This is a genomic window from Paenibacillus sp. BIHB 4019 (assembly GCF_002741035.1).
Classification (GTDB): domain Bacteria; phylum Bacillota; class Bacilli; order Paenibacillales; family Paenibacillaceae; genus Pristimantibacillus.
The window spans coordinates 980278-1037948 of the sequence record NZ_CP016808.1; the positions used below are offsets into that span (position 1 = coordinate 980278).

Annotated in this window: 47 protein-coding genes and 1 pseudogene (2 of these 48 only partly in view); 13 read left to right on the top strand and 35 right to left on the bottom strand. The window is 49.8% G+C overall.

From position 1 onward, the window contains the following. The 4 genes from BBD42_RS04230 to msrB all read right to left on the bottom strand — a co-directional run. A protein-coding gene (locus BBD42_RS04230; protein WP_099517137.1) for a sensor histidine kinase crosses the window boundary here: on the bottom strand, positions 1-1486 show its 5' portion. 266 nt of this gene lie to the left of the window's left edge; 1486 of the gene's 1752 nt are visible here — the first part of the coding sequence; its start codon is at positions 1484-1486; its stop codon lies beyond the left edge, outside the window. Positions 1487-1646: 160 nt separating this feature from the next. After that, positions 1647-3173, bottom strand: a complete 1527-nt coding sequence (locus BBD42_RS04235) for a glycoside hydrolase family 43 protein (protein ID WP_099517138.1) — start codon at positions 3171-3173, stop codon at positions 1647-1649. A gap of 257 nt (positions 3174-3430) precedes the next feature. Continuing rightward, positions 3431-4003 (bottom strand): nitroreductase family protein, encoded by a 573-nt coding sequence (locus BBD42_RS04240; RefSeq protein ID WP_099521446.1) that lies wholly within the window; start codon positions 4001-4003, stop codon positions 3431-3433. Positions 4004-4025: 22 nt separating this feature from the next. Beyond that, positions 4026-5015: a peptide-methionine (R)-S-oxide reductase MsrB gene (gene msrB, locus BBD42_RS04245; RefSeq protein ID WP_099517139.1), complete on the bottom strand. Its 990-nt coding sequence runs from the start codon at positions 5013-5015 to the stop codon at positions 4026-4028. A 264-nt stretch (positions 5016-5279) separates the two neighbouring features. On the opposite strand from msrB, the gene BBD42_RS04250 reads away from it, so the two are divergent. After that, positions 5280-5708 (top strand): hypothetical protein, encoded by a 429-nt coding sequence (locus BBD42_RS04250; protein WP_099517140.1) that lies wholly within the window; start codon positions 5280-5282, stop codon positions 5706-5708. Beyond that, positions 5705-6784: a phosphodiester glycosidase family protein gene (locus BBD42_RS04255; RefSeq protein ID WP_099517141.1), complete on the top strand. Its 1080-nt coding sequence runs from the start codon at positions 5705-5707 to the stop codon at positions 6782-6784. Before BBD42_RS04250 ends, BBD42_RS04255 begins: the two co-directional genes overlap by 4 nt. 87 nt (positions 6785-6871) lie before the next feature. Here BBD42_RS04255 and BBD42_RS04260 read toward each other — a convergent pair whose 3' ends face one another. From BBD42_RS04260 to BBD42_RS04275, 4 genes are all read right to left on the bottom strand, one after another. After that, positions 6872-8263, bottom strand: coding sequence for an NCS2 family permease (locus BBD42_RS04260; protein ID WP_099517142.1), 1392 nt, complete (start codon positions 8261-8263; stop codon positions 6872-6874). Between the two features lie 295 nt (positions 8264-8558). Next, the gene (locus BBD42_RS04265; protein ID WP_099517143.1) at positions 8559-10574 is read right to left on the bottom strand and encodes a carbohydrate-binding domain-containing protein; all 2016 of its coding nucleotides are present in this window, start codon (positions 10572-10574) and stop codon (positions 8559-8561) included. Positions 10575-10702: 128 nt separating this feature from the next. Beyond that, positions 10703-11386 carry a DUF4956 domain-containing protein gene (locus tag BBD42_RS04270; protein WP_099517144.1) on the bottom strand — a complete coding sequence of 228 codons (684 nt, stop codon included), beginning with the start codon at positions 11384-11386 and terminating at the stop codon, positions 10703-10705. Continuing rightward, positions 11379-12122: a polyphosphate polymerase domain-containing protein gene (locus BBD42_RS04275; protein WP_099517145.1), complete on the bottom strand. Its 744-nt coding sequence runs from the start codon at positions 12120-12122 to the stop codon at positions 11379-11381. The genes BBD42_RS04270 and BBD42_RS04275 overlap by 8 nt, the downstream gene beginning before the upstream one ends. A 390-nt stretch (positions 12123-12512) precedes the next feature. Here BBD42_RS04275 and BBD42_RS04280 point away from each other — a divergent pair, with 390 nt between their 5' ends. Both BBD42_RS04280 and BBD42_RS04285 read left to right on the top strand, forming a co-directional pair. After that, positions 12513-13190: a response regulator transcription factor gene (locus tag BBD42_RS04280; RefSeq protein WP_056030776.1), complete on the top strand. Its 678-nt coding sequence runs from the start codon at positions 12513-12515 to the stop codon at positions 13188-13190. Further along, the gene (locus BBD42_RS04285) at positions 13190-14500 is read left to right on the top strand and encodes a sensor histidine kinase (RefSeq protein WP_099517146.1); all 1311 of its coding nucleotides are present in this window, start codon (positions 13190-13192) and stop codon (positions 14498-14500) included. Before BBD42_RS04280 ends, BBD42_RS04285 begins: the two co-directional genes overlap by 1 nt. 127 nt (positions 14501-14627) lie before the next feature. Here the strand turns inward: BBD42_RS04285 and BBD42_RS31695 are convergent, their stop codons facing one another. Next, positions 14628-14792: a hypothetical protein gene (locus BBD42_RS31695; RefSeq protein WP_172455384.1), complete on the bottom strand. Its 165-nt coding sequence runs from the start codon at positions 14790-14792 to the stop codon at positions 14628-14630. 228 nt (positions 14793-15020) lie between these two features. Between BBD42_RS31695 and BBD42_RS04295 the strand changes: the two genes are divergently transcribed. Further along, positions 15021-16418, top strand: a complete 1398-nt coding sequence (locus BBD42_RS04295; protein WP_172455385.1) for a prolyl oligopeptidase family serine peptidase — start codon at positions 15021-15023, stop codon at positions 16416-16418. 115 nt (positions 16419-16533) lie between these two features. Here the strand turns inward: BBD42_RS04295 and BBD42_RS04300 are convergent, their stop codons facing one another. Both BBD42_RS04300 and BBD42_RS04305 read right to left on the bottom strand, forming a co-directional pair. Then, positions 16534-16863 (bottom strand): nucleoside triphosphate pyrophosphohydrolase, encoded by a 330-nt coding sequence (locus tag BBD42_RS04300; protein WP_099517149.1) that lies wholly within the window; start codon positions 16861-16863, stop codon positions 16534-16536. Between the two features lie 23 nt (positions 16864-16886). After that, positions 16887-17870, bottom strand: coding sequence for an HNH endonuclease (locus BBD42_RS04305; protein ID WP_099521447.1), 984 nt, complete (start codon positions 17868-17870; stop codon positions 16887-16889). A gap of 189 nt (positions 17871-18059) precedes the next feature. Between BBD42_RS04305 and BBD42_RS04310 the strand changes: the two genes are divergently transcribed. Then, a complete protein-coding gene (locus BBD42_RS04310; RefSeq protein ID WP_099517150.1) occupies positions 18060-18350 on the top strand; it encodes a hypothetical protein in 291 nt (96 codons plus the stop codon). Between the two features lie 458 nt (positions 18351-18808). Here the strand turns inward: BBD42_RS04310 and BBD42_RS04315 are convergent, their stop codons facing one another. Then, a complete protein-coding gene (locus BBD42_RS04315) occupies positions 18809-19729 on the bottom strand; it encodes an oxidoreductase (protein ID WP_099517151.1) in 921 nt (306 codons plus the stop codon). Between the two features lie 251 nt (positions 19730-19980). Between BBD42_RS04315 and trhO the strand changes: the two genes are divergently transcribed. After that, positions 19981-20874, top strand: coding sequence for an oxygen-dependent tRNA uridine(34) hydroxylase TrhO (gene trhO / locus BBD42_RS04320; RefSeq protein WP_099517152.1), 894 nt, complete (start codon positions 19981-19983; stop codon positions 20872-20874). 180 nt (positions 20875-21054) lie between these two features. On the opposite strand, the gene guaA is transcribed toward trhO, so the two are convergent. The 5 genes from guaA to BBD42_RS04345 form a co-directional block, all read right to left on the bottom strand. Further along, a complete protein-coding gene (gene guaA, locus BBD42_RS04325) occupies positions 21055-22593 on the bottom strand; it encodes a glutamine-hydrolyzing GMP synthase (RefSeq protein WP_099517153.1) in 1539 nt (512 codons plus the stop codon). 184 nt (positions 22594-22777) lie between these two features. Next, positions 22778-24763: an AraC family transcriptional regulator gene (locus tag BBD42_RS04330; RefSeq protein WP_099517154.1), complete on the bottom strand. Its 1986-nt coding sequence runs from the start codon at positions 24761-24763 to the stop codon at positions 22778-22780. Between the two features lie 233 nt (positions 24764-24996). Beyond that, entirely contained in the window at positions 24997-27603 is a 2607-nt protein-coding gene (locus BBD42_RS04335) for a transglutaminase-like domain-containing protein (RefSeq protein ID WP_099517155.1), read from the bottom strand. Next, a complete protein-coding gene (locus tag BBD42_RS04340) occupies positions 27590-29197 on the bottom strand; it encodes a DUF58 domain-containing protein (protein ID WP_099517156.1) in 1608 nt (535 codons plus the stop codon). The genes BBD42_RS04335 and BBD42_RS04340 overlap by 14 nt, the downstream gene beginning before the upstream one ends. Beyond that, complete coding sequence (locus BBD42_RS04345) at positions 29197-30225, bottom strand: AAA family ATPase (protein ID WP_237163366.1); 1029 nt, start codon at positions 30223-30225, stop codon at positions 29197-29199. The genes BBD42_RS04340 and BBD42_RS04345 overlap by 1 nt, the downstream gene beginning before the upstream one ends. 551 nt (positions 30226-30776) lie before the next feature. Here BBD42_RS04345 and BBD42_RS04350 point away from each other — a divergent pair. Then, a complete protein-coding gene (locus BBD42_RS04350) occupies positions 30777-31253 on the top strand; it encodes a GyrI-like domain-containing protein (protein WP_099517157.1) in 477 nt (158 codons plus the stop codon). A 140-nt stretch (positions 31254-31393) separates the two neighbouring features. Here the strand turns inward: BBD42_RS04350 and BBD42_RS04355 are convergent, their stop codons facing one another. The 12 genes from BBD42_RS04355 to BBD42_RS04410 form a co-directional block, all read right to left on the bottom strand. Then, positions 31394-31672 carry a hypothetical protein gene (locus BBD42_RS04355; protein WP_099517158.1) on the bottom strand — a complete coding sequence of 93 codons (279 nt, stop codon included), beginning with the start codon at positions 31670-31672 and terminating at the stop codon, positions 31394-31396. A 35-nt stretch (positions 31673-31707) separates the two neighbouring features. Continuing rightward, entirely contained in the window at positions 31708-33429 is a 1722-nt protein-coding gene (locus BBD42_RS04360) for a hypothetical protein (protein ID WP_099517159.1), read from the bottom strand. Position 33430: 1 nt separating this feature from the next. Beyond that, on the bottom strand, positions 33431-36976 hold the full coding sequence (locus BBD42_RS04365) for a DUF4132 domain-containing protein (protein WP_099517160.1): 3546 nt from the start codon (positions 36974-36976) through the stop codon (positions 33431-33433). Between the two features lie 20 nt (positions 36977-36996). Continuing rightward, positions 36997-38166, bottom strand: coding sequence for a VWA domain-containing protein (locus BBD42_RS04370; protein WP_099521449.1), 1170 nt, complete (start codon positions 38164-38166; stop codon positions 36997-36999). A gap of 44 nt (positions 38167-38210) precedes the next feature. Next, positions 38211-40607, bottom strand: coding sequence for a DUF5682 family protein (locus tag BBD42_RS04375; RefSeq protein WP_099517161.1), 2397 nt, complete (start codon positions 40605-40607; stop codon positions 38211-38213). Next, positions 40595-41695 (bottom strand): ATP-binding protein, encoded by a 1101-nt coding sequence (locus tag BBD42_RS04380; RefSeq protein WP_099517162.1) that lies wholly within the window; start codon positions 41693-41695, stop codon positions 40595-40597. The genes BBD42_RS04375 and BBD42_RS04380 overlap by 13 nt, the downstream gene beginning before the upstream one ends. Before the next feature lie 344 nt (positions 41696-42039). After that, positions 42040-43509 (bottom strand): serine hydrolase domain-containing protein, encoded by a 1470-nt coding sequence (locus BBD42_RS04385; RefSeq protein ID WP_172455386.1) that lies wholly within the window; start codon positions 43507-43509, stop codon positions 42040-42042. Positions 43510-43808: 299 nt separating this feature from the next. Continuing rightward, positions 43809-45152, bottom strand: coding sequence for a cohesin domain-containing protein (locus BBD42_RS04390; protein ID WP_099517164.1), 1344 nt, complete (start codon positions 45150-45152; stop codon positions 43809-43811). A 158-nt stretch (positions 45153-45310) separates the two neighbouring features. Continuing rightward, positions 45311-45778, bottom strand: coding sequence for a thioredoxin-dependent thiol peroxidase (gene bcp / locus BBD42_RS04395; protein WP_099517165.1), 468 nt, complete (start codon positions 45776-45778; stop codon positions 45311-45313). Positions 45779-45906: 128 nt separating this feature from the next. Continuing rightward, a complete protein-coding gene (locus BBD42_RS04400; protein WP_099517166.1) occupies positions 45907-46698 on the bottom strand; it encodes an ABC transporter permease in 792 nt (263 codons plus the stop codon). 7 nt (positions 46699-46705) lie between these two features. Further along, entirely contained in the window at positions 46706-47500 is a 795-nt protein-coding gene (locus BBD42_RS04405; RefSeq protein WP_099517167.1) for an ABC transporter permease, read from the bottom strand. Next, a complete protein-coding gene (locus BBD42_RS04410; RefSeq protein ID WP_056030842.1) occupies positions 47497-48543 on the bottom strand; it encodes an ABC transporter ATP-binding protein in 1047 nt (348 codons plus the stop codon). Before BBD42_RS04410 ends, BBD42_RS04405 begins: the two co-directional genes overlap by 4 nt. Before the next feature lie 289 nt (positions 48544-48832). Between BBD42_RS04410 and BBD42_RS04415 the strand changes: the two genes are divergently transcribed. The 5 genes and pseudogenes from BBD42_RS04415 to BBD42_RS32795 all read left to right on the top strand — a co-directional run. After that, entirely contained in the window at positions 48833-49885 is a 1053-nt protein-coding gene (locus BBD42_RS04415; RefSeq protein ID WP_172455387.1) for an LCP family protein, read from the top strand. A 216-nt stretch (positions 49886-50101) separates the two neighbouring features. Next, a complete protein-coding gene (locus BBD42_RS04420) occupies positions 50102-51412 on the top strand; it encodes a glutamate-1-semialdehyde 2,1-aminomutase (RefSeq protein WP_099517168.1) in 1311 nt (436 codons plus the stop codon). Between the two features lie 14 nt (positions 51413-51426). Continuing rightward, entirely contained in the window at positions 51427-52368 is a 942-nt protein-coding gene (gene coaA, locus BBD42_RS04425; RefSeq protein ID WP_237163367.1) for a type I pantothenate kinase, read from the top strand. A 112-nt stretch (positions 52369-52480) separates the two neighbouring features. After that, positions 52481-52813 carry a hypothetical protein gene (locus BBD42_RS04430; protein ID WP_099517169.1) on the top strand — a complete coding sequence of 111 codons (333 nt, stop codon included), beginning with the start codon at positions 52481-52483 and terminating at the stop codon, positions 52811-52813. 5 nt (positions 52814-52818) lie between these two features. Next, positions 52819-52943, top strand: a pseudogene (locus tag BBD42_RS32795) (Rpn family recombination-promoting nuclease/putative transposase); the annotation flags it as partial. Between the two features lie 224 nt (positions 52944-53167). On the opposite strand, the gene BBD42_RS04435 reads toward BBD42_RS32795, so the two are convergent. The 6 genes from BBD42_RS04435 to BBD42_RS04460 form a co-directional block, all read right to left on the bottom strand. After that, on the bottom strand, positions 53168-54022 hold the full coding sequence (locus BBD42_RS04435; protein WP_099517170.1) for an inositol monophosphatase family protein: 855 nt from the start codon (positions 54020-54022) through the stop codon (positions 53168-53170). Between the two features lie 106 nt (positions 54023-54128). After that, positions 54129-54977, bottom strand: coding sequence for a sulfite exporter TauE/SafE family protein (locus BBD42_RS04440; protein WP_056030857.1), 849 nt, complete (start codon positions 54975-54977; stop codon positions 54129-54131). A 94-nt stretch (positions 54978-55071) separates the two neighbouring features. Next, positions 55072-56127: a UV DNA damage repair endonuclease UvsE gene (gene uvsE / locus BBD42_RS04445; RefSeq protein ID WP_099517171.1), complete on the bottom strand. Its 1056-nt coding sequence runs from the start codon at positions 56125-56127 to the stop codon at positions 55072-55074. A 3-nt stretch (positions 56128-56130) separates the two neighbouring features. After that, the gene (locus BBD42_RS04450; protein WP_046232147.1) at positions 56131-56448 is read right to left on the bottom strand and encodes a hypothetical protein; all 318 of its coding nucleotides are present in this window, start codon (positions 56446-56448) and stop codon (positions 56131-56133) included. Between the two features lie 41 nt (positions 56449-56489). After that, positions 56490-57602, bottom strand: a complete 1113-nt coding sequence (locus tag BBD42_RS04455) for a D-alanine--D-alanine ligase (RefSeq protein WP_099517172.1) — start codon at positions 57600-57602, stop codon at positions 56490-56492. 33 nt (positions 57603-57635) lie between these two features. Next, positions 57636-57671: the end of an amidase domain-containing protein gene (locus BBD42_RS04460; protein WP_348272590.1), read on the bottom strand. The gene runs 1272 nt beyond the window's last position; only the last 36 of its 1308 coding nucleotides appear in the window; the start codon falls outside the window, past its right edge; its stop codon occupies positions 57636-57638.

Consider the following 57671-nt stretch of genomic DNA (forward strand, 5'->3'; position numbering starts at 1 on the left):
CGATGCGAATATGAATATGCACCGCTTCATCCAGCGTTACGGCATATTTTACGGCATTTTCAACAAGGGACTGAATAATGAGCGGCGGCAGGCTGGCATTCATCAAATAATCAGGCGCCTCCATGCTGCTTGTCAGGCTGTCCGGGTAACGCAGCTCCTGAATGCGGACATAATTGCTTACATGATCCAGCTCCTGCTTCAAGGAAACGAAGCTGAGATTGCTGCGAAACATATAGCGGAAATAGCCTACCAGACAGAGGGTCAGCTCCTGAATCAGTTCATAATTGCGCACCTGGGCAAGGCTGTACATCATATTAAGAGAATTCATGAAAAAATGGGGATTGATTTGCAGCTGCAAATGCTGCAATTCCGCCTTTTGCTTGCTCAACTGCTCCTCGTATACATCAATTCGCAGCTGCTGAATATCCGCCATCATCGTATTGAACGTTTCGTTAACTAGCTTGAACTCCTCGGCGCTAGGAGCGGCCTTGATTCGGACGTCCAGATTGCCTTCGCGTATCCGCTTCATCGCCGCCAAAATCCGGTTCAGCGGGAGCAATATTTCCCGGCGCAGCATGAGCAGTCCAAGCGGTAAAATGATCAGCGAGCCTAGCGCAACAAAGGTAATCAGGCTCCGCAAATAAGGGAGATTTTCAAGTATTTTTTCATCCGGTATAACGGCTACCAGATTAAAATCCCCCCGAAGCGAAGGGGAGCCTACGACAAGAAACCGGGTTTTATCCCCGGTCATATAATAATCAGCCAAGCTATGATTGAGCTCAATGCCATGATCCTGAAGCAGACTAGATGTCGTTAGCGGAATACCGCCGCTCGTCGTCAGCAGCGACTGTCCCTTCTCCCCCAGATCGATCAGCCCCAATGCGCCAATTAATCGGTTCGCATTCACCCAGGCACCAATGTAGCTGCCGCCCGATTCCACGATATGATAAATATAATATTGATTGTTCAACTGCGTAATTTTCCAATCGGCAGCATGCAGCAGGCTCCCGTTGCTGTTCTTATCGAGCATCAGCTGGTTTAAGAACACCCGCATCCGTTCCCGTTCCTCAAAAGGCCTGCCCACTTGCGGACTAAGCATTAATTCCTTCTCCTGATCCGAATATACGAAAAAAGCATCCATGCTTTTATAAATCGCCAGCGCTTGCGACAGCTTGTTGGACAGGCTGATTTTCGCCATATAATATTCATCTGGCTGCCTTGTCGTGCCCATTACGAGCAAATCCGGATCAACAGCGGCGATGCTGTTCACATATTGATCCACATCCTCCAAGCTCTGGTCGATCTGATCCATATACAAGGTCATCATATTCCGGTTCGAATTGGCCACCTGATTGCGCACGACATCAATCGAATAGAAGCTGTTATACAGCAGCAATACAATAAGCGGCAGTGTAAACAGCAGAACACTGGTGATCAATCTCGTCCGGATCGAGCTCCACGATAAAATTTTCAATCGACTGTTCATTCACAAGCCCCCCGTTCTCCGCGACTACATCGATAATAGGCCATAATATCAATGCCATTATCATGAAACTTAGCACGCTCTAGGAAGGAAGATCAATCTTTATCGGGAAATTTGTCGAAAACCTTGTCGAAAATCGCTCCCAGCTGCCATACGCTTCCTTCTATGCCTCTATTTCATATTTGAACCAGTCGAAATACGCTGGCGCTGTACTGTTTTTTCCATTTCCCGTTGCATAAAGTCCGGCATACACACCTGTAAAGCCGCCAGCTACCTCTTTGGATAACATGGCACATTCTCCCGTTCCTAATACATGCGTCTGCCCATCCGGTACTGAATAGGTAAACGTATAATGGGTTTCATTTGCTGCAATGCCAAGCTCGATAAGAGAGTCGTTGTAATCCGCAGAATGCTCCACTTTCCAAAGGCTTCCGATCCGGCGGCGCAAAATCACCTGATTTTTGCCCTCCAGCCTGGCGAGTGCAATTTCATAATGGTAGCGCTCATTCATGAGCACCGTCATCCCCGCTTCCTCTCCATCTTGCTGCGGCTGAAATGCCATTAAAGTCGACCATTTTGCCTTAAAATGCTGCTGCCGCCTCCCAACAAATGCAGGCGACTCCGCATCGTCCAGCGTATAGGCGCTGCCGTGCAGCGCAAGCCAGCCCGGTCGCTCCGCAAGCGACCAGCTTGACTCGCTCGGATTCCGCAAAAAATTCCAACTGAGTGCGAGCTGCGGTTGATTGAAATGATCCAGCTCCTGCCATGCTTCCTGCTCGCTGAGCGGCAATGACGGCGCCTCCAGCTCTAATGCCGCCCGGCCGTGGCTGCCAATGATCGGCCAGCCGTCCGCAGTCCAGGTCACTGGCGCGCCAAACGTTTCGCGGCCCAAATGATGCGCCGCCGGGTAGCCTATCGGGCGGATGCCAAGAAACACCGCCCACCATTCCTGCTCGGAAATTTGGATAAGCTCGGCATGTCCGGTCGCCTGTATCGGGTTATCGGTGCTGCGCTGCGTCAAAATCGGATTATGCGGGCAGCTTTCAAACGGGCCAAACGGCTCCTTGCTCCTCGCCGCAGTGACCATATGCCCGTATTCGGTACCGCCTTCGGCAATGATGAGGTAGTACCACGCGCCGATTCGGTAAAGATGCGGCCCTTCAGGAAAGGAACCGCCTGTTCCTTCCCAGATCAGCTTCCGCTCGCTAAGCAGATGACCCGACTGCAAATCCAGCTCTGCCTGGTAAATGCCCGGAAGCTCACCGCCAAACATAACGCTCGTTCCGGTAATATAGACTTTCCCATCCGCATCGAAGAGCAGCGACGGATCGATACCCGGCCAGTCCTCAAGCCATACCGGCTCCGACCAAGGACCCTCCGGGCTGTCCGCCCAAACGTAAAAATTTTTGACTACCGATACATTCGTCGTAATCATATAGAAGCGCCCATTGTGATGCCTTAGTGTCGGCGCAAAAATCCCTCTGGAGCTTGGGCTTCCGTGCAGGGGTACTTGGCTTTCTCTCGTCAGGCAGTGCCCGATTTGCCTCCAGTTGACCAAATCCGTACTATGAAAAATCGGAACGCCTGGAAAGTATTCAAACGAGCTCGTCACCAAGTAATAATCGTCCCCGACACGGCACACGCTCGGATCAGGATAAAAACCGCTTAATATAGGATTAGAAAATAGCATATTTAGTTCCTCCACTTGAAGGGCAGTAACCCAGCTCTCGGTTGTTTACCAGGCTGCTCATCTGTTTTTCTTCATTGTAGTCTGGCCTTCCCTCGCGCTGCCGCCGCTTGGACGACCTATCACTGCCAGTTTCACGACTTTTTTAGCGGCTTAAGTGTCCGGAGGCTGCTGTTCCACGCCAAAAAGCCTCCCATCCCCGCATGGTGATGCGGTTCAGGAAGGCTTGGGCCTTCGGCTATTCCAATCTATGATTCATTTTACCCTTCCAGCCATACCGTCTTATCGGAGACGGATGTCCGCTTCGCTTCCAGCGGCTGCATATCTGGATATCCGAGATAAATAAGGGCAACAAACTGCTCCTCCGCATCAAGGCCAAACGTATCCTTCATTAGCGGATGGTACATCGGCTCGCCTGAGCGCCAGATGGCGCCCAGCCCATTCGCATGGGCAGCGAGCAGCAGGTTCTGCACAGCGGCTTGCGCCGCCGCCAGCTCTTCCGCATACACAGCGCGCGGGTCCTCTGCCGGCGAGCATACGACGCCAATGACGACAGGCGCACGGTAGGCTTTAGAGCGCTCCTTCGCCAGTCGGTCCTCAAGAGCGGTACCTATGCCAGTCTCCAGCGAAGCCAGCGCAACGCGCGCGTAGCCTTCGCCCAGCTTGGCACGGCCCTCTCCTGTCATGACGATAAATTTCCATGGCTGCGTATTATGGTGGCTCGGCGCCCAGCTAGCCGCCTCCAGCAGCTTTTCAATGAGACGGCGATCAATCGGGTCCTGTTTGACCCTTCCGATTGTACGTCTTCCCCTTATCGCTTCTTCCACTTGCATGTCCATTCCCCCATTCCTCCATTTAAGCCTTCAACCAGGCCGCATACTCGCCATAGCCCTCTGCCTCAAGTTGATCCTTTGGAATAAAACGCAGAGCTGCGGAATTAATGCAGTAGCGCAAGCCGCTCGGTCCAGGACCATCATTAAAAACATGTCCCAGATGCGAATCAGCCGCCTTGCTGCGGACTTCCGTGCGAATCATAAAATGGCTGATATCGCGGTGCTCCGTCACTTTCGATTCCTGAATCGGCTTCGTAAAGCTTGGCCAGCCGCAGCTGGAATCGAACTTGTCGCGCGAGCTGAACAGCGGCTCCCCCGATACGATATCCACATAAATGCCTTCTTCTTTATGATCCCAATATTCGCCGGTAAATGCCCGCTCCGTGCCGCTGTTTTGCGTTACTTCGAACTGAATAGGCGTCAATCGCTCTTTCAGCTCTCCCAGACTCTTCTTATATTGCCAATGGTTTGCGAGGAAATCCTCACGTCCAGAGCCTTTGCGGTAAGATTTGTAGCGCTGCGGATTTGAACGGTAGAAGCCTTGATGATAATCTTCCGCCAAATAAAAAGGCTGCGCCGGTTCAATCGGAGTTACGACGGGCTTATCGAATCGGCCGCTTGCATCAAGCGCCTTCTTCGAGGCTTCCGCCTTCACCCGTTGTTCCTCGCTATAATAAAAGATGCCGGGACGGTACGATTTGCCGCGATCCGCAAACTGGCCAGCCAGATCGGTCGGATCGATCTGCTGCCAAAAAACATCAAGCAGCTTCTCATAGGGGAAAATCGCCGGATCAAATGTAATTTGCACCGCTTCGGTATGGCCTGTCGTCTCCGAGCAGACTTGTTCATAGGTTGGATTCGGCACATGACCGCCTGTATAGCCCGATACTACCTCGATAATGCCGGGCATCTCCTCGAATGGAGAAACCATGCACCAGAAACAGCCTCCGGCGAATATCGCCTTTTCATATGATGATGACTCATTCTGGGTTTCATTAAACTCAACTGACATGTCTATACAGCCTCCTTTACAGGCTTGCTTGCAGCCGCTGCTGCTATACAATTGCCTGACCCTTATTATACCTCAACTGCCAGCCTCCGCAAAAGGACAACAAGACCTGCGCCCTATTCTTTGTTACAATGTAGTGACACGCGCAACAAAATGGCTTTTTTTCCGTCCAATACTATAGCCGTACAAGTCAGGTTACGATTGCAGTTCGTTCAGCCTCGTTGCAGCACACAATATGACTTTCTAAAATGAGGTGAACGTTAAAATATGAGCAACTTGCAAGAAGCTGAGCTTTCCAGCCACCATGAGCCGCTGCGGCGGCGCAAACGGAGCAATCGCGCTTTTTTCGTATTCGTTATCGTCTGGATCATTCTTATCTCCGGCGGCATTATGGGCGCCAAGTGGTACAGCGACAAAATCCAGCGCGAAGTCGCAGCGGATCTGGAGCGCCAGACGTCCGCGCAAATCGCGGCGATGCAGCAGGACTACACGCAGCGGATGGACAAGCTGGAAGCATCCTATAAGGAGGAGCTGGCCCAGCTCGATGCCAAGGTGGATGCCTTGAATGAGCTGTTGACCTTTACGAAGGATAATGCCGATTCCAAGACCGACAACAGCAACAAGCTGTATACCCAGCTTAATGAAGTGAAGAAGAAGCTAAACGAACTGCAAAAAAATCTGGATGTGTTGAAATGAATGTATCCGTAAAAGCACTCAATAGGACGATGCTGCTCGCGTGTACCCCTTTTCTCGGCATGCTGCTTTGGCTGCTGCTGTCGGAGGTGGCCGTTGAGCTGTCTACTACTGCTTTTCCCGTTCACGAGGCTGAAACGCAGCGGCAGGAGCCCGCAGCCTTCACCTCGAAGACAGCGGCGGGACTGGAGCAGGCTCGTACAACAGCCGAGCAGACGGGAAATCTGATTAAGAAGGAAATTACGCTATATAATCGGACCAATGCGGAAATGAAGCAAATCGCCAGCACCGCAGCTGCCCAAGCCCGCATACCGCTTGAAATTTACGACCAGCTCATTACGAGCAAGCTTGGAGCACCGTCGGCTACCGTTAATACGGACAAGCTTCGCGCCCAGCTCTTCCAAATCAAGACGCAAAACTTTCAAAGCTATGCGGTGAAAATCGAGCTGAAATCAGACGATGCGATGAAAATGTCGCTCGGCGGTGACAAGTATGGCGGCGCGGAGACGACGCTCGCAGCGGTGAAACGCCTCGGCGCGTATATCGGCATCAATGCTGGCGGTTTCGCAGACGCCCAGGGCGTTCGCTACCCGCTAAGCACGACGATGATGGACGGCGAATATGTGAATGGCTTCGAGCCGTCGTTTGCCGATTTATTTTTTGTCGGCTTGAACGAGGATAATGAGCTCGTCGGCGGAAAATTCACGAGCAAGGCGCAGCTCGACAGCCAGCATATGAAGTTTGGCGCATCGTTCGTGCCTGTTCTGCTGCAAAACGGTGCCGCCATGCCGATTCCCGATAAGTGGAAAAACAGCCCGAAGCGCGCACCGCGCACGGTCATCGCGAACTACAAGGACAATCAGCTGCTACTTCTCGTTGCCGATGGCTATAACGAGAATGGCAGCTCCGGCGCGACGCTGGAGGAGCTGCAAATTTTACTTAAGCGCTACGGCGCCGTGAATGGCTTCAATCTCGATGGCGGCGGCTCCTCGTCGCTGATCTGGAACGGCAGCGTCATTAATAGCCCTTCCGATCGCCAGCTCCGCAAGCTGCCAACGAGCTTCCTGTTTTTCAAGTAATGGCTTGAACGAATTTCTCTATCCTTATTAAACGTCAAAAAAAGCGTTCAACCCTGCTGCACGAGCGGGTTGAACGCTTTTTGTTGTTTATTCGCCGCCCATGAATACGTAACGCCCGATGACAAGCACGGCGAGTATCCACATGAGCCAGTGAATTTGGTATTTTTCCTTGGCTTTGCCTGACAGGTTGGCAACCGAGGCCAATACAACGTACGATACGATACCGAACGAAATGCCGTTCGCAATATTGTACGTAAATGGCATCAAAGCGAGCGTCAAAAATGACGGAATTGCATAAACCATATCCGAAAAATCAATTTCCTTGATCGACTGCATCATCAGCACGCCGACAATAATGAGAGCCGCATTCGTAGCTGCTGGAGGCACAAGTGCAACGAGCGGCGAGAGGAACACAGCCAGCAGGAAGCAGATACCTGTCGTAACCGAGGTAAGGCCTGTACGTCCGCCCTGCGCGATACCGGAGGAGCTTTCCACAAACGCTGTCACTGTGCTCGTTCCGAGCATTGCGCCGCCGCTAACGCCGATTGCATCGACGAACATCGCTTTGCCGATGCGCTTCTTGCCTTCCACCGGATCTTTCATGTAGCCAGCGCGGTTTGCCGTGCCGACAAGCGTTCCGAAGGTATCGAACAGCTCGACGAATGTAAACGTCAGAATGACGGTCACGAGGCCAACTTCCAATACACCAGGGAAATCAAAGTGGAACAAATTCATTTTCGAAAAATCAGGCACCCATGTTTGTCCGCTCAGCTTCTCGCTGACGTTCACCTGACCAATAGCAATCGCAATCGCCGTCGTGAGCAAAATCCCCCACAAAATCGCCCCAGGAATGCGAAGCACCATCATTATCCCGATAATGAACAGCGCCACAACCGTAAGTGCTACCGTACCATTGTGCAGGCTGCCGAGGTGAATGACCGTCTCCGATCCCGATACGTCGGTATAAGCTCCCTGCTTAATATCCGTGAAGCTGGATACGGCAATCGTCATAATGCCGCTGCCCTTAAGGCCGATAATCGCGATAAACAAGCCGATACCGACAGTAATCGCATGCTTAAGGCTGTCTGGCACGGCTGTAATCAGCATTTGCCTGATTTGAGTCACGGTCAAAATAATAAAAATAATACCCGAAATAAAAACCGCTGTAAGTCCCATTGCGATGGAAATCGGTTTTCCAGTCGCCTGTGAAGAAATAACCGTAGCTGCGAAATACGCATTAAGCCCCATTCCTGGTGCGAGAGCTACAGGGAAATTAACGAACAGCCCCATGGCAATCGTGAAAATGCCTGCTGACAGTGCCGTGGCCAAAAATACGGCTCCCCAGTCAAATCCGGCTGGTGTGAGCACAATCGGATTAACAGCCAGTATGTACGCCATGGTCATGAAGGTCGTCAGTCCTGCCATAATCTCCGTACGAATGTTCGTACCATGCTCTTTCAAGCGAAAAAATCGTTCCATCGCTATTCACTAGCCTCCTAAAGTCAAATTATACTGCGCACTGATGCATCTATTTTTAGAAACTCATTTTAATCAATTGCTTCCTTGTTTGTCAATGATTTAAAACGAACATTTACAATAGGCGTTCTTTAATCATTCGGGTTTCATTGTGAATTTTCTGATAACGGCCCTAATTCCGTTCCTTTAATCGCAACCTTCCGAAAATGAAAGCGTTTGATGAAAATGCCAATAACAGAAAAAAAATGCCCCTTCGGATAAGATGTCCGAAAGGGCATTTTTTTATCTATTTTCGTTATTATCGGCCTCCGCCTTGAGGTCTTCCGCCTCCACCGCCGCCGCCGAAGCCGCCTCCGCTGTTGGCAGTCGTTACGCCGGATTCATTCAGCCAAGTTACACTGCTTGAGACTTCGAAATCGGTCACTTTCGTTCCGCCTGTATAGGCACCATCCGTATACAGGCCATCTGTATTACTGCCGGTCGAGCTTCCGCCTGTGTAGAGGGTGTAGGAACCGCCTTGCGCAAGCTCCGGTGAGCTAATGACTACAGATTGATAGTTTTTCGATGGGGCAAAGGTCATAATCGTGTTGCCGTCGCTATCTTGAAGATGGACTAATGTTCCTGCTTGCTGAGCTTGAGAGAACGTCATGCTGATGGTGAATTGGCTGGATTCTTCAGAAGTAGCCTGAGCCATTCCTGAGCTTCCTGCTGCAACCAGCGTTCCTCCGCTAATGTTAAAGGTGCCGTCGTAGTCCAATGCACCATTGCCGTTCATAGTTGGACCATTCACACTTACAGTGCCACCCGTCATTGAAATCGAGCCGTTCGAATCAAGGCCATCGCCAGCAGCATCTACATTTACAATTCCGCCGCTAATGGTGAGCAGGTTATTAGACGAAGCGCTGAACTGATCAGCCCGGCCACCTGCCGCCTCGCTCGTTTCATCACTGCCGCCTGCTACATTGATGCCGTCATCGGAAGCAACGACATGAATCTCGCCGCCGGAGATCGTAATGTTTGCTCCTTCAATGCCTTCGTAACTTTTCGTGATGTTAATGCTGCCTCCGGCAATCGTTGTCAGTGCGTCGGCATGAATGCCGTCATCGCCAGTCGCGATTTCAAATTCTCCGCCTGTTACCGTCACATTGCTGTTGCTGTGCAAGGCATCATCTGCGGAATCAATCGTAAACGTACCGCCGTTGACCGTCATATCTCCGCCCGCCTTCACCCCTTTAGCACTCGTTGATCCGGTTTCCGTCGTTTCCGTAGTTGCTGTCGCCGCTGCGTCGGCAGATGTGCCGGCTGCCGAAGTGGCGTTCATTCCGCCTCTTTGCATGCCCATGCCGCCTGGTCCTTCCTCCTGCTTCACTTCACCGTTCACGTTGCCTCCCCCTGTTACGAGGTTAAAGGTGCCGCCATCCACAATCAGTTCCGTTTCAGCTTGAATGCCGTCATTGCCAGCTTCAATGGTGAACGTTCCACCCGCAATAGCGATAAATCCACGGCCCTCATCCGTATCATTGGTCGATTTAATGCCGTCTCCTTCAGCTTTAATCGTTACCGTGCCATCCTCAATAGCAACCATATCCTTACCGACAATGCCGTCGTCTGCAGCCGTGATGTCGATGGTTCCAGATACGATTTTCAAATCGTCTTTGCTTGTGATTCCATCATTGTAGCTTGCTACTACTGACAGCTTGCCCGTACCATTAATCGTCAGATCCGCTTTGCTGAAAATAGCTGCGCTTGGCTCATCCGTAGCAGCATCCGCGAAAACGTAAGTTGCGCCATCGGAGATCGTGTTTTCCGTACCTTCCTGCAGCGTAAGGACTACATTACCCGCTTCCTTGATGTAGATTCCAGCGCTGTCGTTATCATGAATGTTAGCTCCATTAAGCACGAGATGAACGTCCCCGTCATCCTGTACATCCACGACAACTTGCCCGTCGCTCAGTGTTCCGCTTAGCACATAGGTGCCGGCTGCCGAAATCGTTACGGTGCTGCCCGAAGCTTTTGCACCCGAGCCGGTAACAGCTGCGCTTGTTCCGTTCAGCTTAATGGCCGTCGACGTCTCGGCACTCCAATCCACCGCCTTGTCCGCCTCATCGAACGTAACTACATCCGATACGGCAACGCTTGCTGGCGCAGCAGCAGTGGTCTCGCCGCTTTGCGAACTCGCCGCAGCTGCTGCGGTAGTGGCTGATGTAGTAACCGCTGCTGTTGTTGATGCTTGCGATGAAGTACTGCAAGCCGATAATACGACCGAGCAAATGAGCAAAACTCCTAGCATCTCGCGAAATTTATTCTTTTTCATATGAATCATCCTCTCGGGTTTGGTTTGTTTAAAATATAAGAATTCATAAGTTTCACCCTTATAATCCGCTTATATTTCATCGCGAAACGGCAGCTTTGCCGTCAGAGGACGGCGACAGCCGTTTACGCTTAATAGTCATACGTGGTCGGGCTCATCGTTAATGAAATGTCCAGATTGCCGTTTCTGCAGCGAATCGCATCGAGAAATTCCTTTTGATTCGTCTGCTCATCAATGGTCACGGTGTAAACCAGCTCATATAAGCTGCCTAGCTCCGTCGTCCGAATCTTGTTAAGCGCGTAACCCACTTTGAATTGGGCAAAAACTTCAGCAAATGCTTCTTCATACCCCAGATTTTCCGGGATCGTTACTTTCAGTACTTTTTGCAGCGTCTTTCTTACGCCAAATTTAACGCGGTTAAGGATAACCATAAGTACACAAAGGATAATCGTGAACAAAATCGCGTAACCGAACGAGCCAACTCCGCAGGCAAGCCCTGCTGCCATGGTGAACAATACAAAGGTGATATCTTTAGGATCGCCCGGCGCGCTTCTAAACCGGATAATCGAGAATGCTCCTGCAAGGCTGAACGCTCTAGCAATATTGCTGCCGATGAGCAAAATGATAATGGCCACGATGACCGGCAGCAGCACCATTGTCAGTGTAAAGCTTTGCGAGTAGCCATTCGGGTTCGTTTTCATATAGGTGTAGCTGATCATTCCGCCAAGAACAAGGGATAACAAAATCGTGATAACGGCTGAGCTAAAGGTCAAATCCGTTGTCGTAAGCGTTGTGGAAAAAAGTGAATCAAGCATAAAGGACACTCTCCATTTCTAGCTTGCTGTTTTTCAGCATTTTTTTGTATTCATTGCCGTATTTCGAAAAGCTTGTGCGATACATTTGATGCTCGGACAGCATTCTCGACAGCCACATCGGAATCGTCTTCTCTGCCTTCACTTCCATGAGCCATTGTCCAGGCTGCAGCAGCGGTTCGCCATAATTGCCGCTCTCAAGCCTCAAATCATATCGCCGGCAATTAATATTCGTATCGAAGGTAATGCGGAGGTCGCGATTCTCTTTGCTGAACAGCGCCTTGCGGTCGTAGCCCAGATACACTTTAGGCTGCAATTCATATTGCTGAAGAAAATATGTAATTTCCTGCAGCACCTGCTTGTTCATGTACCCCTGCAACTCTGGCTGAAGTCCCGTACGGACAAATTCATAGGCTTCGTTCAGCTTCAGTCCCGTTCTTCTTTTGTTAACAAGACCAAATACCTTTTTCTTAATTTCCAGATAAACCTTCGCATCCTCCTTAGGAGTGCCGTAAGCTCGGAGGCGAAGCTTTTCCTTATACTTCGGCTTGGACAGGCTGTTGCGAATCAAGGCATCATGCTCGGTGTCATAATACAAGTTGGTGATGGAGTAAAATTCATGCTGCTTGTTGTAATCATCCAGCTCCATGTATTCCAGCAGTTGAAGGTAGAAATTGCGGTAGGCTTCACTATCGAGCAAATATTTGTTTTCGTATCGGTTGAAAACCTCAATTGCCATATTGTTCAAATCCTCTCTATTTGATCTCGCATGTTATTCGCTTGGCGATCTGGTTCGTTGTTTGCTCCCTGTTCTCGCTTGCTATATTCGTATCTTAGTCCCCAAACCTTTAACGAAACTTAAATGAATTTACAAAATTTTAAAAGAAGGGTGAAGATCATGCTTCGCTCCATGAAAAGATCAGCTTCCGATCGCCATTCCCCTTTCCGCTGCAAACATTAAGGTTGACTAAAGGTAATCCTGATATAATGGCCTTATTAAAAATATAGGAAAGAATATCATTTCGTTATCCTTTTTCTATATTTCTCGGAATGAAACGCGCCGCGCCGCCAAGTACGGCAACAGCCGTTTCACCTTCATACACAACCTCTATATAAAGGATGACTGGCCATGAGAATTTTAATTGTAGAAGATGAGCTTCATTTAGCTGAAGCATTAAGCCAAATATTAAAGAAGCATAATTACTCCGTTGATGCGGTCCATGATGGCGTTTCCGGGCTCGATTATGCGCGGAGCGGCATTTATGATTTGCTGCTGCTTGATATCATGATGCCTGAAATGGACGGAATCAGCGTATTGACCCAGCTTCGCAAAGAGGGCGTATCCACCCCCGTCATTCTGCTGACCGCAAAAGGGGAAATTACCGATATGGTGGCGGGGCTTGATCATGGGGCGGATGACTATATTGCCAAACCTTTTTCATCCGAGGAGCTGCTTGCCCGAATACGGGCTGCATTAAGACGCAAAGGCGAAGTGCTGCCCGAGGATGCCTTAAAGTTCGGGGATATCGAATTAAACACGTCGAATTTGAAGCTTTCCGTTAAAGATAAAGAAATCAAGCTCAATTTAAAGGAAAGTGCCCTATTGGAGCTGCTGATCGTGAGGAAGCAGGCAATCACCTCCAAGGAGCTGATTATTGAGAAGCTTTGGGGCTTTGATTCAGAAGCGGAGCACAACAATGTGGAGGTTTATATCTCTTTTTTACGGAAAAAGTTTACGTTTCTGCATTCGTCCGTACGCATTAACACGATTCGAAATGTAGGGTATGTATTAGAGGTGACCGCCTAATGTTCACGAAGCTCAGAAATCGATTTCTTATCGTTAATCTGGTCATCATTTCGGTGGTCATGCTGATCGCCTTCGCTTCCATTTACGTCATTACGTACCGGAATGTGCAGGCAGATATCAATGATGAGATTCACCGGGTAGCCGATTTTTATCAGAAGCCCTCAGGCGGCTCTGATTCTTCGCCCTCCGGCAGGCATAAGGGCGATTCTCCTTCTGCACCTATGGATAACGGGGCTATAGATAATGGTTCTATGGATAGCGGGCCTATGAATAATGGGGATTCACGTCCAGACCGTTCAGTTGCTTTTTCGCTGAAAACAGATGCCGAGTGGAACATTACAAGCACGACCTCTCCATTCGAAATGGACAGTGATTTTTATGTCGCTGCGGTGCAGGAGGCTTCGGCAGTCACTAAAAACACCGGGCAGTTCAGCTTGGATGGGAGCCACTGGGCTTTTCTCAAGCAGCAGACGAATGAAGGCTATAATCTGGTTTTCCTTGACGTTACTGCCCAGCAAGATATTTTGACCAATTTAATTTATACGTTTTCTGTCGTTGGGCTCGCGATGCTGATCATCTTGTTTTTCACCAGCCGTTTCTTCGCCAATCAGTCGATCAGACCCGTGAAAGAAGCGTTCGATAAACAGAAGCAATTTATTGCCGATGCTTCGCATGAAATGAAAACACCGCTTACGATCATTAACACCAATACGGATGTGCTGCTCTCCAACAGTGAAGATACCATTCACAACCAAGCGAAGTGGCTGCACTACATCAAATCAGAAACGGAAAGAATGACGAAGCTGACCAATGACCTGCTGTATTTAACGGAAATGGATGATGCCCGAACAAGCATGGTCTACAGCAAGTTCAATATGAGTGATGCGGTTGAAAATATTATTTTAACGATGGAAGCTGTTATCTTTGAGAAAAATGTGTCTCTGGACTACGACATTGAACCAGATTTAATGGTGCAGGGCAGCGGGGAGCAGATTAAGCAAGTCGTGATGATTTTGCTGGACAATGCTGTCAAATATACGAGTGCCAAAGGAACGGTCACCATGTCGCTCCAGAAGCAGCAGAACGATATTGTGCTGGCGGTCACCAACACCGGCGAAGGAATTGCCGCCGAGCATCTGACCCGCATTTTTGACCGGTTTTACCGTACCGACTCCTCCCGGGCGCGCAAGCAGGGCGGTTACGGCCTTGGCCTGGCGATTGCGAAGTCCATTGTCGACCAGCATAAAGGGAAAATTTACGCGAAAAGCACAGTAGGCGAGTCTACAAGCTTTTATGTTCATCTGTCTTGAGCGGATTAGGCGGGGTTAGCAGCAAGTTGCTCCTCTGCCCTGCTCCATCTGGAAACGCGTACAAAAAAGACTGATGAGCATTCATCAGTCTTTTTTGGCTATTTTGCAATCGTAAAGGTATGCTCGACTATTTGGTAGCAGGGTTGTCCGCTCCATCTGGTTGTGCGCTCGCGATTGAACTTTGGTTGCCTTGTAGCCGATTCAAGTTGTCCGCTGCTGCTGCGTTTGACGCCAATGTGCTGCTGAACATAATACTGATCATCAGCATGCTTGCTGCTAATGTCTTTTTCATAGTGGTAGCCTCTCATTTCTGTCCCATATGGATGTGAACAATATTCATTATAGACATGCAACCTTAAATGGATATGAATTTTCGAACATTTTTTATGAATCCTTGCAAAAATGCTGGCTTGCAAAAAAATGGGTCGCGCTTAGTCCTCCAATCATATTGTCATTTTATGGTTGAGATGATACGCTTACTTACAGCAGGCTATTGAACTGGAGGAGAATGATGATGAAGATGAATAAAGGGTTATTTTCCAGCCTTCTTGTTTTGGCGGTTACTTCAACCCCTTTTGCCTTTACAAATGTAAGCGCAAACAATTCAAGCTCCGAATCTAAGCAGCCCTCGTACTCATTAGTTGTGAAAGGCTTTGACTGGGGTCCCAGCGTGCATAAAATCGTCTTGAACACAGGAAGCACCATTCAAGGAAATACGCTGGCTAAAGACAGCTTTAAAATTTTAGCAGAGCGAAATTATCCCATGTTTAACTTCGATACCCAAAGCTCCTATGATGGCTTCGATAGCGGCAGCAGAAGCATAAATAACACCTATCTTTCAGACGAGGAAGGCAACAAGCTAGACAAGCAAACCGGCCAATACATTACGATTGAGATGAGCGTCCACCCTGATCTGGCTACTGCAAGCACGTTTAACTTTGATCTGCAGACCTTTACGAATCAATATGTAGACCTTCAATATACGATAATTCAGCAGAAAGCGCTCAAGGACGCCGCTGGCAATGTAATCAACGATTTGACGACGACGCAGGAAACTCCGCATACGGTCATCGAGCAATCCATTGACAAATTTGATCTAACAGGAAAATTTGATTATAAAGACGCTAAATATGGCGACATTGCGCTCACCTATGCGTCTTATTTGCCTGACACCGACGGGAAGAAGCTCCCGCTGATCATCTGGCTGCACGGGGCTGGAGAAGGGGGAACCGATCCACGAATTGCTCTTTTGGGCAACCGGGTAACGGCGTTAGCTGAAGATGCTGTACAGAAATTTTTTGGCGATGCGGCCGTTCTTGTACCACAAACCCCTACCTTCTGGATGAATAACGGAACGGGGCAATATACGCAAGATGGCAGCAGCATGTATACGAACGCCTTGACGGCTTTAATTAAACAATATGTTAAAGACAATAAAACGGATATTGATCCGAAGCGAATATATATTGGCGGCTGTTCAAACGGCGGCTTTATGTCCCTTAATATGCTCCTTGCGAACCCTAATTATTTTGCAGCTGCTTATCCGTCAGCAGAGGCCTATTTGGATACTTGGCTAACCAATAAAGATATCGCCAAGCTTAAAAATATCCCTATCTGGTTTACGGCCGCCGGAGCGGATCAAACCGTGGATACTTCAAAAAACACAACGCCAACTTATAAGAGGCTTATTGCTGCTGGTGCGCCTAATGTCCATTATTCTTATTTTGACACTGTGCTCGATTTGAGCGGCCAGTATGCCAAAGGCAAAGGAGATAACAGTCCTTATGAATATAATGGGCACTGGTCCTGGATTTATGTACTGAACAATGAAGTGTCCAATGACTATAATGGCAAGCCTGTAAAGGTTGAAGGCAAAGCCGTCACCCTTATGGAATGGCTGGCAAAGCAATCAAAATGATGGTGGTTAAATCATAGTTTGACCGTTTCTTAAGGTGCGAATGCGTTAAGGATTTTATAAGTTACGTATTCGCACCTGGGGAACAACTTAGTACAGACAGGAAACTTCTTGCATTTTACTTATGGTCAAAAACATTCATAAGGCATATACGCTTATAAAAACCTCCGCGCTCATCCTTTTTCCTCTCTCGTATAAGCTCCATTTGCTCTCTTCCAATACCCTTGCTATGGGCAAAGCTATAAATAACCTCAAGCAAATCTGCCAGCTCCTCCAATTGTTCTTCCTGATCACCAGCTTCAAGAAACTCATTTAGTTCTTCTTGAATTTTCTCCTTTAGCGCTATCTCATATTCAGCAGTATTAAGTACCCTAGAGCTGAACTGCTTACCGCTTGCTTGGATGATTTGAGGTATGTTGTCACGCACAAGCTTGTTGTATGTTTTCACCCTTGTTCTCCTCCCTATTTTCATTAGCCCTGGCAAGCCATCCAAAACTTGCGTACAAGATTACTATCGATAGCAAATTCGAGTTCTGAAACATGCTTATCAAGCTTCCCTTGTTCCTTCAAGCGTTGAAGAAGATTGTTATTCCGCTCCTCAAGCCGCTGAATCATTGCTTCATTCGGCACAACATTAGATTTACTGCTATTGCATGTTTGGTGGGCAAATACAAGATTCCATAAATCATCAGAATATAGATAGGACCATGGAATAACATGGTCAATTGTAGGTGTTTCATTTTTTATTATCGAATCACATATAAAACAATGAGTCTCAGGATTTTCTACGATAAGAAATGGTGCAAACTTACTTAGTGACCTTCGACTTACCTGATCATCATCTATAATTCGTAATTTTTTAGATAGTCTAGGTGAATGATTAAAATTCTCCAGCATTTGTGTCCAACGATAGTTAATGGCATCAACAACAATCAATCTGTTTTGTTTTAGAGCAAGCAAGTTCTCTTTTTGAATAAACAAGCTATCTCCTTTTTGCTCATATTCGTAAACGCCTTCCATTTCTTTTCCTTCGACCCGCAAAAATCGGTAACTTACGTCTTGCTTTAGTGCTCTTATAGTTGCATGGAGTGCTTTCTCATACTCTTTGCCACATGCGGATTCGATATTCGATCTAAACCATTTTATGGGTTTCATTGTCCTTGATTGAGCCTGATAGGCTGTTATAAGGGTCTTGGAAGTTGTGACCATTACGGGCGGCTTCACGGGATTCGAGCTTTGCTGAAGATTGAAAAACATCGTTTGTTCGAAATAATAACGAAGCACCTTTTTTGCAATCTCTCTTAATTGAACTTCCACATGCCCCGGCACTTCCGTTGCTGATTGCTCTTCATATTCAACCGCTATTTCTGTAATCGCTTTTGCCCATGCCATTTTATATGTATTGTCGAAACTGCAATTTCTAATGATGTACAGCCATTTTTCTAAAAAAATCATACGCCGCTTCCACCCCATTTTTTTGCTTTAGTGCCAAAATTGTATTCCTCTTAGGCTGCAAACTAGCTATAATGTCTATATCCATGCTAACATATTCGACAACAATAGAGACACCGAAATTGGCTCAAAGTTGCTTGACCAATCACAAGTATTTTTCAAAATGACTAAGTTCTAAAAGGATGGTTGGGTGTGAAAAAATATACGGTTATTATCGTTCTATTCCTACTTATAGCGGCTGCTTTAACAGTACCTAGCAAGCAGCAATACGCTGATTGGCTTAAAGGTCATATCAAGGAAGATAGCAATAGTTTAATTATCAACTTGGGTGTTGACCTGCTTGGGACAACGATTATTGAGAAAGTAACGACTTGCCAAAGCTATGTCGTATTAAGTGTATGTACCACCAAAATTAGCAACTCTGAAAAAATCAAAGCAGCGGGTATATTCAACAATTTCATCCCTTTGCAATTTCCTAAGTAAGAGTAAGCTCATCATAGAGCAAAAAATAATAATAAACTCCCTTCAGTTTGCTGTATAGTGCACACGGAGGGAGTTTTTTTGTTACAGATGGCTTATCACTTAGGACGTGCATGCAAACGTGAGCAAGCCAGATGCTTATTGAATTTTACCTCAAACGCGCTTCCGCTCCTGCTTTAAAATGTCCTAGCTTATGGGTTGAACTTACATAACGAAAAGCGGATTCGTGCAAAGACTTGGCGGACACAGGGCAGCTATTTCAACCAAAACAGAGGAAACGGCATAGGTTGCGGACTCAGAAGACGCTAATGCGCTGCTATTAGTTATTTTGACGGCATAATGCGAGCTATAACGGCTTTGCTGTCCGCTTATGGCCCAAAATCGCCTCAAAAGCCACAGTAGCGGAACGTCAGTCCGTCAAAATATGAGATAGCAGCACGATGCCGATTTTCATTCAAATCCTAGTTGAACTTGTAAGAAACACCCGTTAAGCTTTCTGAAATATGCCATAACCGGTTTGAAATATCAGCAGCGTATAATTTATTAATGATCTCGTCACTCTTAGGATAGCCTTTTCTGCCGCCTCTCCCGTCTGGGCCAATATATTCCCCGCCTTTAATTGACGGTTCTGTAGCAGCATACAAGGTAGGCAAGGCCCCCATATGGGCTGGCTGGCTTAATAATCCGGTAAGCATACGCATGAATGTATTGGCCCGTTTTCCTGAACCGAAGGAAAATAAGTTCGTATTCGATATTCCAGGATGGCAGGCAACGCTTACGGCATCTATGTGATTGGAACGAAACTTGTTTTGAAGCTCTTTGGCGAACATGAGGTTGGCCAGCTTGCTTTGCCCATAAAATTTTATAGCGCTATATCCCTTGGAACCGTCTAAATTGTCAAAATGGATAGCAGCGTTATGAGCAGCTATACTGCTTACGGTAACCACTCTCGAATTTGGGGTAGCAATAAGCTTTGGCAAAAGTAAGCCCGTCAGGGCAAAATGGCCCAAATGGTTTCCGCCAAGCTGTGATTCGAAGCCATCCTTGGTCAAACGATGCGGGGGAATCATAATTCCAGCATTATTGATAAGAATAGATAAGGAGTCGTATTGATTCATAAAATCGGTTGCGAATGCCCTGATGCTATTCAAATCACCAAGGTCAAGCTGCATCGTTGTCACATGTGCATCCGGATAGACCGACTTTATTTTGCCGGCAGCTACGCTTCCCTTCTCCATGTTCCGAACAGCCAGTATAACCTTTGCTTTTCTTTCAGCTAGTGCTGCTGCTGTTTCAAAACCCAGCCCGCTATTCGCGCCTGTAATAATGACTACTTGATCTGATACATCTGTGATGTTGTCTTTGGTCCAAACAACGCTCATTTTAAATGCACTCCTTTTTTATCAAATAGCAGAAAATGATTCGATTGGGCCAAGGTGAAACGGCTTTCTCCGTCCTCTGGCGGCGCGGCACGGTTCGATGGGAAAATCATATCCTTTCCAATATGTTAAAAATTGATGTCAACCCAACGAAATTATCAGCACAGTTGGTGTTGTGAACATGTCCTATGTCTATTACAATATAATATGTTCTCTAATGTGTTCTCAACTTAGTTACAGAAAGGAATTTGGCAATGAACAACCCTTCCAACTATCAGGTCTTATTGTATTATAAATTTGTTGCAATCCCCGATGCGGAGCAATTCGCAGCCGAACATTTGGCTTACTGCAAGGAGTTAAACGTGCGAGGCCGCATTCTTATTGCGGATGAGGGCATCAATGGCACGGTTTCCGGAACGATTGAGCAAACGGAGCAATACATGCGTGACCTGCGCTCCAATCCGTTGTTTGCCGATATCGTATTTAAGATCGATGAAGCTGATCAGCATGCTTTTCCAAAAATGTTCGTCCGTTACAAAAAGGAGCTCGTTACTCTCCGCTACGACAAACCGCTTGATCCCAATACGCTAACCGGCACGCATCTGTCTCCTAAAGAGTTCCACGACTATTTGCAAAGGGAAGACGTTATTGTGCTTGACGGCCGTAGCGATTATGAATACGATCTTGGACATTTCCGCAATGCGATCAGGCCTGATCTTAAAACCTTCAAGGAATTTCCGGAATGGCTTCGCGAAAATATGGCGGATATGAAAGACAAGCCGATCATTACTTACTGTACTGGCGGTATCCGCTGCGAGAAGCTGACTGGCGTCATGCTAAGCGAAGGCTTCAAAGATGTCTATCAGCTCGATGGCGGCATTGTCACCTATGGCAAAGACGAGGAAGTTCAAGGAAAGCTTTTCGACGGCAAATGTTATGTGTTCGATGAGCGGATTTCGGTGACCATTAACCGCACAGATGAAGCTGTCGTCGTCGGAAAATGCTATCACTGCGAAGCGCCAGCGGAAACCTACATTAACTGCGCGGATGATACCTGCCACCGTCAGCATATTGTATGCCCGGACTGCGAGGAGACCCATCACGGCTTCTGTTCTATGGAATGCGAGGAGCATGTGACTAGCGTTTAATGGGTACTGATTAAGCGTAAACGGCTATCGCCGTCCTCTGGCGGCATAGCTGCCGTTTCGCGGGCAAAATATAAGCTGATTATAAAAGTGAAGCTTATACGTTCTTATAATTCAAAAAACTCTCCTTCCTTTGCCATTAACGCAAAAGAAAGAGAGTTTTTTGTTTAGGCTACGGAACGGCTATTCCCACTCAATCGTAGCTGGCGGTTTCGACGTAACGTCATAGACGATACGGTTAACGTTGTCCACTTCGTTTACGATACGAACCGAAATTTTCTCAAGCACGTCCCAAGGAATACGAGCCCAGTCCGCTGTCATTCCGTCAATCGACGTAACGGCGCGGATACCTACAGTGTAGGAATATGTGCGGGCATCGCCCATAACGCCTACGCTCTTCATGTTCGGAAGCGCAGTGAAGTATTGCCAAATTTCGCGGTCAAGGCCAGCCTTGGCAATTTCATCGCGGAGAATCGCATCCGACTCGCGTACGATCGTCAGCTTCTCTTCGGTTACTTCGCCAAGCACGCGAATCGCAAGACCCGGACCTGGGAATGGCTGACGCCATACGATCGCATCTGGCAAGCCGCACTCGGAACCGACTTTACGAACCTCATCCTTGAACAGCGCTTTAAGCGGCTCTACAAGCTTGAACTTAATGTCCTCCGGCAGGCCGCCGACATTGTGGTGGGACTTGATCGTTTGGGCTGTAGCTGTTCCGCTCTCAACGATATCCGTATACAGCGTGCCTTGCGCCAAAAATTCAAAGTCATCGAATTTATCCGACTCTTCTTGGAAAACGTAAATGAATTCGTTGCCGATAATTTTACGTTTTTGCTCCGGATCGTCAACGCCTGCAAGCTTGCTCATAAAACGCTCTCTTGCATCGATTTTGACAACCTTCATATCGAATTTGCCCACGAATGTTTCCATAACGCCTTCTGCTTCATCCTTGCGAAGCAAGCCGTGGTCAATAAACATGCAAGTAAGCTGATCGCCGATCGCCTTGTGCAGCAAAATTGCAACAACGGAGGAATCTACACCGCCGGAAAGGGCGCATAGCACCTTCTTGTCGCCAACCTGGTCGCGAATATCACGAATGGTATCCTCGATGAAACTCTCCATCGTCCAGTTGCCGTCACAGTCGCAAATGTTGTAGAGGAAGTTGCGAATCATTTCATTGCCGAATACAGAGTGACGAACTTCCGGATGGAATTGCACCGCATAGAAGTGCTTGTCCGGGTTGCTCATTGCCGCAATTGGAGCATGCTCCGTGCTTCCATCAACGATGAAGCCTGCTGGTGGCTCGACTACGAGATCGCTGTGGCTCATCCATACGGTCTGAGAAGCGTCTAGGCCTTGGGTCAAACGGCTGTCCGGCGTAAAATCAACCTCTGCTTTACCGTATTCGCGTTTGCCTGCGCGCTCTACTTTGCCTTGCAATTGATGCGACATCAGCTGCATGCCGTAGCAAATGCCAAAGATCGGAATTCCCAGATCGTAGATTGCCGGGTCAACAAGCGGCGAGTTCGTTTCGTATACGCTAGCTGGACCTCCTGAGAATACAATCCCTTTCGGCTGAATTTCACGAATGCGCTCAACCGATGTATTAAATGGCAGCAACTCGCTGTATACGCCCAAATCACGAATGCGGCGTGCGATTAGCTGGTTGTATTGTCCTCCGAAGTCCAGAACAATGATGATTTCATTTGGCTTGTTCATTACCGAGCCTCCCTCAATTAATGTAGTAATTATATATAAGGCGCTTTGAGCGAGTCAAGGCTGAGTGACGATAATCCACTTTTTTTAAAGGAGATGCGCCTCATATGGATAAAATAGGGATTTAAATGCCATTAAAAAGGACCTTCCATGCCGGAAGGCCACCCTCTACACATTTTGCGTTGCTTTAAGATTTAACGAGCGCCTTGAGCACATCGTCCAGCTTCATGCTGTCAGCTGTTGGGCCATTCAGCATCCAATGTCTCGCTGATACTTTATGCACATTCCCTTTTTTAACAGCAGGAATTTCCTGCCACACTTTCATTTGCTCGATTTCATCCAATTCAGTCAAAGCCATCTGGGCTTCCTCCTCCGAATCAAACGATCCGCCAACCGTCACAAATAAATGGTCAGCCGTTATTTCGGGCAGCTTCTCCAGCGACTCGCCTACTCCCCAACTGCCCTCTTCTTCCTTCTGCTCTAATTCCGCGACAGATGCATCCATGGCTAAACCAACATCCTTGTAGACAAGGCTTGTATAGACGAACGCCGGGAAAAAGACTTGCACATCGCTTTGGGACGGGCGAATAAACGCGACGGAATGGTTGGCGCCTACAGCCTTCGCAACGGCTTCTTTCGTTTGCTCCAGCTTCTCATTATACGCATTTATGACCGCCTGAGCTTGCTCCTCCCGATCAATGGCTTTGCCGATAGCGGCTATGGAGGTTTTCCAGTCACCGCGATCATAAACGATCGTTGGAGCGATTTTGCTCAATTTTTCGTAGCTTTCTTTATCGGTCGGCAGCAAATGCGCCATAATCAAATCCGGCTTTGCATCCAAAATAGCTTCGTAGTTCAAGCTGTCTGGCGTGTAGATGGCCGGAATATTTCTCTCTTGCAGCGTTTCATATAAATATTGGCCCTTCATCGCCTGGGCCTGCACAATAGGTGCGTCCAAAGCCAGCAAAATATCCTCTAGGCCGCTTACCGCAATTCGCTGCGGATTAACCGGAATTTCTGTCTCGCCCAACATATGCTGCACAACCTTGGTTTGCGATGCTTGCTGTCCCGCACCATTTTCCCCCGTTGCTGCCGCTTCTGCCGTTATGGAGCGATCATTTACCCCCGCGGAGCCTGCACAGCCGCTGAACAATAGAGCCATGCAAAGCAGCATAACAGCAGCTACCGACAACTTTAATTCCTTATACATCGTTAAATCTCCCTCTCCAACTAGTTGATAACTATTATCATTGTAATTGTAGCTTTGCGTTGGATGGGGGACAATGGCTTGCCCTGAACGACGGAATGGATTATTCTGAACTGCTTTGCCGCTTGCGGCTCGGGAGCGGAAGCGAAGCGGCGGCAGTCCGGTATGCTTTTTGAACACTCGGCTAAAATAATACACATCCGGATACCCGATGCTCGCCGCGATTTCCTGCAGCGTTGCTTGTGTGTCCGAAAGCAGGTGACGAGCATGATCCATGCGGACTTTAATTAAATAGTCGTTCGGCGTCGTTGCCAGCTGTTTTTTGAATAAACGCGACAAATAGCTGGCGCTGCAACCTAGCAGTCCGGCCAGACCTTCAACCGATATCGGCTCCGGGTAGTTGTTTTCAATATAGCGCATGGCTTGCCACACGAGATCCGGCGCAGTTGGAGCAATTTCCTGATCTGAAAGCTGACCCATCAGCTCATGCACAAACTGATAAAGCTGACCCTTGGCCCCCAGCCTGTCCAGCATGCTTAGCTTGCCCCAGCTTTCTTCCATTTTCCGCACAATCGCATGTATCGCAAGCGGGTTTTGAGGAGCAAAGCCATATTGGATTTGAAACGGGTTGCAATGCTCCATGAGCTGCTGAAGCTTCCGATTGCCTTGCCCCGCCAGATTCCCTTTATAAAAAATCATATCGTATTCAAATACATCCGCCGAAGGAAAAATGTTTAGGCACATCCCCTTGCCGCCATGCAGGAGATGAAAGGGCTGAGCGGCATAATTCGTCCCATCCAGCGTCACCTGCGCTTGTCCGCGCGTTACCCATATGAAACCGCTGGATGGCAGTAGATAGCCGCGCAGCTCCTCATTTTTCCCCAGAGCTATATGCCGGATATCAAGCACTTTAACCGTCGCTTCATGCCATAGCAGCAGTTGGTCATTCCAATTCATACGACTCATTCCATTCACATCCCGTTACAGATAAACGTTATCTGTCCTATCAAGCACCATTTTATTATATTTGAAAATGGTTCTCATCACTAGCTTTTTTGTCTGTGCGTCGTTTGAGCTTAGGGAGTGGGCGAGATGCAGGGGATTGGATAGAAAAAAAGCGAGCAGCCATATGGTTAGTAGGCTGCTTGCTTCTGTTGGGATGCGGAGCAAGCTAGTGAGACTTAGCTTGCTCCGGACGGTTATGTGCGCCGCGCGGAATGCCTGCGGACACATAATAGGGCGGCCGCTGCCGACAGCTCCTCTGGCAGCGGCGCTTGCCAGGCACGCCGCTGCTCATAGCGGGCGGCGTCATCCCATGTGACGAAGCGCTTCAAGGCTTCGGACTGAGACGCAGGCAGCAGAGCGGCTTGCGCTGCTGCGTATTGCCTTGCTGTTTGCTGCGGCTGCCTTTTGGCTACGCAGCGGTCCAGCTGTGGCCAGATTGCCGCCGATACTGCGGCAAACTGCTTTTGGACGCCGCCGCTGCCCCGGGCCGGCGTCACGCCGCGGGAGGCGGCGCTGTAGCGGCGCAGCGCCAGCCACAGGCGCAGCCGCCTGCGCTGCGCCGCAGCGCAGAGCACGGCTGCCAGCGCCAGCGCAGCCGCGCCTGCGGCGCCTTTAGCGGCGGGCGTCGCCCCCGCCGCTGCCTCGGCGGCGCCAAGCGCCGCACGCGCAAGGGCATCCGCCCCTTGCGCAAGAGCCGTGGCGGCCTGCTCAGCCGCCGCCACAGCCAGCGCTTGCGCGCGCTGCCCCATCGGGCGCGCAGCAGCGCTGGCAAATGCTCCGGCGGCCCCTTCGCCGCCCGCCGCTGCACTGCCGGCTGTGCCGGCCAAGCCCGCGAGCGCTGCTCCCGCGGCTGTCCCTTCGCCGCCATACCCCGGCGTCGGATCAAAAGGCACCCACCCTGCGCCTGGGAAGTATACCTCCACCCAGGCATGGGCGTCCTTGCCCTTTACTTCATAAGCGGCCAGCTTCATGCCTGCATGTGCCGCATCATTTCGTGCATCCGGCTGCTCCGCGGACACGGTTCCGGGCGCAAAGCCTTTCACCCATCTGGCCGGAATGCCTTGTGTACGAAGCATAATGACCATTGCACTGGAAAAATGCACGCAATACCCTTCATGCTGCTTAAACAAAAAATCGTCCACGAAATCTGCTCCGGCCCCAGGGACCGCACTATTTTCAGCTGAATAGGTGTAGCTGCTTCGCAAATAAGTTTCAACCGCCTTCACCTGATCATAGCGGCTCGTTACTCCGCCTCCCGATACCTCTGCTGCCAGTGCAGCAACACGGCTCGGCAGCGATTCCGGAAGCTGCAAATATTCGGCCAGCGCTTCCTTCTCTCCCGCTTGAATGCCGCCACTGCGCAAGGCAGCTTCATCCATCACGGGAAGCAGCGTCTGAACGGTGTACTGGTCTATAAGCACCTTATCCGAAGGAGCGTATAACGTTCCCGTCGCTTCATTTTTCAAATAAGTGTTCAGCTTGCTTCTTGGCTCCGAGGAGGTTAAATCAAGCAAAGTGCCGGAGGTTCCGCCCATAAAAAGCGGGAAGCCGCGCTCCGCCTGTTTAAGAAGCACCGTCTGAACGACAATTCGATCCGGGCTGACGGTCGTCTCCGCACCTGCCCCTTGGCTTCTTATATCCCCCTCTTCTCCAGTCTCTGTATCTGTCTCTGTATCTGTTTCTACCACTGTCTCTGTATCTGCCTCCGATTCTACCTCTGCAAGGGCTTCTACCGCCTCTACCTCCACGCTTCCCTCTCCACTAGCAGACGCAATCCGTTCCCCGCCATTTGTAATAGGCAGCAGCGTCGTACGCTGCTCCGTTTCCTGCCAGCCTTTACCGGTATAAAAAGCTTTCGTCTCCCCGCGCCAATACGTGCGAACAGGAGACAGCCCCGTAAAAACAAGCCGTTCATCCTGCTTTAGCGGAGCGCCTAATGTGGTGTCATCAAATCCATAGCCTGTGGAAGCGTAGCTTCCGCTCGCGGCTGCCGAGGCCAGCGCAGCCTTCGGATTGCCGTGATCCAAACCAAGCACATACTGCTCCAGGCTTGCAGTTAGCGGTTGTGTCCAGCCCGCGGGGCTATTTGCCACGGATTTTCCTCCAGAAAATAGAAGTCCGGCGCCCAGACACAGCCCCACAACAACGAAAGCAGAAGCCGACCAGCGATAAGAAGCCGTCTGCGCTTCCTCCTTGCTTTCTTCTCCCTGCAGCGTTCTCATGCGTGCAAACATGACAATCGCGCCAAGCAGCAGGCCTTCCGCTGTCACACGCAGCAGCGCATTCAGCACATCCATGCCAAGCCATGCATGCAGAAAAATCAAATACCCTGCCGTTATGCCGGCCAAAGCCAGCCCCAGCTGGCGCAGCCAAATTAAAGCCTGCAGCGCGGGCACAAGCAGCCCAAAGCCGGTAAACAGAAGCAGCGCCTGCAGCTCTGTTGACATTCCCCACGCTACCGCTCCCATGCTGAACAGCCCGCCAGCTTCCTCGGCAAAGCGGCTGGCAAAACCAGCTGCCCATTCCAGCGGTCCCACTTCTGGGCCTTTGTAAAGACGCATCAAGCCTGTAATGCCGATGGCGGAATAAACGACAAGCATGATATACCAAGGCGCTCGCAGTAAGCCAGCTATAGCAATACAGCCTACAAATACAATAAGAGGCTGAGCCACATCAATATAATAACGGCTGCCTGCCTCCGACCATGGAAGCATCCACTCCGCAAGCAAGCCAAGCAGCAGCAAGCTCGTCAACAGGCGGTAGCCGAATGCCGGCTCCCCTTGCGCATTAAATATCGCCATAACGAATCCTTCCCTTCGTTAATTGCGGCTGTTCATTCATCCGCTCCGGGTACGTCAGCCAATATGTGCGGACACCGAAGCTCTCCAGCCATTTCTGCTGCTCGCGCATTGCAAAAGAAGGCGTGCTTTGCTTGATCAGCATATAAAGCAGCACTTGGCAGCCCTGCTCCGCTGCTCGCGAGGCCATCTGCCCCCAGCTTGCGCTATTGCGCCAATCGGCGGTAAAACAGCGCAATATGCCGCCTCTAGGCATCTGGTCAAGCTCGCCAATTACCCTTGCAACAAACCGGCCATGCTGCACCAGCTTCAGCCGTGCGAGCTGTTCCAGCAGTTCTTGCATACTTGCGGCTGTGCTGTTGTCCTCGTAGGCACCCGTTTCCGGCCATGCATTTATCTCAGCGTTCGCCAAACTTCCGACATCCCTTTCCTGCCCCTCATCCACTTCCGCTCCCGAATACATTCCTGCCCCGTTATCTGACTGTCCCGATACCGATGGCAGGATCGATGCCTCTTTCACTTTTCCCCTTGTCCCACCGTCGTCTAGAACCGCTTGGCCAGCAATGAGCTGCACCCGATTTCCCGCTAAATGATCCTGCTCCAGCACGCCGGCAGCCCACCCGGCACAGGCATCAAAAAACCTTTCGTCACCAGCATAAGCAACCGCAGTGTTGTCAATGGCCAAAAGCACCAATGGGCGATGAAGCGCTGTGCCATGCTCCTTCGTGTGCAGCCCCCGCCCGCGAGCGGCAGCCTTCCAATTGACATGGCGCAGCGAATCCCCATCCCGGTATGGACGCATCTCAGGGCCAATTCCTGCCTGTCTGCCGGAATGCTGGCCTTCAGACGGCTCACGCCCTAAGCCCGCCTCCTGAGCATCCATCTTGCCCGGATGCAGCCTAATGATAGTCGCTAAGCCGCTTCCCCGAAGCACCGCCGCACCTGGAGCTGCTACAGCCTCCGGCAATGCAGGAACCGCAAGCAGCCCGCTGCGGCAAGCAAAGGTTCGGCTAACAGCCGTTAATCCTAAATAATCGCTTGCCGTAACGGTAACCGCCTCAAAGCTATGCTCTCCGCGCCGAATAAGCTGCGCCCGATAGCTAAGCGCGAGTCTTGTTTCGAAATGAAGCTGCGCCGCATAGCGATAAGAAACTCGCTCCTGCTTTGCCGTACTCCCATTGACCATCGTATCTTCAAGCGCCAGCCAAACGAACGGAATAGGAAAAGCGCGGCCCAGCATCAGCTGCACCTCAACCTCTCCCCCATCGCGAATTGTGCCTTCGCCAAGCATGCGGCGCACCTCCATGCCTCGCATAGCAAGCCAAGGCAGTCCGGCGCTTAGCAGCATGATGCAGCCAAGCACAGCGAACATAAACCACTCCACCGCCATTCCTCGCTGAATGACAGCAGCGAGAGCAGCGCACCAGCCCGATAGCAGAAGCAGCCAGCCTCCCCACCTTATCCGGCCCAGCCTCTGCTGTCCCAACTCCTGCTCCGCTTCTGCCTCATGCTCAGTATCCGCTGCTTTCGCTTGCCCTTCTCCAGCATCCGCTTGCCCTAGTTTCACTGCCTCGTTATCCGCACTGGAAACCGCCATTAGCGCCGCCCTCCCGCCGCTTGCGGCAGCACGGCTGCGGGAAGCGGCGTAGTGCGCAGCAGCTGCTCTACGAGCTGTGCTGCTGTCATCCGCAGAGGTGCCCCCGGATATACCTCCAGCCGATGTGCAAGTACTGCTTCGCCTGTCGCCAGCAAATCATCCGGCAGCACATAACCTCTGCCTTCCAAATATGCAGAGGCCTGTGCCGCCCGCAGCCAATCCCTGCCGGCACGCGGGCTCATCGCCAGCGCCAGCTCAGGCATTTTCCGCGAAGCGTCTGCCACTTGCACCATATATTCAATCAGGCCAGGATGGACATGGGCCAGCCGCACTTCCCGCTGCATCCGCAGCCATTCCTCCGGCATGACCACTGGCCTGATTTTATGAGGCTCCTGCCGCTGCCCATCGGCATATTGCTCCAGCAGCTGCTTCTCAAACTGCGGCTCGGGATATCCAATGGACAGCCGCATCATAAAACGGTCCAGCTGCGCCTCCGGCAGCCTGCTCGTCCCTTCAAAACGCAGCGGATTTTGCGTAGCAATCAGCATAAACGGCGACGGGAGCGGCCTTGTCTCCCCGTCCACCGTAATTCGCCGCTCCTCCATCGCTTCAAGCAATGCGGACTGGGTACGGGCGGAGGCGCGGTTGATTTCATCCGCCAGCACGACATTGCCCATAATCGGGCCTGTTACATACTTTAGCTCGCCACGAGCCGCATCCCACACCGCTCCGCCCAGCACATCCGACGGCAGCATGTCCGACGTAAACTGAATGCGCTTGAACTCCCCGCCAATGACGCGGGCACACGCTTCTGCAAGCACGGTTTTGCCGACTCCCGGCTTATCCTCCAGCAGCACATGCCCACCCGCCAGCAGCGCGGTGAACATTTGCTTTACCAGCTCCCGTTTGCCTAGCAGAACGCCTTCCACACGCTGGAGCATGCGATGAATAAGCATCTGCGGCAGCTCCTGCCATACATCCGTCTCCTCTTGCCGAACGGTAGATTGGTATTTTGAATGAATCATCATTAGACAACCTGCCTTCCTCTCAAGCGTAAACGGCTGAAGCCCTCCTCTGGCGGCTAAGCTACCGTTTCGCGGTTGAAATATAAGCCATTTATAAGTGTGCAACTTATAAACGCTTTTATTTTTTTCAAAAAATCTTCTCTAGCATTTATTCTCGCCATGCTTCTCTCGATTTAGACCTGTTTCAAGGCGGATAGATTGACTTTTCCGCTTCCCATCCCTTGCGCGGCAGCGATTCTAGCAGGAGCAGCTGTCATTTGGAAGACACAAAACCTATTAAATTTTCCCATAAATGCAAAAGGAAATACCCCGTTTATAGAGAAATAGTAAAACAGGCTCTAAACGGCTGAACAAGATAACAAGGCGGCAGTGAATGGGCGGCGGTTTAGGAAGTGTAAGCGTTTTACGTACGGATTTTGATTGAAATATAGGAAGGTATAGGATTTGTTCATACTTTCTCTATATTTCTAAGCGAAACGGAAGCTTTGCCGCCAAAGGGTGGCGACAGCCGTTTACGCTCCAATGGCAAATAGTCCAGCACAGGAGGGATTAGAATGAACGTTTTGAAGGAGGTAGTCCTTACAGAGCGGGAAGCTTTTCACGTCGTAGGACTACAATGGGAAGGCACCTTTGCCGAAGCAGCAGCAGGCGGAATTAAGGAAATTCAGCAGCAATTCCAGCAGCGTGTGACGGAAATCAACCATGTGCGGGAGCGCAATAAGCTGCTCGGGCTTTCTTTTCACACGACAAGCACAGGCTTTACTCATTATGCGGCGGTTCAGGCAGAGGCAGTAGGCTGCGTACCGGATGGCATGTACAGCCTTTCTATTCCAAGTCTGACCTATGCCACATACGATCATCATGCGAACGAACACATAGGGGCCTCCTACGATTACGTATATAACTGGATCAGGCAGAACGGGCATAAGCCGCTTTCCGATGGCTTGACGCATTTGGAGTTTTATCCGATGAGCCATGATCCTTATGCGCCAAACCCGGCATTCACTATTCTTATTCCGCTTGCAGAATAAGCTATAATTCATCCATATTTCTAGAAAAAAAAAGAGAAGGAACCGACCTGCGCAGCGACGCAGTGTCCGGTTCCTTCTCTTTGCATGCCGGAAGAGGCCCCGGCATGCAAGCTGATATCCTCCTATAGCAAGGAGGCTTGTTACTTCTGTTCAGCAAGCTGAATATATTGATAAAGACGGGAGCTATGAAGGAGCAATAACTGCTCCTCCCCGCCTCCCAGCACCACTTTGCGCCCTTCGCTGGCTGCTTGCTTCAGCAGCGTTGACAGAAAATCCAATTGCAAGCGGGCAGCTTCCTCCGCTTCGCGCTCCAGCCATTCGATATCCTTCAAGGCAAGCTGTGCCGTCCCCCGAAGCAGCAGCTCTTCAAACCAGCTGCGCAGCCGCTGCAATCCATCGTATACCTGCTCCAAAGCCATGCCTGCCGCTCCTTTTCCCAATCGCTTATCGTCCCTTACATGTCTAGCTTTAAGCTGATCAGCTTCGTATTCTGCAGGAAGCTGATCGGATAAGCCTGACCGCCCTCCATTCGTACAAATGCATAAAACTGTTCCAGCGACGCAGCACCATATCCGGCTTCCAGGCGTTTGACGGTTTTTTCCCAGTCTGCTTGATAAGGAAGAATCAGCTCCAACTGCTCGCCTGCCTCATCCTCCACTTCAAGTACAAGGCTTTGCGAGCTTTTATCGAATCGGTTTCCTGTAATCCGGGCTAACTTAATTAAGGCAAGCCGTTCCTTTACGTCTGAAAATAATGCCGGCTGCTCCACTCCAGCCTGCCGCAATGCGGGCAAATCCGAGGCAAGCTTCCCCTTATTAACCTCGTTAATGGATTGTCGGGCGACAAGAGTAAGGCTCGCTCCCTCGCCTGACGACAATCGGCGTTCCTCGTTCACTTTAATGTGCTCGAACACCAGCTCTTCTCCGGCAAATTGACGCATCGTCATGCTTGCAAGCCAAGGCGAATAGCCGGCATAATGCTTGGCAAACGAAAAATCATTGCCTTCATAATACACAGCCCGTGCATCCGTGTAGGTATACACCTGCCCATCATCGAGCCCATACATATAATAGGTGATGCCTCTGTAGCCTGATCGTGTCTCCCACGGCTCAGCGCCAAGACCATATAAGCGCAGCTTCGGCAGCGAATAATATTTGCTGCGAAAAGCACCGATGAGCTGTTCCTTCTTAGCAGCGGGAAGCGTCTCCCGCTCAAGCAGCTCAAGGGCAAGATACAGCTTGGTGACACGATCCAGCAGCACTTGCATGGAAAATCGCACATGGCGGTTGAAAAACAGCTCCAGCTCGCCCTGGATGCCGCGCAAGCCGCGCTCTACATCCGGCAGCTGGCCACTGCGCGCTGCGACAGCCAGCGTTTCCAGCTGTGCCGTATACGACTGGGGCAGACGGGCAAGTCCCGTCCGCAGCATCGCATGGATCAACTCCTTGCATTCCCTTACGGTATCGGGCGAAAAAGCCGCCTTGTACACTTTGCTGCGCAGCGCTTCCTGGTCATCCAGCCCCTTTAAAGCGCGGTAACGTAATAAAGCTTCCAGCTTTAACAGCTCGCCGGACCTATCCTTTATTTTGCAAAGCGCCTTAGCCGGGTTTGCTTCCTCAGTGAACGAAACCTCCGCACCTTGGAGCTTGAGACAGACCGTAAGAAGCGCATTTTGTGCCACTTCCAGCTCTTCCGGGTAGCGCAGCCGAAACAGCACTTCCTCCACAATGGAAACATTAAACGGCTTAATCAATGGTGAAAGCTCGGCAGACAGCAGCCAATTAAAGCGTTCCTCAGTGCCGCCTATCTGTTGCTTGCTGCCTTCTAACTCTCCTTCCTCGTGTGCAGAAGAAGAAGATGATGATGTTGATGATGTTGATGTTGATGGCAGCTGCTGTGAGTAAAACAAAATGGCTATCAGCACATGCTTGCATAAGCTGTCTGACGGACATGTACACTTCCAGCGAGCCAGCGTATTTTCCAGCGTGCAGACCGTCCCGTCGTTCAACTCGCAGCTGACGGACGTTTCTCCCCAAGCATATTTGACATCAACGCCTTTGCTGATATCTTTTAACGCCCGATTATATATACCCTTGTTCGAATATCGAACCAAATAATCCTCGGTACATAGCTTGGCAAACTGCCCAAAGCTCGTTTCAAATGCGGCAGCTGACATGCTAGCGTCCCGATGCCCGCAAAATATCATAGATCGTCTCACTGAATACACGGCCTGGAATTTTGCCCAAATCTAGAGCCGGAATATCACTGTAGTAGCTGTATTGGCCTTTTTCATTCGCATGAAATTGCAGCTGCTCCAGCGTAATGTCTTCCAAGCCTTCGTAATAGGTGATGCTAGTCCCGCTAAAGCGCAGCTCGGCAAGCCAATCACCATAGTCCTTATACAGCTCGCTATACCAGCCGCCATCCTGAGCTTGGCCTTTGTACCAGCCATATTTCTCAAGCGCCTTAGGAAACGCTGTAGGCGAAAGCTCTGATCTCGGCAAATCCTCATATACCGTGCTTCGCTGGCTTTCTTCTTCCACGAGATGGATTTGGCGATTCAACTGCTCAAATGGCTGCTTGATTTCATAATCGTCCAGCTGTGATTTCCAGCCCTCAAGCGTTTCCTGATCCAGCTCAAGCGGATGAACCAAGCCGACTTTGGCATCAGCAGCAAGCTCGTATTCGTCTTCATCTACCGTGTTGAAGGTACCGTCCTCCATATAACGGAATGTGTCTGTAAGGCTGCCTTGTTCATACACGCCCCAGATGAGGCCGACGGCAAACTTCTGCATGACGATATTGTTAACGAACAGTGCCGTCCATTCTTCAGCCGTCCACAGCCGCTGCTTGGACAACGATTCTTCCAGCCGCTGCGCTTGGATGCCGACCATCGTTTTCAAATCTTTTTTGAGCAAATTGAAATCAGCCTTCGCTTTCGCAGCCAGCTCCGCATCATCCTTTTGCCCCGGCACAGGCAAGCTTTTGAGCGGTTTGCCCGTTTCTTCATTGATGACAATAACCTCCAGATTCCGGTTCACCTTCACCTGGAAGGTACGCTCGCCATAGCTGAATTGCTGAGCACCCTTATCATCAAAGCCAAGCGACGTGACCAGGCGGTCTTCGAGCTGCTCTGGCGTAAGTCCTTGATTTTCCGCTGCCAGCTGCAGCGCCTCCTCAGCCGCGCCCTTTACCTGACGGTTTTTGACGGTTCGCTTGATTTTGTCAATGGCCATTAATGCGGCAGGCTCGCTTAAATAAGATAAAGCCTTGACCGCTTCCGCCGCCATTGCGCCGCGGCTATTTTCCGTCCATTCCTTAATTTGCGGAGCTAAAATTTGTATCAGCCTGCGATCACCGAACAATGCGCCTACATACAGCACCCATTTTTCCTTCGCAGGCGCTTCGCTTTGAATCCACAGCTGAATGAGCTCCGCAGCGAAATTTGAAAGCGAATCGCTGTTTACATAAGAACGCAGCTCGTTCAAGCGCTCATTCGGAGCCGTCGTATGATCCATCGATTGAAGCATTAAATACGACTTAATTCGGTCATCTACCTGCTGCCCCTCCAAATCCATTAATGCGGGCAAATCATTTACGGACAGCCAGCTGAGGCGGGCCGTTTTTTTGGCATCCGCTTGATCTGCAAGCGCTGCGTGCGCATGAACTGGGCTTAAATCAGCCGTTTCCAGCAAAATTTGAATAAGTGTGCGCCAGTCCTCCGATTTTTCCGTTTCCAGCAATTGCTGGTAAGCCGCCTTGCTGCCTGTTACGCTGCGCAGAGAGTTTAGTACCAGCTCTTTAATCGCTGCTTTTTTCTCGGTGCGATACAGGGTTAAATATAATGTTTCGTCAGGCACTCGGCTGAATTCAGCCAACGCAGCTCCGCTTGCTTTCTTCGACGAATCCAGCAGCCCTGCTCGAATGGCTTCCGTCAGCTGGTCAAGGGTCAACGCATCGCGATCCTCGAAAGCAATTTCGAGCACGGTTAGCCGGGAGTCTGTAGGCAAATTCTTATATTGCTTCAATGAATCCGTCAAATTGTTCCTAATAATGGATCGATATTCGGTTTGCGGCATCGAACGGTAGTAATAATCTCTCATGCCATTAAGCATCAGCAAGCCCGAAAGCAGGCGCTCCCGGCTCACCTCAGGATCTTCTCCATAAAGCTCCAGCAGCTTTTGTCCGCTAAACGAGTAGGAATGATACATTTCCGACACAAGAGTCAGTGCATCGCATTCCGGTCGTGTAATCAAAATGGCCAGCCGCTTTATATAAGGCGAATCGGGAGGCAAGAAGCTTACAGCTACAAGCAGGCTTTTGCGTCTGCTGTCCCGGTTCCTTGGGTCAAACAACGAGCGATTCGTTTCATCCTTCCAGTAATCCTCGAAGGAAGTTTCCCCTTCCAAATAACGGGCGAGAAACAGGCCATGACGCCCTCCCTCCGATTGTCCCCTTAATACAGCGAATACCGCCTGCGTAAGTGTGCCGGCTTCATCTGGCAATGCAATCCCGCCATCTGTGAGCACCTTATGCAAATAAGCTTTGTAATACGCCGAACGTAAAATTTCATAAGCACGCAAAGCTTGATCCGGCACACTAAGCACATAGCTTTGCAGCGCGCTCCACGGCACCATATAACTATTTAGCTCTCCGCTTAGCCGTTCAATTAACTCATAAGGCTCCTCGAAAGGAACGATGCCCTCCAGCAGCTCGTCCGGCTTTTTGGCACGTCTGTCAAGGGCAAGCAAATGCTGGCGGACCTCAAGCGGATATACTTCATGCAGCGTTCTGACTGCATCAAGCAGCGCTAAGCCTAAATCCCCCGGCTCGTCCAGAAACAGCTGCTTGCTGCCTTTAACGTTAATGACATATAACAAAGCGCTATGAATCTGGGTCAATGTCCGATTAAATAGGGTGCGGGAAACTTCTCCGGTCTCCTGTGCTTGGAGATCAGGAAAATGTGCCGCAATCGTTTTTTCGCGTTGGCCCGTTATAAAGTCCGCGCTCAGCTCCCGAACAGAATAATTTTCCTTTGCTTTGAACGGGTACGCGATGATCGGCTTCACCGCAGCATTCAGCAGCTCGCGAAGCTGCTCCGTATTTTCAGCCAATACCGCTTGCAATATTTCTGGAAACTCGCTCGCAAGCCTTTGGCTGTTAAACTGATGGGTCGAGGTACTATCAAGCAGGGAGTACAGCTTTAGAAGCAGCAGCGTATTAATAATAACGCCTGTATCTCCAGCATCCTTTTTGCCAAAATTGCATTTGCTAACCCTGCTTTTCAGCTCATCCATAATCGCCTTATCGCCGGCAAATTTATGTATTTTCTCCATTCGTGGCAGCAGTGACTGCAAGCGCTGGCTTCCCGCTTTGCTTTTTCCTGCCAGCCCTAACGCATAATGCCCGTCGCCCAAGCAGATTGCGAGGCTGTATCCCTGCCAATAATAGCTTCGGCTAGCATTGAGTCCCATTCGCAGCATGAGTGCACCTGCACGAAAAAACACATCGCTGTCATCCTTCTTCGCAAGCTTCTCAAACAGATCCATCGAACGGTAGGCATATTGCATGGAATCAGGCAGCAAATCCGGGAATTGCTCTGTTCTGCCCATTACATAATCGATAATGATTGCGCTGCGGTCCGTATTCTTCGAATATTCCTGCGAGAGTGCTTCTCCAAACTTTTCAAATAAGGCTTCAACATCCCTGTTTTCCGTTATCATGATCCTGTTCCTCCCAAAAATTAAGTTATAATATCGCCGATCCAGTCGGCCAGCTCATTCGGTGTAATCGCCGCTACGTGAGCCCCCATATTGGTGAGCATCTGCGCTGCGTGCTTGTTATAAACAGAGTCCCCGTTAAAATCGAGTGCGGTCAGCACGAGCAGCTTGCAGCCTGCATCCAATATATCTTTGCAGGCCTTATACATATGCTGAATCGGATAACCTTCCTCCAGATCGCTGACCAAAATGTAAATCGTTTTTCCAGGGTTTTCAATCAGCGTCTCGCCATAGCGCAGCGCTTTGGCAATATGCGTACCGCCGCCTAGCTGAACGTTCATGAGCAGATCCACAGGGTCCTCCAGCCTGCTCGTCAAATCAACAACCTGGGTATCAAAAATAAATAAGTGAGTGCGCAGCGCATTCAGCTTGTAAAAAATGCTCGCCATCACCGCGCTGTAAATGACCGAGTCCAGCATGCTCCCGCTCTCATCCACGCCAATAATAATGTTCCATTTGTTATGCGGCTGCACATTGCCGTCAAAATAAAGACGGTCGATGACAAATCTGCCTTTTGTGCGATCATAGTTTTTTAAATTTCGAGAAATGGTTTTCTTAAAATTTAAATTGCGCAGCGACTTCACAGAGCTGCTGGCGTAACGGCTGCGTTTGCCGAGTATGCTCGCTTTCGCCTGCGATTCGAGCTTCTGGCGCAAATCCTCCACTACCGCACGAACAATTTCCTTAGCGCTTCTTAACACATCGCCCTTCATTCGTCCTTTGAATTGCAGGATGTTCTTGAGCAGATTCATATTAGGCTCAAGCGATTGAAGCAGCTTCTTATCCGTGAGCAGCTCGGTCAGGCCATAGCGGTCCAGCGCCTGCTTCTCCAATATTTCCACCGTCTGCTTCGGAAATAATTCCCGCACCTTATGCAGCCACTTGGGGACGGTAAGCTCTGAGGCGCCCCGCCCGCCTGTTTTCCTGTAGCCCTGCTCCTCGCCGTATTCGCGATCATATAAATAGGCAAGCAGCTCATCCATTTCTGTATATGAAAAATGTTCAGCCGAATAGCCTTCCGCTTCGCATAAGCCTTCCTCGGCAGCCTCGCCGAGGATGAGCCGCCAGCGATTCAAAGCCTCGGCCGACGTGCGGCCGCTTGAAGCGGCGGGAGCACTTGAGGCTTGCCCCATTTCCCTATGCTCATGCTTGTATTCGCTTTGATCATCCTGCCTGTTCAACTCAGCATCCATGCGGCAAACTCCTTCCGTATGGCTTCATCTAGCGCCTTGGCCTGTATAAGGGTCTGCTCATCTATAGGCGGTATCTCCAGCTCTCCTGGGTCTGCTTGATGCAGTGTAGCGACCCGCTCTGCAATTAACGACGTCTCCATTGGCGTAAAATAGGTAAACGCAAGCCGCAGCTCCGGCACCATCGCAATAAAATCATCCGGAGGAAGCTCCTCGATTAAATAATTCAATTCGCCCAGCAGCAGATCATCGTACAAAAAAGCATCGCGCGCGATTTCAAACATCCCTTGCAAATATTTCGCCGTCTGCTTGGCCTGCTCCGGCGTTCCGCGAACGTAGCTTCTGGCGCGCTCCACCATCTCTTCACGCGTCCGGTCTCCAAGCGCTGCTAATATAGCTATCGCCACTCCCTCCAATTGCGGGGAGAGCTTAGGGTCCGACAGCAGCTCGCTCAAATGCCCCCTAAATGTATCATTCTGAAAATGCTCTTCAGGCGACTCTGCAAGCATAGCCAGCAGCTTAAGCCCTTGTATAATCGCTGGATGCTCATTCGAATGGATGGCTGCGAGCCCCCGCAGCTTATCTACCGCATTGTTATAAGCTTCTGCTACGAGCAGCGGCAATTGTTCGTCTGCCGCAAGTCCCAGCAATCTGCCATGCTGGCGCAAACGATTTAATACCGTAAGCGTTTGGCAAAGCGACAGAAAATTTCCGTCTTTGCGCAAAGCGGCCTGCACCTGCTCATATAACCGCCTCGCTGTATCCTGCAAGCCCATAAGAAGAGCCTGCAGCAGCGCATTCGCGATTTCGCCGCTATGGTGATCGGGAAGCTCCTGTATCCGTTCCCCGATTTTGCGTGCTGCCGCCTCCTTGAGCGTTCCTCCATACAGCGAGTTTTCGATTAATCTCGCCTCAATGCGGGACGAATACGCGTAGACCCAAGTTTCACGAACGAGATTCATATGCCGATAGGCGACCCAATCTGGTCCAGACTCCCGAACGGCAAAATCCGGAACGAGGAAGCTCGCGCATTGCAGCAGTTGGCTAAGCAGACGATGCTCCGCCTTGGCGTACAGATCAAGCACCTTCTTGTGCTTGCCGGTCGTCTTAATCTGAAGCCCTGACGCAGAGCAGCGATTCTTAAAATCTTCAACAATCGGCACCGTAAACGGATTGGGAGCGACAATGCCGATTTTATCCCCTGTCAGAAGCAGGCGCAGCTCCTCAAGCGGCTTGTCCGTTGCAAGCGTCCGCTCCCCCTTTACGAAGGAGGAAAGCGCGGCGTCCAAAAGCTCGTACACCCCGCCTTCCCTTTTGCCCCGAAGCACCGCAAGCCCTTGAATCATGCTGTATGCCTCAATGGCATCGCTCGTCGAAACCTCCTCCTGGCCTTTGCGCAGCTTGCGCATCAGCTCGGATAACAAGGCGAGCGCTGTCTGGTTATAGGGCTCTGTTTTATGCTGCAGCAGCTTATTCCAAATCAGCTCATAATAGTTCACATAAGGCATCCCGCTCGCATATCCATTCAAGCGATCCGCTTCTTCGAACGTGTAGACCATCGGATACAGCTGCTGCTGGATGGTTCCCCCTTTTTTTCCCTGCTGCTCCTTCTGCTGTTCTTCCCTCGCAGGCCTGCCTGCTTGGGCAGCTTCCAGCAGGCCGTACGTATGAAAGCCGCCAGTAATCACTAGAACACGCTTATGCTTAGTCGCAGCTTGCTTGATGCACTCTCTCATATACGCCTCTCTCGCCATATCTCCAGAGGCATGAAGCTGTTCCTCCGAATAGCACATACGGGATAACGCGCAGTAAGTAAATACATTCCGTACAAAAGCTTCCGTCGTTGCTGCTTGCCCTTCGATTTCGAACAGCTTTTCCCACAGCTCGTCAAAGCTGCGGCAGTTCATTTTACGGCATAAACGATTAATAAAATCGGAGCTGGCAAGCAAGGTTTCATCCTGGATGGACGTCTCCTGTTTTTCAGCTTTGGTTCTCGACTCGTGACTATAATCCAGATCAATAAATGCCGCCGGTATGCCAAGAAGCGCCGCTTCCTTCATAGCCACATACTCTGGGGAATAACTTAACAGAGGATAATAGCAAGCCGATCTTCCGCCTTGTTCATCCTCGTAAGTGCAATACAAACTGACGGGCGTCTCCGTCGCCTCATCCGCAAGCACCGGAATGAGCGGGGTGCCGCTCGCTGGCCCTTCGATCAAGATAATGTCCGGCTTATATTGCTTAATCACCTTTAGCAGATGAAAGGAGCACGCTGGGCTATGATGGCGGATGGGAAAATACACGGTGCCGCTGCTCAGGTTAAACACCTGCTGATCAAATAAGGACGGCAGCTCCTTGTCAGCCTCGCCCGTTAACCAATCCATTTTCTTTCCTCATAATAGTCCTTCCATATCACATCTTCCTTGGAGCGTTCTTTGACGACCTTGGAGAAGTAGGTTTTCAGGATGGACAAATCCTTCTCATTTTCCTTGGCAATCGTTCCGAGCATATTTTGCACAAGCCGATCAAGCGAAATCGATTTATTTTCATAATAATAGGAGGTCATCGCGCTTTGAACATAGACAGAAACCGCTTCTGCCGTGCTCATGGAGGCTGCGGGGATGTCGATTTTGTAGCCTTCGCGCGTAATGCCGGAGCGGAGCTCCATAAATGTCGTCGCCAGCAGCTCGACCACATTCAGGTCAATTTCGGCGTCAACGCCACTATGCATAAGCAGGCTTCGGGCCCCATTTTCAATAATTTTCGCTTCCATCTTCATGCTGCTGACAGGCTTAATCGTCTCGAAATTGAATCGGCGCTTCAAGGCACCGCTCATTTCGTTGACGCCTTTGTCGCGAATATTCGCCGTTGCTATAACGTTAAAACCCGGCTTCGCAAACAAGACGCCGCCGTCCAGCTCAGGAATGTTCATCACCTTGTCGCTCAAAATGCTAATTAAACTGTCCTGCGCTTCCGCTGGGCAGCGCGTAATTTCTTCAAAGCGGGTCATAATGCCCTGCTTCATTCCATTATATAAAGGCGCTGGCACAAGCGCGGCCTCGGATGGGCCTTTGTCCAGCAGCATCGCATAATTCCACGAGTATTTGATCATATCCTCCGTCGTCCCGGCTGTGCCTTGAATCGTATTCAGGCTCGTCCCCGATATAGCCGCTGACAACAGCTCGCTGAGCATCGTCTTCGCTGTGCCTGGATCTCCAACGAGCATTAAGCCCCGGTTGCCTGCCAAAGTGACAACGGCCCGTTCGATCAGCACATCGTTTCCGTAAAATTTGCGGGTAATGGCGACTTCTTTGCCGTCCACGACAGCCGGCTTGTCTCTGCCAATTATAAAGTCACGCACATAGGCCGGAGACAGCAGCCACTCGGGCGGACGATTTCCGGTATCCTCTTCACGCAGCGCACGCAGCTCTGCTTCAAATAACATCTCAGCCGGCGGCTTGATCATATCCATCATTGTGGTCTCCCTTTCGCAAAAACAGATCATATGTTCTTATTTTTTATATAATACCATAGCACACGCCGTTCTTTCAAAATATTGGACAAAAATGGTTGTTTCGAACCATTCACTTAGCACCATCGGGCTAGATTTTTCGCTATAAAATAGGTCTCATCATTGATAACATTTTGGGATTATATGTATTTGTAATTGGGAGGGACTGTAGCTTACGATCATTCATTTATTTGTCTATGGGGAATTAACGTGGTTGAAAGCTTGTTCGATTCGGCAAAATGGAATGACCGCCCTCGCCCTGCCGGAAACCCTCAAGCGAGCGGCGGCCATCCCAAACTTCAAAATTACTGTTCTGCCGCCAGCTTATGCACCTGCTGCAGCAGCTTTGTCATATCCATGCCGGCGTGGTTGCCGAGCAAAATAACCGTCATTCCGCTATCCAAATTACGCAGCATTCCTGTCGCATAGCCACTACCGCTGCCATTATGGAAAACGCCCTTCTCGCCGTTCAAGTTGATTGCAATCCAGCCGTATCCGTAATTTTTATCCGAATGCGGCGTGTACATCGCTTCAAGAGACTGCTTGCTTACCACTTTGCCCGCCCGAAGCGCATTATCCCATTTGAGCAAATCATCGACGGTCGAATACAGCGTTCCCGTACCCGACTGCGACACATAATACGGAGCCGCGGCCCATTCGTTATTTTTTTGCAAAATATAGCCCTGGATGGTTGCGGTCGCAGGCGTAGCCGTACCAGAGTTTTTCATGCCCAGCGGAGTGAGAAAATGCTCGCTCACATAGTCGGCGTAGCTTTCGCCAGACAATTGCTCCAATACATAGGCCAGCAGAACATAGCCGTTATTGCTGTATAAATAAGTCGTGCCTGGCTCGTATTTCAGCTGCTTCGTCCGAAGCTCCGCGATCGTCTGCTCGATGGTAACGTCGCCGCTTCGTGTAAATTCAGATGGAAGCCCTGACGTATGCGACAGCAGCATATGAATAGTTATATCATCGCCGCGGGGAATACCCGTTACGTATTTGGACACCGGATCGGTTAGGCTCAGCTTTCCTTGCTCGACCAATTGCATAATGGATGCTGCTGTGAATGATTTTGTAATGGAAGCAATACGCGACTTGGCGTCCGGACGATTCAATTTATTCGTTCCCGAAAAGCCATAGCCTTTGCGAAGCAGCACCTCGCCGTCCTTTGCTACAAGCGCCATGCCCGAGAAGCCTTCGCCCTTCAAATAGGCGTCAATCGCGGCATCCTCTTTGCTATACTTCGTAACTGCATCCGTCTGAATCCGGATCGTCAGAAGCTCCTTCGTCTGTGACAGCTGAAGCGACGCTTTGAGCGCATCCGTTACTGAACGCAGCGGGAGCATGAGCGTTCCTTTTATGTTTAGAGAAGGCGCGGACATGTTCATGGCCAGCCCGTCCACCGTTACTACGGAAGTTCCCGCCTGATGGACGATGACGTCTCCGTTCACTTTAATCGTTGCCGTTTGCGTCTTCCCATCCCATTCGATATTGCCCGCAGCTGCCTTGCCTGCTTCACGAAGCGGCACGAATGTGGTGCCGTCCTTAATAAGCGGCTGCACATTCCATGCCACCGCTTTGCCATTTACCTCGACTGCGATCGCCTTGCTGCTAGCCGGCTGCACTGCCTCTACCTGGCTGCTTGGTTGTGCAGCCGCCGCTGAACCGCCAGCACCAGCAAACGCTGATACGGCAGCCATTCCGATCAGGGCACTGCGCGCCACTGTGTGCCCGTTAAACCACCCTGCTATCTTCTTTCCTCTAATGCCTGTCATTTCATGCCAACTCCTTCTTCTCATTCACCTACGCTTAAAGCTAAATCTACATGTTAGCCAAGCCTGCAATCCGTTCAACATACCTTCCTCTATTATAGACGCAGCAAATGGGAAAATGTAGCGGCTGCTATTTAAGTAAGTGTAGCCTAGCCCTACGTTAGCACCTGTAAAAACCCCTTACAAAACAAATAAGCTCCACACAGAACTTATCGCCCGTGTGAAGCTTATTACTTCTTTCATTTCAAACATAAGCAAGCAATATATCCTATGCTTAGCTATCCATTCCTTAAGCGACCGGCTTAATGATTGAATTCATAGCTAAGGCTGCTTAGCAATGCTTCGCCAATTTTAGTCAAGTCCAATTGGCTCACAAGACCGACAGCTCCTAGAAAATTCATCAGTAATTCACTTAAGAATGATTTGTTATTATTTAGTTGATACGATGCAGCTCCAAGATCCTTTAGGGAGAAGTCAGCTACTGGAGTGACCTCTATTGTAGTCTCACCAACATCTACTAATGGCAAAGTAATTTCATTGTAGCCATTATCAGCTACTCTAGCTTTTAAGGCATCAATCTTGCCCGAACCTACGGCAATTGCTTTAAAATGCAAGTTAACAAGCACACCATTTCCATTAATGCCGTTATTCGCGCCATTACTTGCCGTAATCAATCTAATTGTATTATCGGTAATCTCCGTATTTGACGCAATACTAACCGAATCTACGGGCTCAACAGAAATAAGCTTAAAGCGGGTATCATCATATTGAACATTGAAATCTTCTGCATAAATATTTGAAGCATTTTTCAAAACTGCCTGAACCACAAACGTGTCGAATAAAGAAACTTGCGTGACAGTCGATTCAATATCAAGGCTCATCGACGGTACGGGTACGCTGACAGAAGCTTCGTTCGAGCTTGCACTTATGCGGCCATCTTTTGTAGCGAACATTACATAGTAATAAGTAGTATTGTACTGAACGTTAGCATCCGTATATGAAGGACTGCTCAGATTTTCTGCAATCGTTGTGTAAGGACCACCCATAGAAGTACTTCTCTTAAGAATATAGGTAGCATTACTTACCACATCCCATTGAAGCCCTACTCCTGCTTTTGTATAATTTGCAGTCAAATTTAATGGTGCTTGCACCCCTGTAAATGGCAAAATTTCACCATTTTCCGAAATATCGATGGTGTCAATATATGTGCTGGATTGAGTAACGCTAAGCTCAACTGAATGTCTTCCATTCGAAAAACTATCGTTAAAATAGGTGACGCCATATTGTGTAGCACCACCACCTGAGAATTTACCTAAATTAACATCATCAATAATGAGACTATATTCACCTTTTACCAACCATGAACGAATGCTTAATTTGTTTCCTGTAAAATCAAATCTAAGTTTTAAATCCTTGCTGCTTCCAATGGAATCGCCATTAGTTTTTCCAAGGTAATTTTGCGCAGTAGTATCTAATACCCAGCTCCCTATATAAGTAATATTAGGAGTATTAGTTTTTAGATCTACCCTTTTCCAACCAGCTTCAGGATTCAGCAAAACATCATTCAGGTTTGCCGCGAACGTACTTGGAATTACTAAAACAAAACATAATACTGCAGAAATAAAGCTAAGCAACCATTTTTTCATATTTCAGTCTCCTTTTCTTCTGTCTAAATAGATATATCGGCATAAGTTGGATTTTAATTAGTTAAATAAGACCAATAACAAAAAAAATAAAAAAGCATGCGGCTAGGATCGAAAACCTGCAGCATGCCCTACATTCAACTATCGTTCCTTCATACTCACTAAAGCTCCTTCAGAGCCTCTACGACCTGCTCTACATGCCCTTTCACCTTCACCTTGCGCCATTCGCGGGCAAGCTTGCCTTCGGCGTCGATAAGAAAGGTCGAACGTACGACGCCCATGTACTCCCTACCATACAATTTCTTTAGCTGCCATACGCCGAACAGCTCGCACACCTCATGCTCCTCATCTGCGAGCAGCAGAAACGGCAGCTCCTTCTTCGCAATAAACTTCTCATGCGACTTCACGCTGTCAGGGCTAATCCCGATGATAACGGCATCGCGGTCAACCATCCCTGGATAGGCATCGCGGAAATCGCATGCCTGATCCGTACAGGTTGGCGTATTATCCTTCGGGTAAAAATAAAGCACAACCTTTTTCCCCAAGTAATCGCTAAGGCTCACCTGCGTCCCATCCGAGGCCGGAAGCTTAAAATCCGGCACCGCTTGTCCCACTTCTATCGTAGACATGTATTCAACCTCCGCTTCCCATTTCTATATGTATGTAGAACTATGAACATTACTTCGTGTATTGGACGTTCTCAGCTTACATTGAAACGGCGAGGAATAGTTCCTCGCCGCATTTAAACAACTATTCATTACGAACCAGCACCGCGATAACGCTTTACGCCATGGTTCCACAGCAGCAGGCCGAGCGTGAAGAACACAAGGCCTACGACCGGGGTCAGCAGCGCAAGCTGGGACAGGTCATCCGCTTTCTTTTCGAGGAAATACGAAGCAGGGATGACGCCGACGAATGCGAAAGGCAGCAGCCAGGTCAGCACGAAACGAATCATTTTATTATAAATGTTAACCGGGTAACGCCCATAGTTTTGAATATTGTACATGAGCGGAACGATGCCCGTCGGAGCATCCGAGTAGAAGGATATCGCCGACAAAGCCGTATAAATGCCCGCATACACGAGCACGGCCCCAATAACGAATACGGCCAGCAGCACAATATCCATGATGTGGAAAGGCAATCCCAGCTCTCCCCAGCATACGAACATAATAATTGCGCCGACGACGGAGCCGATCAGGGAAGGCGGATCGACATTTTCGAGCAGCACCTGAAACAAATTATGTGCCGGACGCGTCAAAATCCGGTCCATTTCCCCTTTAACAATATACCGCTCGCTAAAATTCCAGATGCTGAAAAAGGTGCTGAAAATGCCATATGGAATCATGAAGAAGCCATAGACAAACACGACCTCAGCCTCCGACCAGCCGCCAAGCGTTGGCGTATGGCGAAAAACAATTAAAATGAAGATCAGATTCATGAACTGGAACATCATATCGGACAAAATCTCGATCCAGAAATCCATCCGGTAGGTCAGCCGCGTCTTCGCGTAGTTTTTAATATATTCCCAAAATAATTGTGCATACAGCATGCCTGACTTAACCTCCTTGCACGAACAGGCGCTTGCGCGCTGCCCGCCATGTGAACCAGATTGGCACAAGCAGCACAACGAACCATACTACTTGAAGGCCAAACACGCCAGCTATTTCGCTGCCCGGCGTCCTGCCTGTGAATACAGAGCTCGGCAAATACGTGATGGCCTGAAACGGCAGCCATTTCATAACGCTTGCGAGCCAGCCAGGGAAAAAGGCAATCGGCACAACGACGCCGGAAAATAAATCGACCATTACGCGTTTCATCCGCATCATGCCCTCGTTATTTTCAACGAAGAAGGCAAACAGCCCCGTTAAAATGTTAATTTGCGAATTAATGAGAAAGCTGAACAGCAGCATAACTAAATAAATCATCCACGTCATCGGATCAGTCGGCAGTGTCACCGGAAAAATCAGGCAGACGATAATCATGCCCGGAATCATGAACAGAAGCAGCCGGAATAAGCCTTCGCCGAAGCCCTGCATCATTTTCACGAGCAAATAGGAATACGGCCTTGTCATTTGGGTAGCAACGCTGCCATCCCTAATGTCATTGGCGATTTCACGATCGAGATTGTTAAAATAAAACGCCCTCGCCATCCACGATACCGCGACATACGTCGTCATCTGGGCTACGGTAAAGCCCGCCAGCTCCTGCTGCTCCCCGAAAATCGCTTTCCACAAAAAATAATACGCCCCGATGTTAATCGCATAAATAACGATACCACTGTAATAATTAACGCGGTATGCCAGCATCGTAATAAAACGGATGCGAATAAAATCCAGATAAGCGCCCATCATGAGACTGTCGTCTCCTTAAGCGCTGCCTGCTGCTCTGATTCTGTGCTAGCCGAGCCGGAGCGGTAAATTTCACGAACGATTTCATCCGTGTTCGTCTCCACAATTTTAATGTCCTGAATCGCAGCACCGCCTACGACTTTGGACAAGGCATCAGATACATTGATTGCATGCGGCAGCCACATCGTTGCCGTTAAATCATTGTCCATTTTCCACGTCACATCAAGATCGCCCGTAAGCGCTTGAAGCGTCGCCAGCTTCGTCTGCGAACTGAACTCAAAGTGAATTTCGCGTCCCTTGCTCCAGCGGTTTTTCAAATCCTCCAGCCCGCCATCATAGATAATGCGCCCATCATCGAGCATAATGACACGCGAGCACAGCGCTTCAATATCTTGCAGATCATGGGTCGTGAGCAAAATCGTCGTGCCTTCCTCACGGTTCAAATCTTTGAGAAATTCGCGAATTTCTGTTTTCACAATAATATCCAGCCCGATCGTCGGCTCATCCAAAAATAAAATCGACGGATTATGCAGCAGCGAAGCGACAAGCTCGCAGCGCATCCGCTGACCCAAGCTCAGCTTGCGGACAGGACGGTTGAGCAAATCGCCAAGGTCAAGCCGCTCAATCAAATTGTTCAGCCTCTTGCGGAAATCGGCCTCCGATACACGGTACACTTTGCGCAGCAGCTGGAACGACTCAATAACCCCGATATCCCACCATAGCTGCGAACGCTGTCCGAACACTACTCCGATTTCAGCGACAAACTTTTCGCGGTCCTTGTAGGGAACATAACCATTGACTCGCAAATCGCCGGAGGTCGGCACTAAAATGCCGGTCAGCATTTTAATGGTTGTCGATTTGCCTGCACCATTTTCACCGATATAGCCACAGATTTCGCCTTGCGGGATTTGAAAGGAAATATCCTTTACAGCTGTAACCTCCGTATATTCGCGTTTGAACAGGTCTTTCAGCGCCCCGGACAGCCCTTCCCGGTTTTTCTGTACATTAAACTGCTTGCGCAGATCCTTAACATCTATTGCCAGCATTGGTTCGTCTAGCTCCTCTCCGTTAATACGGTCGACATTCCCCGGGAAATTATGCTAATCCCCCGTTTGCAAAAAGAGCGATGATTCACGGTCATCACACTTCATTATCCTATATTCTGATAAAACTTGCTTCCGTATGTCCTTCCGAATTATAATTTTACAATATGTAATCATACAGCAGATGGCAGGGCACGTAAATGCTATTAGAGAAACGTTTTACAATGGCAGTCAAGGGGAATGAATGGAAGACGGGGTACTGCGAAATTTTGAAAGGGGCATTACTAGCATAATGGAAAAACGGCCGAAGAAAGCTAAGCTATCAAAAACGTGGAAATGGATTCTGACAATTGTCCTTATTCTGCTGGGAATCGGTATTGCTTATGCAGGTTACTGGATTTATGGCGTTTATAATGCTACGTCGGATTTCAATAAACCGAATGAGGAATCGAGATTTTCCCATTTTGAGGACACCGGACTCGAAGCACCTAAATGGGAAGGCACGGAGCGAGTCAACATTTTGCTGCTTGGCGGCGATGCTCGTGGCATGGATGAAGGACAAATTCCTCGTTCAGACTCAATGCTTGTGTTATCCATAGACCCAACTACTAAGAGAGCGCATCTATTGTCGATCCTCCGCGATACTTATGTCCCGATTGAAGGACATGGACGGGGACGGATTAATACTGCTATCACACTTGGCAAGCCTGAACTGGCAATGAAGACGGTCAGCGATTTGCTTGGACTCAATATTCAGTATTATGTGTATACCGATTTCGAAGGCTTTAAGAAATTAATTGATACATTAGGCGGCATCACGATTGATGTCGAGAAGGATATGCGTTATACCGACAATGCCGACGGCAACCGTTACGATATTGATTTGAAAAAGGGCGTCCAGCTGCTGGATGGCGATAAAGCGCTGCAATATGTTCGCTTCCGCCACGATGCGATGAGCGACTTTACACGTACGGAGCGCCAGCGCAAGTTTTTGCAGGCTCTTGCCAAGGAGATGCAATCGGGCTGGAATATTCTCAAAATGAAGGAAATATTGGAGAACGTCTCTCCTTATATAGAGACGAATTTGACCGTCACGGATATGCTTAAGCTCGGACAGCTTGGCGTCGACTCCCATGTCGCTGGCACCGCTCAGGTTCCGCCGATGGATATGATTACGGACGAAGATGTTGGCGGCGCTTCTGTGCTTGGCGTACGCAATGAGGAAGAGCTCAAGTCCTATGTGGACACGCTGCTGGAAAGCGACGATACGCTCGCTTCGCCTGAGGGTTCACCTGGCGCTGATGCCAGCAGCAATCCTGAAGCATCGGCTACACCGTCACCGTAAGCCAAACCAAGCGCTTTACAGCAACCGACAATTGAATAAGGTCAGTAGCATGCATTATTGCTGGAACTGGAAGTTCGCTGCTTGAATAAGCAGCAGAAAGATGTTTGTCGTCCTCATTCCGAGTGGAATGAGGACGTTTTGATGTTAGATATTTAGGCAGGCAATCTCGCGTTCCAAGCGGGATGCTGCACCATTTTTCAAGGGGGAATTATTGTTATGACGATTCAAAGACCACGCTCCGAGGCGCTATATGCCGAAGCGCTTGAGCATATTGTAGGCGGCGTCAACAGCCCTTCCCGTTCGTTCAAAGGTGTTGGCGGGGGCGCACCCGTCTTTATGAAGCGTGCCGAGGGCGCTTATTTCTGGGATGTCGACGACAATCGATATATCGATTATTTGGCGGCTTACGGCCCTATTATTACAGGACATGCCCATCCGCATATTACCGAAGCGATCGTTCGCGCCGCGCAAAATGGCGTTTTGTACGGCACGCCGACCGAGCTTGAGGTTCAATTGGCACGCATGCTCAAAGATGCGATTCCCTCTATGGATAAAGTGCGCTTCGTCAATTCCGGCACCGAGGCGGTTATGACGACCATTCGCGTGGCACGGGCTTACACGAAACGCAGCAAAATTATTAAATTCGCCGGCTGCTACCACGGCCACTCCGATCTGGTGCTCGTCGCAGCTGGCTCTGGTCCTTCCACGCTTGGCATACCGGACAGCGCTGGCGTGCCGATTAGCATTGCCCAAGAAGTCATTACGGTGCCTTTCAACGATATTCCGGCCTTAAAGCAGGCGCTTGAACGGTTCGGCCACGAGACGGCAGCCGTTATGGTTGAGCCTATTGTCGGCAACTTCGGCATGGTGATGCCGCATGAAGGTTATTTAGAGCAGTTGTGCGCTTTAACGCGTGAGGCTGGAGCGCTTGTCATTTATGATGAGGTCATTAGCGCCTTCCGCTTCCATTACGGCTCCTCGCAAACGTTTGCTGCCTTCCCTGATCAAGCTGCCATTGAGCCGGACCTTACAGCGCTTGGCAAAATTATCGGAGGCGGACTCCCCATTGGCGCATACGGCGGACGCCGCAGCATCATGGAGCAAGTCGCGCCGCTCGGCCCTGCTTATCAGGCTGGAACGATGGCGGGCAATCCTGCCTCTATTTCAGCAGGCATCGCCTGTCTCGAAGTGCTGAAGACGCCTGGCATTTATGAGCGTATGGATCGGCTTGCTGGTCAGCTTGCTGGAGGACTTAAGGCAGCAGCAGACAAACATGGCTTCGCGCTTACGGTTAACCAAATTCGCGGATCGTTTTCAGCCCATTTTTGCAATCATCCGGTTACGAATTATGATGAAGCGCAGGATACGGACGGCGAGCTGTTTGGCCGCTTCTTTAAGCTGATGCTGGATCAGGGCATTAATTTGGCCCCATCCAAGTATGAAGCGTGGTTTCTGACCATCGCCCATACTGATGAAGATATCAATGCGACCATTGAAGCGGCGGAGCACGCTTTCAGTAAGCTTTAGGAGAGGTCAGCCCGATGCCTTCTGTAATAGAAAGGGACATGTTGATGAATCCATATTTGGAATTTGACCGCGCCGCTTGGTCGGCGCTCCGTGATCATACTCCTCTGCCGCTCACGGAGGAGGAGCTGAATGAGCTGAAGGGCCTCAATGACCAAGTATCGCTTGAAGAGGTTGAGGCGATTTATTTGCCGCTTACCCATCTGCTGAACCTCCATATCGAAGCCGCTGAGCGGCTAAAGCAAGCTTCGGCTGCATTTTTGCATATGGAGGCGCCCAAGGTGCCTTTTGTGCTCGGCATTGCAGGCAGCGTAGCCGTAGGAAAAAGCACGACGGCGCGGCTGCTGCAGCGGCTGCTTTCCCGTCATGGGAATGGCCGCAAGGTCGATCTCGTTACGACAGACGGCTTCCTCTATCCCAAACGGGTACTGGAGGAGCGCGGGCTAATGAAGCGCAAAGGATTTCCTGAAAGCTATGCCGTCAAGACGCTGATGGACTTTATGGGACAAATTAAATCGGGAAATCCCCGCGTGAAAGCGCCGATCTATTCTCATCTGACCTACGACATTATTCCCGGGCAATACCAGTTTGTCGAACAGCCGGATGTGCTGATTGTCGAAGGAATTAACGTTTTGCAGGTTAGCAAAGAAGCACACTCTTTTGTAAGCGATTTTTTCGACTTCTCGATTTTTGTCGATGCGCCCGAAACGTTCATAGAGCGCTGGTATGTCGAACGATTTTTGATGCTGCGGCATACCGCTTTTAAGAACAAGGACTCCTACTTCCATCGCTATGCAAGCCTCACTGATGAAGAGGCTGTCGAGACGGCAGCAACGATTTGGAAAGAAATCAATGCCGTCAATTTGTACGACAATATTTTGCCGACGAAACGGCGGGCTATGCTGATTTTAGAAAAGGATGCCGAGCACCGCATTCAGCAAATTCAGCTGCGGAATTAACTCAGCGCAGCTGCCAGCCCCCTTTTGGATGAATGGCTGACATAACAAAGCTGCCCTCCCTAATAAGAGTGCAGCTTTATTTTCTATTTTCGAATCAAGAGGAGGCATCGTTATGGGCTGGGAATATGGCATAAAGACCACAAATCCTTCGATCCTGCCTGAGCTTGTGGCACGTTTGGCTGATGCTATTCATGTAACGGAACCATACAGGATTGAGCGCTATGAGAACGGCTTCGCCCTGCTTCAGGATGATCCTTCATGGCCAAAAATACTGCAGGTATCGATAGAAACAGCAGCTGGACTCGAAGATATGACCGATGGTGAAGCTTATGTTTACTGTCTATTTCATATCCGCGGCGAGCTTGCAGCTGGCTGGTTGAAACACATGGAGCGGGAAACAAAAGCTCAGCGATATGCTGGCAGGCTGGAGTGGTTCGAGCTCTAAAGGATAATATATTGAATTGCTCGTTTTTGCCCAATGATCAATATCACAGTGTATTCATCTGCGGGAAGAGCGCAGCGGCATCCCACTTATTGACGATATTGAACTGAATTTCTTAGAGCTGCCGAAGCTGAGATTAATGCGCTAAAAAAACAACGGTAATATGGTAGCAAGCACGATGTGGCATTTCCTGCAATCACATTTTCCCCTACTAAAATATTGTTAAAGCATTAGAATGCCATTAGCGCAGCAGCAAAGAAGCAGCCCTCTGAGGGCTGCTTCTTTGCTGCTGCGCTATAGCTCGCTGCGTGCTTATTTTAACAGGTGACTGATTATCCCCAGCCTGATCTGCTCTTGCTACTCCGTCGCCTCAGCATCCGCCAACGCCTTCAAAAACGGCTCATGCATAAGCCCATTTGAAGCCGCCACATTTCGGACGCCGAGGTGATAGCTTTTGCCTTGTGTATCTGTAACGATGCCGCCTGACTCCTGTACAAGCAAGGAGCCTGCCGCCAAATCCCAGCTGTTCAGCCCGATTTCCCAGAAGCCAGTCAGGCGGCCTGCTGCCACATAAGCCATATGGAGCGCAGCCGAGCCCGATGAGCGAAGATTGCGCACCTGCGGCGCAAGCGCCTGAATGCCTTTCAAATTCAGCGGCAGCGCATACAGATGATCTGCCGGGAAGCCCGTCGCGATCAAGCTGCTGCTGAGCGCATCTTCCTTCGACACCTGCATCCGCTTGCCGGATACATAGGCTCCTTTGCCTTTCTCGGCAAGGAACAACTCGTCCTTCATCGGGTCATACACGACTCCAACGATAACCTCTCCTTTATAAGCAAGCGCAATCGATACGACGAAAAACGGAAAGCCATGGACGAAGTTCGTTGTCCCGTCAATCGGATCGACAATCCATAAATATTCCGCCTCGCTCTGGTCGGCGAGCGCCTGTGCTGAAGCCTCAGGTCCAGGCTCAACCCCTTCCTCGCCCAAAAACGAGTGATGAGGAAAATGAGTCAGAACAAGCTTCTTAATAAGCTGCTCCGAGCCTTTATCAACTTCTGTTACTAAATCATGAGAAGAATATTTCATATCCAGTCTATTATAGTTTCCTAGTTTCGTCTTGATCCATTCGCCCGCTTTGGCCGCGCAATTTATCGCAACCGCAGTGAAGCTTTTGCCGCTTACAACTGAAGGTTCACGCTGATCACTCACGGTGCATCACCCAACTCTCTTTAATAAGTTTAACTATTAACATTATCTATTATTACGCTTATAAATCAATATGCGTTCCTGTCTTTTTGCTAGATTCTAAAAATGGCTACAGCTGCCTAATACCTTCATAGACCAATTGGCAGGCCAGAACGAGCAGGGTAACCCTTAGCAGCCATAACAGCCCATTGCCGCTCATCTTGTTTGCAACATAGGCCCCAAGCTTTCCGCCAACCCATGCGCCCGGAATAAGCGCCAGCAAAATCCACCAGTTGATTTCCCCCAGCCATACATGCGTGGCACTGCCCAATATCGAGGATAAAAAAATGACAAACATCGACGTAGCAGTTGCCGCATGCGGCGGGAAACGGAATAACAGCACCATTAGCGGTACGAACAAGGAGCCGCCGCCAATGCCAAACAAACCGGAAATGATCCCTACACCAAACCCAATTACAAGCATCGGCCAAATGGCATAGCCATACGTATGCTGCTCGCCAGCTGAATCCACCATCGTCCGCTGCACCGGCCACTCCCGCGCAACCGGTTTCAAATAATTTCGCACAATCAACAAGGCAGATATAAGCAGCATAAAAATGCCAAAGGACAAATTAAAGGCGGCGCCTTTCAAAAGCCCTGTCATAGCCGCACCCAGCATCGCGGCCGGACCGCTTGTCGTAAACAGCAGCCAGGCGCTGCGGTAATCGACGATTTTGCGCTTCGCATAGGATAGCGTCGAGGCAAGCGCCGTTACAATAAGCATCGTAAGCGAGGTGCCTACCGCTGTGCCATGGTCGATTGGCGCGCCCATGAGCGAAGGCCCCAAATACATAAGCGCGGGCACTATAATAATGCCTCCGCCCAAACCGACAATACTTCCGAACATCGCTGCTGCCATCCCTAATAATACAAGTGCAATCCATTCAAACAAGGGAGTCACCGCCTTCTGTTCAATCATGATGCGTTACATGTTCCCCTACACCATCACTTTTCATTCCTAGTAGAAGAGCACCGTCAACGATAGCTGACGGTGCTGCATGCTTTTGAAAATCCTATAGCTCGGTTACCTCAATACTGCCGCCGTCCACAATCCGAACGCCTTCGCCTTTAGCCGCCAATATGCGGAAGTCATCCATAAGCGCCAGCAGCGCTTTATCCTTGAGCTTCGCTTCGAGCATGCAGTCAAGCTGCGGCGTCACCGCCGCCACCTTTCGCAAAAACAGCAGCAGCTCGCCTGCATTCAAATAGTCGGCATGACTGCGCGGATTAGGGCCTTCCTTCGGACTGGAAAAATGGATTTTGGGCGGCAGGCTAATTTCGACCGTATCATCCTTACCACCTGCCGCATTAGCCGCTTCGCTATTCAGCCGCTGTTCTTCAAGCCGCCACGTCTCGGCGATTTGCGGCCAAAGACTGCTGCACAGCTTGTCCAAGGAGACGCCGCCATCATTCACTTGATGGTGATGCACATCGAGCACCATCGGCACTTCCACGGCCTGAGCCGCCTCCAGCGTCTCCACTGCATTGAACGTCTTATCGTCGTTCTCCAGCGTTACACGGTGCCGATAGCGCTCTGGGAGCGCCTGAAACTGCCGGATAAAGCGTGCACCTGCGACCATCTTGTCGCCATATGCACCGCCAATATGTATGTTGCACTTGACTGTCTCCGGCAGTCCCATCGCCTCTAGCATGCGGACATGATATTCCATGTCCCGTTTGGAGCTTTCCAGCACCTCGGGCCTTGGCGTGCTGAATACGCAAAAATGGTCGGGATGAAACGAAACCCTCAGCCGATTATTTTGCACAAAAAGACCAATTTCACGAAAAGCTTCACGCAGCGCCGGATAAGCATCCCAATCTGCTACAGCCTGATGGGTCGCCAGCGGAATCAGCTTTGAGGAAAAGCGATACATCTGAATATCGCTCGCCTTGGCATGCTTCAAAATCCGCAGCGTACTGCGCAAATTGTCCTCGGCGATCCGCTCCAGCTTGCGCAGAGCCGCTTCCCGGTCACCAAGCTTCGTAAAATTTGCAAACGTCATCGTCCGCGATGGCGAAGCATTTTCCAGCAGCATGCTCATGGCTACGAACCCGAATCTAACCAGCATCCGCTATTCACGCTCGCCAAAAAACATTTCGTAAGCTAGTGCAGTCTGCACTTTAGCTTCTTCCTCAGTCAGCTTTCTCACAAGCTCCATCTCCACTTCAGTCACTTCTTCGCCTTGAAAATTAATTTCAGCGATCGAAGCGAGGATGCGGACTATGGCAATGGCCTCATTGTTCGTCGTATACGCAATGACCTTCTGGCCGGTAGGGTATACGCGAAATCCGCTCTTTACCATCTTGCCCTTGCCGTATTCAAGCAATTCATGAAGCTCCTGCTCTGACTTGAATTTGCATACAGAATTAAACTCGGTTGAAAATCCCATGAACTCCCTCCTTTCTCTAGAGTGAATTTCCATTGCTTTTATTACGCTTCGCTAGCGCCGAAATTGATTTTTTGCTTCTCGCCATGCCGTCTCAAGGCAAGCTCAATCAGCTTATCCAGCAGCTCGCGGTAAGGCATTCCTGTTTCTTTCCACATAAGCGGATACATGCTGAAAGGCGTAAAGCCCGGCAGCGTATTTACCTCGTTAATAAACAGCTGGCCGTCCGACCTGCGCATGAAGAAATCTACGCGGGAAAGGCCCGATCCATCAATGGACAAAAAGGCGCGAATCGCCATATCCCTGACTGACTCCGAGATTTCCTCCGAAAGCTCGGCTGGAATTTGCATGACCGATTTGCCATCCACATATTTTGCCTTATAGTCGTAAAATTCATTAGAAGCAATAACCTCGCCCGGCACAGAAGCTTTAGGCTCGTCATTGCCAAGCACCGCGACTTCGATTTCTCTCGCATCGACAAATTCCTCAACGATTACTTTGCGGTCATACTTGAAAGCGTAGTCGATTGCCGTCATCAGCTCTTCACGGTTGCGTGCCTTGGAAATGCCGACACTGGAGCCCAGATTGGCTGGCTTAACGAAGCACGGGTAGCCGAGAGCCACTTCACATTCCATTACAAAAAAGGCAGCGTCCTTCTCCCACTGCGTACGGTTGAAGTAGCGGAACACGCATTGCGGCAGTCCTTCTTGCGCAAAAACCTTCTTCATCGTCACCTTGTCCATGCCTACTGCCGATGCCAGCACGCCTGCGCCGACGTACGGAATGTTGGCCATTTCGAACAAGCCTTGAATCGTGCCATCCTCGCCAAATGTGCCATGCAGCAGCGGAAATACGACATCAATTGCCGCTACTCCAGCTGCTGCTGCACCTGATGTATCTAAACCGGCAAACAGCGGAGCAAGCGGAAAGCCCGCTCCGGAAGCGGCTGCTGCAAGACGCAGCTCGCTGGCGGATTGCGGCTTGCTTCCCAGCTTGTCGCCCACTCTCCACTCGCCCTGCTTAGTAATATAGAAGGGGGTAATTGCGTATTTATCGTAATCAAATTCTCCCAATACTGCGAAAGCTGTCTGCAGCGAAACTTCATGCTCGCCTGATTTTCCTCCGTATACAAGTGCTACGTTTACTTTCGTCCCCATCGCATATCCTCCGGTAAAATAATAAATAATAACTTATAGCCCATCCTCAATATGAAAAAAACGGTACCT

What these genes read in the sequence shown, in the direction of transcription:
- BBD42_RS04235 (WP_099517138.1), bottom strand. Translation starts at nt 3,173, where the DNA reads ATGCTATTTTCTAATCCTATATTAAGCGGTTTTTATCCTGATCCGAGC.
- BBD42_RS04240 (WP_099521446.1), bottom strand. Translation starts at nt 4,003, where the DNA reads ATGCAAGTGGAAGAAGCGATAAGGGGAAGACGTACAATCGGAAGGGTC.
- msrB (WP_099517139.1), bottom strand. Translation starts at nt 5,015, where the DNA reads ATGTCAGTTGAGTTTAATGAAACCCAGAATGAGTCATCATCATATGAA.
- BBD42_RS04250 (WP_099517140.1), top strand. Translation starts at nt 5,280, where the DNA reads ATGAGCAACTTGCAAGAAGCTGAGCTTTCCAGCCACCATGAGCCGCTG.
- BBD42_RS04255 (WP_099517141.1), top strand. Translation starts at nt 5,705, where the DNA reads ATGAATGTATCCGTAAAAGCACTCAATAGGACGATGCTGCTCGCGTGT.
- BBD42_RS04260 (WP_099517142.1), bottom strand. Translation starts at nt 8,263, where the DNA reads ATGGAACGATTTTTTCGCTTGAAAGAGCATGGTACGAACATTCGTACG.
- BBD42_RS04265 (WP_099517143.1), bottom strand. Translation starts at nt 10,574, where the DNA reads ATGAAAAAGAATAAATTTCGCGAGATGCTAGGAGTTTTGCTCATTTGC.
- BBD42_RS04270 (WP_099517144.1), bottom strand. Translation starts at nt 11,386, where the DNA reads ATGCTTGATTCACTTTTTTCCACAACGCTTACGACAACGGATTTGACC.
- BBD42_RS04275 (WP_099517145.1), bottom strand. Translation starts at nt 12,122, where the DNA reads ATGGCAATTGAGGTTTTCAACCGATACGAAAACAAATATTTGCTCGAT.
- BBD42_RS04280 (WP_056030776.1), top strand. Translation starts at nt 12,513, where the DNA reads ATGAGAATTTTAATTGTAGAAGATGAGCTTCATTTAGCTGAAGCATTA.
- BBD42_RS04285 (WP_099517146.1), top strand. Translation starts at nt 13,190, where the DNA reads ATGTTCACGAAGCTCAGAAATCGATTTCTTATCGTTAATCTGGTCATC.
- BBD42_RS31695 (WP_172455384.1), bottom strand. Translation starts at nt 14,792, where the DNA reads ATGAAAAAGACATTAGCAGCAAGCATGCTGATGATCAGTATTATGTTC.
- BBD42_RS04295 (WP_172455385.1), top strand. Translation starts at nt 15,021, where the DNA reads ATGAATAAAGGGTTATTTTCCAGCCTTCTTGTTTTGGCGGTTACTTCA.
- BBD42_RS04305 (WP_099521447.1), bottom strand. Translation starts at nt 17,870, where the DNA reads ATGATTTTTTTAGAAAAATGGCTGTACATCATTAGAAATTGCAGTTTC.
- BBD42_RS04315 (WP_099517151.1), bottom strand. Translation starts at nt 19,729, where the DNA reads ATGAGCGTTGTTTGGACCAAAGACAACATCACAGATGTATCAGATCAA.
- trhO (WP_099517152.1), top strand. Translation starts at nt 19,981, where the DNA reads ATGAACAACCCTTCCAACTATCAGGTCTTATTGTATTATAAATTTGTT.
- guaA (WP_099517153.1), bottom strand. Translation starts at nt 22,593, where the DNA reads ATGAACAAGCCAAATGAAATCATCATTGTTCTGGACTTCGGAGGACAA.
- BBD42_RS04330 (WP_099517154.1), bottom strand. Translation starts at nt 24,763, where the DNA reads ATGAGTCGTATGAATTGGAATGACCAACTGCTGCTATGGCATGAAGCG.
- BBD42_RS04335 (WP_099517155.1), bottom strand. Translation starts at nt 27,603, where the DNA reads ATGGCGATATTTAATGCGCAAGGGGAGCCGGCATTCGGCTACCGCCTG.
- BBD42_RS04340 (WP_099517156.1), bottom strand. Translation starts at nt 29,197, where the DNA reads ATGGCGGTTTCCAGTGCGGATAACGAGGCAGTGAAACTAGGGCAAGCG.
- BBD42_RS04345 (WP_237163366.1), bottom strand. Translation starts at nt 30,225, where the DNA reads ATGATGATTCATTCAAAATACCAATCTACCGTTCGGCAAGAGGAGACG.
- BBD42_RS04350 (WP_099517157.1), top strand. Translation starts at nt 30,777, where the DNA reads ATGAACGTTTTGAAGGAGGTAGTCCTTACAGAGCGGGAAGCTTTTCAC.
- BBD42_RS04355 (WP_099517158.1), bottom strand. Translation starts at nt 31,672, where the DNA reads ATGGCTTTGGAGCAGGTATACGATGGATTGCAGCGGCTGCGCAGCTGG.
- BBD42_RS04360 (WP_099517159.1), bottom strand. Translation starts at nt 33,429, where the DNA reads ATGTCAGCTGCCGCATTTGAAACGAGCTTTGGGCAGTTTGCCAAGCTA.
- BBD42_RS04365 (WP_099517160.1), bottom strand. Translation starts at nt 36,976, where the DNA reads ATGATAACGGAAAACAGGGATGTTGAAGCCTTATTTGAAAAGTTTGGA.
- BBD42_RS04370 (WP_099521449.1), bottom strand. Translation starts at nt 38,166, where the DNA reads ATGGGGCAAGCCTCAAGTGCTCCCGCCGCTTCAAGCGGCCGCACGTCG.
- BBD42_RS04375 (WP_099517161.1), bottom strand. Translation starts at nt 40,607, where the DNA reads ATGGATTGGTTAACGGGCGAGGCTGACAAGGAGCTGCCGTCCTTATTT.
- BBD42_RS04380 (WP_099517162.1), bottom strand. Translation starts at nt 41,695, where the DNA reads ATGGATATGATCAAGCCGCCGGCTGAGATGTTATTTGAAGCAGAGCTG.
- BBD42_RS04385 (WP_172455386.1), bottom strand. Translation starts at nt 43,509, where the DNA reads ATGACAGGCATTAGAGGAAAGAAGATAGCAGGGTGGTTTAACGGGCAC.
- BBD42_RS04390 (WP_099517164.1), bottom strand. Translation starts at nt 45,152, where the DNA reads ATGAAAAAATGGTTGCTTAGCTTTATTTCTGCAGTATTATGTTTTGTT.
- bcp (WP_099517165.1), bottom strand. Translation starts at nt 45,778, where the DNA reads ATGTCTACGATAGAAGTGGGACAAGCGGTGCCGGATTTTAAGCTTCCG.
- BBD42_RS04400 (WP_099517166.1), bottom strand. Translation starts at nt 46,698, where the DNA reads ATGCTGTATGCACAATTATTTTGGGAATATATTAAAAACTACGCGAAG.
- BBD42_RS04405 (WP_099517167.1), bottom strand. Translation starts at nt 47,500, where the DNA reads ATGATGGGCGCTTATCTGGATTTTATTCGCATCCGTTTTATTACGATG.
- BBD42_RS04410 (WP_056030842.1), bottom strand. Translation starts at nt 48,543, where the DNA reads ATGCTGGCAATAGATGTTAAGGATCTGCGCAAGCAGTTTAATGTACAG.
- BBD42_RS04415 (WP_172455387.1), top strand. Translation starts at nt 48,833, where the DNA reads ATGGAAAAACGGCCGAAGAAAGCTAAGCTATCAAAAACGTGGAAATGG.
- BBD42_RS04420 (WP_099517168.1), top strand. Translation starts at nt 50,102, where the DNA reads ATGACGATTCAAAGACCACGCTCCGAGGCGCTATATGCCGAAGCGCTT.
- coaA (WP_237163367.1), top strand. Translation starts at nt 51,427, where the DNA reads ATGCCTTCTGTAATAGAAAGGGACATGTTGATGAATCCATATTTGGAA.
- BBD42_RS04430 (WP_099517169.1), top strand. Translation starts at nt 52,481, where the DNA reads ATGGGCTGGGAATATGGCATAAAGACCACAAATCCTTCGATCCTGCCT.
- BBD42_RS04440 (WP_056030857.1), bottom strand. Translation starts at nt 54,977, where the DNA reads ATGATTGAACAGAAGGCGGTGACTCCCTTGTTTGAATGGATTGCACTT.
- uvsE (WP_099517171.1), bottom strand. Translation starts at nt 56,127, where the DNA reads ATGCTGGTTAGATTCGGGTTCGTAGCCATGAGCATGCTGCTGGAAAAT.
- BBD42_RS04450 (WP_046232147.1), bottom strand. Translation starts at nt 56,448, where the DNA reads ATGGGATTTTCAACCGAGTTTAATTCTGTATGCAAATTCAAGTCAGAG.
- BBD42_RS04455 (WP_099517172.1), bottom strand. Translation starts at nt 57,602, where the DNA reads ATGGGGACGAAAGTAAACGTAGCACTTGTATACGGAGGAAAATCAGGC.